Raw genomic sequence first — 56431 nt, 5'->3', positions numbered from 1 at the left:
GTGCAGTACTGCCACCAGTGCGGCGAGCGCGTCACTCCACAGACGGCGGAGCAGATCGCCAAGACGCTGGGGGCGGCCAAGAAGGGCACGCGCCTGGTGCTGCTGGCGCCCATCCTGGTGAACCGCAAGGGCGAGCACCGGGAGCTGCTCGAAGACATGCGCCGAGCGGGCTTCGTGCGGCTGCGGGTGGACGGCGAGATCGTGGACCTCGGTGGTCTGGAGGCGCTGGAGAAGCGCAAGAAGCACACGGTGGAGGCCGTGGTCGATCGCATCGTGCTCGGTCCGGACGTGGCATCGCGGCTCACGGAGAGCGTGGAGCACGCCCTCGGGCTGGGGGAGGGGACGCTGATCGCCCTGTCTGGCGAGCGCGAGCAGACCTTCTCGGAGAAGACCGCCTGCACCCGCTGCGGGATCTCCTTCCCCGAGCTCACGCCCCAGGCGTTCTCCTTCAACAGCCCCCAAGGCATGTGCGGCGAATGCAACGGGCTCGGCACGCGCATGTCCATCGATCCTGCGCGGCTGGTGCCGGACGAGAGCCTGACCATCGACCAGGGCGCTGTCGCACCTTGGGGTGCGGACGTCTCGAGCAAGACGGGGTGGGCCCACGGGTTTCGCGCGCAGCTGCTTCGCCACCTGGGCATCCCCATGGACAAGCCGTGGAAGAAGCTCACCAAGAAGCAGCGCGAGAACATGCTGTGGGGCACGGGGGACCGGACCTACACCGTGCGCTGGAAGAGCCGCTCGGGCTCCGGCAACCTGGAGGTGACCTGGGAGGGGTTGGTGAACCGCTTGATGCGGCGCTTCGCCCAGACGCAGTCGGAGCGGGCCAAGCGCTGGTACGCACGCTTCATGGGGGACGCTCCCTGCGCTTCCTGCAAGGGCTCGCGCATGCGGGCCGAGAGCGCGGCGGTGCGCGTGGGCGAGCAGAGTCTGGTGGACGTGTCCGCCATGACCGTGGACCAGGCGCTGGAGTTCTTCGCCACGCTGCGGCTCACCGGTGCCAACAAGGAGATCGCCGAGGAGGTGCTGAAGGAGATCAAGAGTCGCCTCGGATTCCTCGCCGCCGTGGGGCTCGGATACCTGTCGCTGGATCGCGCCGGTCCCACCCTCTCGGGCGGGGAATCCCAGCGCATTCGCCTGGCGAGCCAGGTCGGCTCGGACCTCACCGGGGTGATCTACATCTTGGACGAGCCCAGCATCGGGCTGCACCAGCGAGACAATCGGCGGCTGCTCTCGACCCTCGAACGCTTGCGCGACATCGGCAACACCGTGGTGGTGGTGGAGCACGACGAGGACACCATTCGAGCGGCGGACCACGTGATCGATTTCGGGCCCGGCGCAGGAGTGCGCGGCGGCAAGGTGGTGCACGCCGGCACGCCCAAGAGCCTCGAGCGTTGCCGGGGCTCGCTCACCGGGGCGTACCTCGCCGGACGGGAGCAGGTGGCGATCCCGAACGCCCGCCGCGAGCCGAGCGGTTTTCTCGAGGTGTACGGCGCCCGGGAGAACAACCTCGCCGGTATCGACGTCCGTTTCCCCCTGGGTGTGCTCACGGCAGTGACTGGCGTGTCCGGCGCGGGCAAGTCCACGCTGGTGACGGACATCCTGTATCCGGCCCTTGCGGAAGCTCTGACCGAGAGCACGGTTCGCGTCGGGCGCCATGACAAGCTCACCGGCATCGGCGCCGTGGACAAGGTCATCGACATCGATCAGCGTCCGATCGGGCGCACGCCGCGCAGCAACCCCGCGACGTACATCAAGGTGTTCGACGAGATCCGGCGCTTCTTCGCCGAGCTGCCGGAAGCGCGGCTCCACGGCTACACGCCGGGACGCTTTTCCTTCAACGTGAAGGGCGGCCGCTGCGAAGCCTGCGAGGGAGACGGCGTTCGCAAGATCGAGATGCACTTCCTCTCGGACGTGTTCGTCACCTGCGAGGAGTGCAAGGGGCGCCGTTTCAACGAAGCGACGCTCAGGGTGCGCTACAAGGATCGCTCCATTGCGGACGTCCTGGAGCTGACGGTGTCCGAGGCGATCGAGCTGTTTTCGGCCCACCCCAAGGTGCGGGAGCCCCTGACGCTGCTGGCCGAGGTCGGCGTCGACTACCTGCACCTGGGGCAGCCGTCGCCCACGCTCTCCGGCGGCGAGGCGCAGCGCATCAAGCTGGCGCGGGAGCTGTCCCGTCGCGCGACGGGCCGCACGGTCTACATCTTGGACGAGCCCACCACCGGCCTTCACTTCGACGACGTGAAGAAGCTGCTCGAGGTGCTGCACCGCCTCGTGGACGCCGGCAACACGGTGATCGTCATCGAGCACAACCTGGACGTGATCAAGACGGCCGACTACATCGTGGATCTCGGGCCAGAGGGCGGGCCCGCCGGGGGCGAGCTCGTCGCCAGCGGTACGCCGGAACAGGTTGCGACCGTGGCGGCGTCCCACACCGGGCAATATTTGAAGAGCGTGCTGCCCGAACCGAAGCCTCCGCCACGGCGCAAGAAGCGATGAAGAAGGACAAGTCTCCGGTCACTCCCGCCATCCGCGCGTTGCGCGCCGCCGGCGCGGCGTACGTGGAACGGCCCTATGACTACGTGGACAAGGGTGGGACCACCCGAGCCAGCGAGTGCCTGGGGGTGGACGAGCACGCGGTGGTGAAGACCCTGGTGATGGAGGACGAAGCGCGCCAGCCGCTCATCGTGCTGATGCACGGGGACTGCCAGGTGTCGACGCAGAAGCTCGCGCGGGAGCTCGGCAAGAAACGCATCGAGCCCTGCTCTCCGGAAGTCGCGGAACGCCACACGGGCTACAAGGTGGGCGGGACCTCCCCGCTCGGGACCAAGAAGCGGCTTTTGGTGTACGTCGAGGCCAGCATCGTGGAGCTGCCAGTCATCTACTTGAACGGCGGCAAGCGCGGCTTCCTGATCGAGATTGCGCCGTCGGAGCTGGAAAAGGCGCTCCGTCTGACGCGCGTGTCCGTCGCCACCTGACGGGGCTCGCGCCGCCCCGACAACCTTCGGGGCATGACAGCTGGCGCATGCACGAGGGGCTCGGGTCGCGTAAGATAAGACCTTGGCGACTCGCTTTCGAGGAACGAATGAATCCTAAGATCTTGGCCGTCGTGACGGTGTGCTCCGGCTTCGTGGTGACCTGGGGCTGCGCTTCGGGAGAGAGCGACGTGGGCGGGGGCGTGGGCGCGACGGCGGGCGTCGGCGGTACGGACTCGGGGATCGGCGGCTTGGGGGTGGCGGGTGTCGGGGGTGGCACCGGCGCCGTGGGCGCGACAGGTGGCGTGGGCGCGACCGGCGGCGTGGGCGCGACCGGCGGCGTGGGCGCGACGGGCGGCGTGGGCGCGACCGGCGGCGTGGGCGCAACCGGCGGCGTGGGCGCGACGGGCGGCGTGGGCGCGACGGGCGGCGTGGGCGCAACCGGCGGCGTGGGCGCAACCGGCGGCGTGGGCGCAACCGGCGGCGTGGGCGCAACCGGCGGCGTGGGCGCAACCGGTGGCACGGGCGCGACGGGCGGCACGACCAACATCATTCCCACGAGCTGCGGCCAAGCTCACGGCAGCGTCGGCTGCTGCGGCAGCGACGGCGAGATCTACTACTGGGAATGCGGCGCGGTCGCGGGCGGCCCAGGATCGTGTCAGGGCAACCCTTGCGGCTGGGATCCCACCAACCAGTGGTACTCGTGTGGCGGGACGGGCTTCACCGGCTCCGATCCCTCGGGCACCTACAAGCGCGAGTGCGGACTGCCCAATCCGGATCCTGCGGGTTGTACCGCGGCTCCGGGGCCGTGCTGTGGAGCCTGTGGCCTGCAGTCAGCGCAGGGCTGCTACTGCGATACCACCTGCGTGCTCGCAGGCGACTGCTGCCCTGACGCCTGTGCGACCTGTGGCGCTTGCTGATCAACGTCGCAGGCACGCGGCGTAGCCCAGCACGGCTTCACCGTCCTTGAGCGCCGTCGGCGTGGGCGTCCAGCCGCGCGCGAGCCGCGCTTCGAGCAGCTCCGCGGCGCTCGGCTCGTGATCCCAGACGGCGACCGCCGTCAAACCGCCGAGTCAGGTGGTGTCGTAGACCAGCACCACACCCGACGGATGCGGCACGACCACGTCGTGGGTGTACTCGTCCTGCACCACCACGTTGCGGATCATCACCGGGGGCGTCTGGCCGAGGCCCCAACGCACCACGTCTTCCAGCGTGCGCTGGGACAGCACCAAGCTCCGGAGCTCCCCTTCGAGCTCCGGAGAAATGTCGGTACGGACTTCCAGGGCGCCCGGCGTCACGCCTGCGCTTCCAGATCCTTTCGACGCCGTCGGGCTTGGAGCTCCGGCGACTCCATCACCGCCATGGTGGCCAGGCGCGCCCCCTCCATGAAGTGCTTCACGCCGGTGCGGACCAGCTCCGGGCTGGCGCGGCCCACGTCCGGATAGCCCTTGCCCTGGGCGTCCGCCTGCACCTTGCCCCAGTTGGCGAACAGCCGGCCCCACTCGCTGGTGAGCGCCTGCTCCACCCGCGGCTTGCCGTACACCGGATACCAGAAGAGATCGTGATAGGTGACGCTCGCGACGTAGGCCCAGGGAGCGAGCCAGGTCTTCAGCGACCACTCCAGGGGCTTCTTCAGCGGACCCCAGTAGATGCGGTGCTGGTTGCGTGACGCGAAGGTCATCTTCTTGTACGGGCCGTCGAAGTTCCAGCTCTCCTTCGCCAGATCCACGTCGCCCACCAGCTCGATGTCCCGGGGATCCCCGACGCCCAGGCCCTGCTCGTGGCCCAGGCGCACGAACTTGATGTCCTTCATCGGATCGAAGCCCATCAGCTTGGCGGCCACCGCGTCGATGGCGACCTGATCCGCGGAGGCCAGGAGCACGTTCTTCACGTGGGGCACCATGCAGCGCGGGCCCGGGCCGTCCCCGGCGAAGGTGCCGTCCATCACCGCGAACACACCGCGGTGGATCTTCTTCTGGATCATCAACAGATCCACCAGGGTTTCGTGGATCACCGGGTGTGTCCAGTGCCGGTGCTCGTTCAGCAGACCACCGAAGGCGTTCTTCATCGCGCCGGTGGTGGTGGTGAAGATGTGCGTCTTGATCGTCGGCAGATGCAGGATGTTCTCGCCGATGAAGCGCTTCGGGATCGAGAAGCCCTTGGGATACACCTCGTTGAGGCACAAGAACTTCTTGGTGAGGTCGCCCACGGCGTCCCGCACGTCGATCCACTCTTCACCTTCGTACAGGTGCACGTTGCGGAGGCCGTGGGCCTGCACCACGTCAATCTGCTTGTTCTCGCGCTCCCCGAGGTGCGCGTCGATCACCACCGTGCGGTTGTGGCAGGCGTGGATCAGGTTCGGATCGTAGCCGTCCTGCTTCATCGCCCGAATCACGCCCTCGAGCTGCCACGGCGTGGTGGAGGAGCTCGGGTAGAAGAAGTGCCAGGAGATGTTGACCTTGAGGGCCGTATCCGCGCTCTTGTCGACCACCTCTTGGTAGCCGGCGAGGTTCATCACCCGGTGGTAGTCCTCGAGGACGGTGGCCGGGGTGGTGCGAACAATGGCGACCTTGGAGCGAGTCATGCGAGGGCTTTGCCGCAATCGGCGGGTCCGGGCAAGACAAACCCGTGCCGCCGCGGACATCTCCACGGCTCCTGCACAAAGCCTCCTCAGGCGGCGGTGGGCGCCTTGGCCGGGGCCGGTGCGTCGACCACGGTGACCGTTTCCGGCGCTTCTTCCGCGATCAGCTCCCGGAGGGCAGGTCGGCAGCCGCCACAGCATGTTCCTGCGCCGCAAGCGGCGCCCACTTCCTCGACGTTTCGGGCTCCACCCCGCACGGCGAGGCGGACGTGGCGGTCGGAGACCTTTTGGCAGTGGCAGACGATCATGGCGACTCGTTCAATGTAGCTTCTTGAAAACGACTTTCAATATCGAAAATGGGCCGTGATGACGAATCTCAGCTGGAATGGCAAGCCTTTGTATTTATTGGTTTTCACGGCGCGGAACCTCGGGTTCCGGCCCCGCCGGGGGCCGACCCTGTTAGGCTCCGCCCCCCAAGTCGAGGAGGAGCCATGAAGGGTGACGGCCAGATCATCGATGCCTTGAACGAGTTGCTCACAGCCGAGCTCACCGCCATCAACCAGTACTTCGTGCACTACAAGATGTGTGAGAACTGGGGCTACCCGCGGCTGGCGAAGAAGAAGCGCGAGGAGAGCATCGAAGAGATGCAGCACGCGGACAAGGTGATCGAGCGCATCTTGTTTCTCGACGGCGTTCCGAACCTCCAGCGACTGAACCCGGTGAAGGTGGGAGAAGAGCCGGTGGAGCAACACAAGCTGGATCTCGCCCTCGAGCTCGAGGCGCGGGAACGCTTGAACAACTTCATCCAGCTCACCCTCGACAAGAAGGACGCCGGCACGCGCGAGCTCCTCGAGCACATCCTGGTCGACGAAGAAGAAGCGATCGACTGGCTGGAAGGGCAGCTCCACGTGATCGAAGAGATCGGACGGGAGCGCTACCTGGCCGAGCAGCTCAAGGAGTGATCACTTCGGGATGGCGAGCACCGATCCCGGCAGCCCCGCGGCGAAGTTCGTGAAGTAGACGGCGGCGGAGTCGACGGCCACGTCTTCCGGCGAGCCGGCGTCGTCCACCAGCTTCAGCGCGGTGCTGCCGCCAAGCGCCGCGCGATACAGGGCGGCGCTCGCTGGCAGGGTGACGTATACGGCGGCGTCGTCGGCGGCGATGTGTGCCGGTGTGCCGGGCGTCGAAGCGAAGCTCTGACTGCCGCCGGTCTTGGCCACGAAGCCGATCCCGGAGTTTTCCGCCCAGGCGATCCAGTCGCCGCTGACGGCAACGTCCTGGGCGTGATCGAGCCCGCTGGCGACGGGCACGGGGACGCCCCCGGCGACGGGGATCTTCACGACGCTCTGGCCGATCTCCAGGGCGACGTAGACGAAGCCGCCATCCAAGGCCAGGCCCCGTGGTCCAGCGGACGTCAACGGGGCGAGCACTTCCGGAAAGCCGCCGCCGAGGGCGACGCGGGACACGGTGCCGTCGTAGCTCGAGGTGTCGAAGGTCTCGCTGTAGTACGCGTAGCTGCCGTCGCTGGCGACGCCGCCGATCTGGGTGCTGCCGTTGGCCTCGTACAGCAACGTCTTGCCGCCGCCGCTCTTGGGGACGACGTACACCCGGCGACTGCCGTCGGAGAACACCACGTGCGTCGCGTCGACGGCGACGTGCTGCGGACCGACGAGTCCCGACGCGATGCTGATGGCGGCGCCGCCCAGCTTGGGCAAGCGCCAGACGTCCTTGCCGGAGGCGTAGTAGACGTCGGTGGCGTCGAGGTCGATGCCGAAGCTCGAGGGGCCAGTGGCCGGAACCAGCGGCACGACGCAGGGCGACCCCCCGTCGCAGGTGAGCCCGCCTCCGGTCCCGCCGCTGCCGGCGGCGCCGCCGCTCCCCGCGGCGCCGGCAGCGCCCCTGCGCCGCCGGCGCGCCGCGCCGCCACCGGTGCCCGCGCCGCCGCCGCTGCCGGCGTCCGCGGGGACTTCCCCGACGGGATCTCCCGTGCAGCCCAGGACGACGAGGGCGACGAGAAACGTCGCCCTAGAGCGTGCCATGGACTCCGATCCCGAACGTGCCCGGGCCGGGACCGACGGCCACCGTCTCGGACGAACCCTTCGAGGTGACGAGCAGCGTGACGCCGGTGATGGCGGCCGCCGCGCCGACGCCGAGTCCCACGAATCCACCGATGCGCACCGCCTTCTGCGTGGCGATCGCGTCGACCTCGTCCTGCGCTGCCGCGCGCTGGCCGGTCTTCGCGAGGGTGCACTGATCCGTTCCGTTCGGCACCGCGCACAGCGAGCTCAGGGTGTCGCGGTGGCTCGACAGGGACGAGCTGGCGAGCAGGGCGGTGAGGGTGCCGGCCAAGGCGACGCCGCCTCCGCCGATCACCAGCGGCCACGCCGCCGGAGGAGGACCGGAGCGCGGGGGCGTACGCGAGGGCTCGCGGCGCTTCGGCATGGGTGCGATGGAAGGAGAGGAGGGCGGTGCCTTGGGGGCGAAGGCTCGAGTGAGATCCAGCCGGACGCTCTTGCCGGCTTCGGCGTGCACGGGGTGCTGCAGCGTTTTGCCGTCGAAGGCGACCTCCAAGCGCGTGTCGCCGGCGAACACGGCGAGCGTGACGGGAGCCACGCCGCGGCGACGGCCTCGGACGCTCACCACGGCGCCGGAAGGCGCGACCACCTCGACCTGGGCCATGGCGCCGGCGTTGTCGGCAATGAACTGCTTGGCCTTGTCGGCGGCTGGACCATCGAGGCCGAGCTCGAGGGCGGAGCGATAGGCATCCACGGCCAGGTCGTCCTGCCGCAGTCGCGCGGCGGCACTGGCGAGCTCGTACTTGCCTTCTTTGGTGGCGCGCAGGCGATCGGCCTCCTGGAAGCGATCCAGCGCTTCCTCCCAACGTGCGGGGTCCCGTTCGTCGAGCGCCCGCTCCTTGGCGGCGATGGCCCGCGCGAAAGCGGCATCGTAGGCGTCGGCGAGTGCAACGCTCGGTGCGAAGGTGAGGGCGAGCACGATCGCCGCGCGACGAAGGGTGGGGATTACTGGCACGTCTCTGCTGCGCAGAGCATGCTGGCACACTCTGACGAGCGCGTGCAGGGGGCGCCCTTGGCCTTGCCCGCCGGGGCGGATTTTGGAGGCGCCGCGCTGGCGGAGAGGGCGGGCGTGGGGAGCGGCTTGGGTGCGGGCTTCGGCTTCGTTCGCGTGAGGGCAGCGGTGGTGAGCGGGGGGCGGGCCGTGGGCGCGACTTCCGCCTCTTCTTTGCCGGCGGTCGGCTCGACGATGGGGCTCGGCGTGACCTCGAGCTTCGCGGGTTCGGACGGAGGAGGCGCCTCGGCGCTGCTTGCGGCGGTCGGCTCGCTACCGCGCACCGAGCTCACCAGGCGCGCACCGATGAACACGCCGCCCACCAGACACACCAGCGCGAGGGCCGGACCGAGCAGACGGCGGCGAGCGCTGGGGCGCCGGCTCTCGATCACCTGCGTGGTGTCCGAGATGGGGGCCGGGTCCGGAGGGGGAGGGACGGACGTCGCCACGGCGGCGGTCACGCGTTCCCCGGAGCTTGGCTCGCCACGGGAAGCGACACGTACCAGATCGACCAGCTCCCGGACGCTGCCCGGTCGTCGCTCCGGCCGCGTGGAGAGCGCCTGTAGGATCACGGAGTCGAGAGCATCCGGAATGCGCGCCCCGGCAGCCTGCGGCGAAATGGGATTGAGGCGCGCATCGACGTTCGTGACGTCGCTCCAGGGAAGGCGCCCGACCAGCATCACGTACAGGACGACTGCGAGCTCGTAGACGTCGCTGCCCACGGTCGCGGGTGCGCCGAAGAAGCGTTCGGGCGCCATGTTGGCGGGGGTGCCGCGGGCGATGCCGGCTTGCGTTGTGGTGGAGGCCGGAGCGTCGCGCTCTTTGGCGATGCCGAAATCGAGGAGCTTGGCGCTCTTGCCGTCGTCCACCAGGAACACGTTCTCGGGCTTGAGATCGCGATGGACCAGGCCGGCGTCGTGCAGCGCGGTGGTGGCTTGCGCCAGCTGGTCGAAGAGATCCAACGCGCGATCCACGGACAGCGCGCCGCGGGCCTCGATGGCCGCCGCAAGGGTCTCGCCCTCGTAGCGCCGCATCAAGAGGTACGGCTGTCCGTCGGGCAAGCGCCCGGCGTCGAGCACCTTCACGACGGAGCGATGTTGCACGCGTGCCAGCATCCGGGCCTCGGACAAGAAGCGCTCCCGGTCCCGTTCGGTGAGATCATCGTCGCGCGGGACCTTCAACGCGACGCTCAGCCCCTCCCACTCGGCAGCGTAGACGATGGCGCTTCCGCCTTCGCCCAACACGCCGGTGATGCCGAAGGGCCCCAGGGCGGCCGGTAGCGGCCGAGCTGGGCTTTTCTCCGCGTCCCGCACCCGGGGGAGGATAGTGGATCCCCCGGGTGGGGCAACGCGGCCTCAGTGGGTCGTGACCTGATCGCAGGCTCCGCCAATCTCGATCTCCCGGACGGAGTCGCCGATCTCCACGCTGGACAGGCCGTTTTGCCCGTCATCCACCAGCCAGAAGTGGTCGCCCACGTCGAAGGTGTGGCTGGTGCGAGTGTTGTCGCCGATGGTCGAGTAGGTGCCGCTGCCGAACTTCGGCTTGTCACCGAAGAACACCTTGGCGGTCTTGCCGCAGGAGTTCTTGATGGAGACGCTCACGGTGGTGGGACCGCTGGCCTTGCCTTCGGCGGCCGCTTCGCTCGGCGCGGGCGCGGTGGGCAGGGCGGGGCTGGTGGCAGGCGTCGCGCCCGCCGTGTTGGGGGTTCCACCGTTCAGCGCGGACGCGCTCTGGGCGTACTGGCCCAGCGCGGTGCAGCCCGTGGCCGCTGCGAGTACGCCGAGTCCGAGGGTGAGTTTCAAGAGCTTCATTTGAGGTTTCTCCGAGCCAAGGGATGGGTGCGCCGCTCACTTCCTGGGCGCGATTGGGCTCGCCCTTCAGCAACCCGCGTGCCGGGCAGATTTCCGGGGTTTTCGTCCTGCGGTTGTGGCGCCCCCAACCCAAGTCGCGACTTGTCTGGGGCTTGGTCGCCGCATCGGGCTATGCTGGCCGCGATCTCATGCGCCTGACGCGGACGACGAATCGGATGTCGGTGGCGGAGGCCACCCACGGCTGCCGCCTGCGGGTCATCCACGGCGCCGATGCGGGGCTGGAGATCGAGATCCCGGGAGCCGGGGTGGTGGTGGGCGCCGAGCCCGCCGCGGATGTCGTGCTGCAAGACGCCGCTGTTTCTCGACGGCACTGCACCATCGTGCCGCGCGCCGAGGGCTTCGACGTCACCGATCTGGGGTCGCGCAACGGCACCCTGGTGGACGGCGTGGCGATCCAGAAAGCGACCGTTCCCGTGGGGGCGGTGCTGCGTGTGGGGTCGAGCCTGCTGGAGCTGGTCCCCGCGGAAGAATGCGTGCTGATCCCGCCCAGCGAGCGCGGCTCCTTCGGTGCTCTGGTCGGATCCAGCGTCGCGATGCGGCAAATCTACGCGGTGCTCGAGCGGGCCAGCGCTTCGAACGCACCCATCTTACTGCTCGGGGAGAGCGGGACCGGCAAGGAGCTCGCCGCCCGCGCGGTGCACGACCACAGTCCGCGTAAGGACCAGGCCTTCGTGGTGTTCGACTGCGGCGCGTCCAGCGAAACGCTGATCGAGAGCGACCTCTTCGGGCACGTCAAAGGCGCCTTCACCGGCGCTCACGCCGATCGCCCCGGCGCCTTCGAGCTGGCGCATGGCGGCACGCTGTTCCTGGACGAGATCGGCGATCTGCCGCTGGCCCTGCAGCCGAAGCTGCTCCGTCTGCTCGAAACGGGAGAGGTGACGCGGCTCGGGGGGCGTCGACCGGAGCGCTTCGATGTGCGGGTGGTGGCCGCGACCCATCGAAACTTGGAAGAGGAAGTGAGCCGCGGCACCTTCCGTGGCGACCTCTTCTATCGCCTGGCCGTGGTGGAGGTGCACCTGCCACCCCTGCGGCAGCGCCTCGAGGACGTGGAGGAGCTGGTGCGGGTGTTCTTGGCGCGCGAGGGGCGTCCCGAGCAGGATCTCGCCAGCGAGAACCTCAACCGGCTCTTGCGCTACAACTTCCCCGGCAACGTCCGGGAGCTCCGTAACATCATCGCGCGCGCGGTGGCGCTGAGCCCGCCTGGAGCTCCGTTCGCCGAGCTGCCCATCTTGCTCAGCGGCGCCACGTCGAAGCGCGACACGGACGTGGTTGCGCGAGCGGATCGACCGTTTCAAGAAGCGAAGAGCGAGCTCATCCTACGCTTCGAGCGCGACTACCTGAAAGACCTGCTGCTGCGTGCGGGCGACAACGTGTCACAGGCCGCGCGCATCTCCGGCATCGAGCGCAAGCACCTGTATCGCTTGCTCGAGCGTGCGGGCATGAGTCGTAAGGATTCCTGAAACGGGCGCCCTGGGGGGATTCATGCAATACTTCCGTGGTTGCGCTTCAAGTTCCTGAAAGTAGCTGGCTTGTCGGTGGTCATGGTGGCCGCCGGAGTGGCGCTTCGAGGGGGCTTCGAGGCGGCCCGGGCCCGATCCGACACGCTCGCGCCGGAGCCGCCGCGGCCGGTGCAGCGGCCCGCGCTCCGCATCGTGGCGCCGCCACCGCGGCAGGATGACGCCCGGTCCGAGCCCGCGCCGATCCGGCAGCTACCGGTGAGCGGAGATCTACCGGCGTTCGTGGCGCCGGGCGCCCCGGGCGCGACCGTCGTGTACCTCCACGGCTTCTGCGGGGACCCACGACGCATCGACGAATGGGCGCCGACGGCCCAGCGCCACGCCACGGTGGTCGCCATCTACGGCGACGCGCCCTGTCGCAACCGCCCGGGGCGCTATCGCTTCACGGCGGACATGAAGTACCTCGACTACCGCATCCGCCGCGCTCTCGGCAGCGTGGGGAAGGGACTGGGCCCCATCGTGCTGGTCGGCTACTCCGAGGGCGCGCAGCGCGCAGAGGACTTGGCGTGGGTGTATCCCGATCGCTATCGGCGCGTCGCGCTGATGAGCGGGCCGGCCACACCGAGCTTCCTGAAGCTGCGGGGGGCGGCGCGGGTGGCGGTGACGCGCGGTGGCCGCGAGTACCGCCGCAACTACCGAATCAGTGCCGAACAGATCGAGCGCGGCGGTGTGGAGGCGCGCTACTTCGAGCTGCCAAAGGCGGCGCACGGGGAGTTCGGCCCCGACGCGCCGCGGGTGATGGGGACGTTGTTTGACTGGCTGCTTGCTTCCGCGGCGGATCGACAAAATCCAACAGAACTAGAAAATGATGCGTTCTGAAGGAAATTTGTCCTACAGTGTGCGTTTTTGTATGTGCGTGGGCGAGGAGGTGCGCTAGACCCCGCTCCATGACGAGCAGGGAGCTGGGGATTTGTGGGGGATTGGCTCGAATCAGCGTGGTGTCGCTGCTGTTTGCCTGCGGCGCCTGCGCCAACGCGGTGGGGATGGACGACACCGGGGCTCAGCCTCCGGCGAACGAGCCGGGCTATCAGGCGGCGCCGCCGCCGGTGCTCGGCAATCAAGGCGACGACTCCACGGGCATGCCCGAGACTTCCGGCAGCGGGGGCGCGGCGGGCGCGGGGGGTGAGGCCGGCGCAGCAGGAGCCGGCGGGCAGGGCGGCGCGCCCACCGTTGGGCTGTCCGCGTACTACGACTTCGAGACGAACAGCGGCGCGGTGAGCGACGAGTCGGGCCACGGCAACGACGGCATGGCCCTCGGCAGCGGCGTGGCCTTCGTCAGCGGCAAGAACGGAAAGGGCGCCAGCTTCTCCGGCGGCGACGGCCGCATCGTGATCCCCGCCAATGCTTCCCTCGACTTTTCGTCGGCGGCGACCATCGAGCTGTGGGTGCGGCTGAGCGGCGTTTCGAGCGGAACCATCCTGAGCCGCGGCATTGGCAGCGGTGACAGCCAGGTTCGGATCAAGACCAACCTGGGCAACATCCAGGTGGTGTTCTCCCGCGCCAGTCAGGCCTCGGCGATCTTGACCAGCGACTACGACGTCATCGGTAGCGGTTGGTCCCACGTGGCCGTCGTCAACGATGGCTCGGAGCTGTCGCTGTACGTGAACGGAAAGCTCTCGAGCTCGGTGGCGGGCGGCGCCCTCGGGCCGCTGGTGTCGAATCTTCACATTGGCAAGAGCGAGGGTCCCGAGCCGGCGTTCAATGGCGTGGTGGACGAGGTCAAGTGGTGGACCGTCGCTCGCACGGTGGACGAGATCTGCATCGACGCCGGCGGCACCTACGCCGAGGCGACAGGTTGCAGTCTGTGACGCATCACCAGAACCGCAGCTGAACGGTGCCGGGATCCAGCGTGCCCGGTACCGTGGGCGGTGCCGTTTCGTCGTCCGGTTTGAACAGCAAGTAGGCGCCCACGCCGAGGCCCGCCGCGAGGGCGGCACCGCCGACGAACCAGGGCCAAGCGATGCCGTCGTCCTTGGCTGCGGCCGGGGGTGGAGCGATGGGCTCGAGGGCGATGTTCGTGCTGGTGAGCTGATCGTCCTGCACGATGATGTCGCCCTGGTAGGGGCGCTTGCCCTTACCGGTCACCGAGAGGGTGTGGACGCCGCTGTCGAGCTTTCCCTGCCAGGTGTTCTTGCCCACCACCTTGCCATCGATGGCGATGGTGTCGCCTACGCCCGCGAGCACGCGCACGCGGCCTTCGTGGACGATGGCTTCGAGCTTCAGCTTGATGGTGACTTCCTCGCCGCCGGGAAGATCTTGCTTCACGCTGGCGTCCTTGAAGCCCGTCTTGGTCGCCTTGATGGTGCGACGGCCCATGTCCACCAGGACGGGATCCGCAATGGGCGTCTGGCCCACGTCGTCCGCGTCCACCGTCACGGTGGCCCCGGGCTCGTTCACGTCGAAGCGGACCTTGGTCACGAACTCCGATACCGTCTGAATCAGCCGCTCGGCGTCGGCGCGGTCCTCGTCGGAAATGGTATCCCCGCCCTCCGCCAGGTAGCGTTCGAGGGCGCGGATCACCTTGGAGTAGTGGCGCAGGTTCTTCTCCGCGGCGGCGACGTTCCACAGCAGTCGTGCGTCCTTGCTGAGGTCGTAGGCACGCTCGAACTTCAACTTCGCGCCGGCGTAGTCGCCGTCTTGGTACAGGATGCGGCCCGCCTCGTACTCGCTCTTGGCGTCCCCGGTGAGGGACTCCGCGAGCGGCGCTGGCGTGGCGGCCTCCTCCGCCTTGGCGGCGGGCGGGTCCTTCTTCGGCTGCGCGAGCAAGGTGGGTGTCGCCAGCGAGGTGCACAGAACGAGGGCCAGGGCGGCGTGGGGCTTGAACATGGAGAGCTCTACTTGAGACCGATATCCAAAGGGTTCTTCGGAGGAGGGGGCTGCGTCGGGGGCGGAGCGGGGGTGGCGGTGGGCTTGGGGGCAGGTTTGGGCGCCGCGATTTTGGGCTTGGGAGCGCTCTCGACCGCGGGGGCGCCGGCTTCCTCCTCCACGGCCGGGGCGACGCTGGGGGTGGGGGCCGCGCTGGGAGTGGGCTCGGGAGCGGGGGTCGGCGCTGCGGTCACGACCGTGGCGCTGGGCTCGGGGGTAGCTGGCGGGGTGGAGCGCGAGACCACGACCGCGACGCCGATGCCGCCCAGGGCGAGGATGCCGGCGAGCGCCAGCCAGATGAAGGCTCGGGGTTTCGAATCCGCTTCCGGCGCGGTCTCCGCCCATGCGGTCTTGGTGCGGCTGGGACCTTCCAAGCGCGTTTCGGCGACGCTGACGGGGATCTCGATGTCGATCTCCGAAGCAATGCCCGCGCGCGTGAGTACGTTGCGCGCGCGCTCCACCAGCTGCCGAGAGCGGCGCGGGGCGAAGGGCATCAGAGCGGCCGCGAGGTCGGCGACGCTAGCGTAGCGATCCGTCGCTTCCTTGGCGAGGCAGCGAGCGACGACTGCCTCGAGGGCTTCGGGTACCTCCGGGCGAAGCTCGCGCAAGGGGCGAGGCGGCGCGCTCAGGATCGATGCGCACAGCTCCGGGAAGCTGTTGCCCGTGAACGGTGTCGCACCGGCGAGCAGCTCGAACAAAATGGCTCCGAGGGCCCACACGTCGGTGCGGAGGTCCACGTCCTTGGCGGAGCGCATCTGCTCTGGAGACATGTACAGCGGCGAGCCCATGGCCGTGCTGGTGCGGGTGAGACCTGCCTCGCTCACCTCGGGTAGGGTCATCTTGGAGATCCCGAAGTCGAGCACCTTCACCACGGCGGCCCCATCCGAGCGCTGGGTGAGGAAAAGATTCGCCGGCTTCAGGTCGCGATGGATGATGCCCGCGGCGTGGGCTTCGGCCATCGCGTCGCAGGCTTGGATCACGTAGTCCACTGCGTCCTCGATGGACAGCACTCCGCTGCGCTCGCTGAGGTCGTGGCCCTCGAGGTATTCCATCACCATGTACGGCGCACCGCTCTCCAGGCGCCCCACGTCGATGACGCGAGCCACGTGCTCGCTCTTGATGCGTACTGCGGCGCGCGCTTCGCGCACGAAGCGCGCCGCGGCTTCTTCGCTCTCGAGGGCTTCCTCGCGCAGGAACTTCACCGCGACCTTGTCGCGCAGCTCCAGATGCGTCGCGGCGACCACCACGCCCATGCCGCCGGCACCGAGCACGCGTTCCACTCGGTACTTTCCGGCGAGCACGTCGCCGGGGCCGACGGGTGGCATCGAATCGCGATCGGTCATGGGGGGCTCAGCAGGGGGCGCCGGCCAGGGGAGTGCCGTCGGGATTGAACGGCGGGCTGCAGTAGCCGACCCACTTCGGGTCGTATACCCCCTTCAAGTATTGCGGGAACTCCGTGCACTGGAAGCTCGGGTTGGCGCACGTGGTTTGGCAGTCGCAGAGCTCCACGCAGAAGCCCCCGGCGCCAATGGTCTGGTTATTGGGATCCGCGGCCCACGCGCAGGCCACGTTGCCCGGCAAGCTCGCGCCATCCCAGCCGCAGCCGATGCTGCCCAGGCTGCAGAGCCCGCTGCAGGAGACCAAGGTCTGCTGGGTGCCGGGATCCACGAAGGGCTTGCAGGCGCCCTCGCAGGTGGTGCTGGTGCCTCCGTCGCCCGTGCACTCGGTCCCCAGGGTTCCGGTGTCCCCCGTGGGCTGAGTGGGCGTGCACAAGCCGCTGCCCAAGTCGCAGAAGCTCGTTCCGCAGTTGGTGCTGGCGCTGCACACCGGCTGACAGGTGTTGACCATCGTTCCGGTTGCGGAGTCCTTCAGGCTGAGGCACGCGACGTCCGTGCGACCGCTACATTGGACCCCAGCGTCGTCCGCCGTGCACGACTCGAGGCACACCTTGCCGCCGTTGGTGGCGGGGTTCAGATCCACGCACACCGAGCCGGTCTTGTACTTGCCGCACACGGTCGCGTCGCCGTCGCAGGAAGCGGTGCACACCCCGCCCGTCACGCCGAAGCCGTCCAAGGTCGTGTCGCTGGGCTTGATGCAGCTGAGGCTGCCGCACTCGGCGTCGCTGCTGCAGGTGCGGCCGAGCTCCGGCGCAGGTAGGATCACGACCTGGCCGTCGTTGGCGTCCTCGGAGGCTTCGGGTTGGGCGTCGACGGGGGCATCGCCGCCGGCATCCGTGTGCACCAGCGTCGCGTCCGGCGCGCCGGCATCGAAGCTCCCGGGCAAGCTCGTGACGCTGGACCAGGGGCCGCAGGTGGGGATGCCGCTGGTCTTGGCGGGGCAAGCGGAGGTGACCGCGACGCCCAGCGCGTCCTGCTTTGCGAGCTTGGTGCACACCGACTTCGGCAGCTTCGCGCGGCCGTTTTCTATGGTGTAGCCGGACCACGAGTCTTGCGTCAGCGCCACCATGCAGGTGGAGGAGCTGCAGATGCCCAAGTTGCCGAGGGGCAGCACCAGGCCGACGTTGGTCGTCTCGTCCGTGGCGCCGGAGGGCAGCGCCACGCTACAGTCCGAGGTGTCCACCGGAGTCTGATAGCCCTGGGAGAAACAAGTGAGCACGTCTAGACAGGTGCCACCGGCGCCGGGACCCGATGCTCCGCCGAACACGTTCTTGCCCGTGTATGTCTGCAGGCTGCTGGAATCGACGTGGCTGTCCTTGCAGTCCCCCGCGACGCAGGTTGCATCCGCGCCGCAGTTGTCGTCCACGTCCTCGCCGCTGCCAGTGACCTGATCCCAACACAGCCACTCGACCGGCATGTGCAGCGTGGCGATGCGATCTCCGGGAACGGTGGTGGTGATCTTCTGCACCACGTGGGCTTCCGAATCGCGATAGGCGATGAGCTTGATGGTGACGGGATCACTGGCGCGCTCCCCCGCGATGATGGCCAAGGTGGCGGGCAGCTTGGCTTGGTCGGGTCCCAGCGTGTAGCTGGCGTCGTGGCGCACCAAGCCGAGCTGGGTGACCTGGATCCGGATGGAGGTCACGTCCTTCGGGATCTCCATGTCCGTCTGGAAGGCGACCATGAGCTGTCCCTTGGCCGGGGGCTTGTCGCTCGAGCACCCGGTGGTGACGAGCCAAGGCAAGGTGACGGCGAAGGTGCTGGCGAGCAGCCAGGCGGGTGCTCTCGGCTTGCGTTTCATCAAAGCTGCTCCTCGGATCCCACCGTTATACCTGACGCGGGCAGGTGAGGCAGTTTCGCTGCCGGCAGAATCCGGGGAAAGTGGAGCTTGGGACTTGATCGGGGGCTGCGAGAGCGGTACCCATCGCGGCGAGCACCCACACAGACCTACATGTGGGGAGGGAGATTCGAATGACCAAGACTTACTGGTTCGGCGCGTTGGCGCTGCTCGCGATCGGTTGCTCTGCGGCGACGGACGGTCCCCCAGCGCCGGACGAGGGCGTGTCCCAGTCGGAACGTCGCGACCTGCATCTGGGCAAGGGACCCCCACCGGGGAGCTGCCAAGCCCAATGGGGCTCGAAGAAATACTGTGGGGGCAAGAGCAAGAACGGGTCTTGTTGGTGCGACGCGGCCTGCGTCACGTACGGCGACTGCTGTGCGGACAAGAAGGCGGTGTGTGAGCCCACTTCCACGACTTGCGGCGGTTTCGCGAACCTGCCGTGCCCCGATGGCAAGGTGTGCGTGGACGATCCGAACGACGGCTGCGATCCGAACAACGGTGGCGCCGACTGCGGTGGCATTTGCGTGGACGACGTCCCCGTGGGCGGCGAGTGCGCAGCGGACTTGTGCGGCCCAGCGCCCGGCATGCCCACGAAGCTGTGCCCCGACGGCAAGAACGTTGCCGGTCCGACGGGCAAGTGCTTGAAGAACGACGATGGCACTTGCGGCTGGGAGATCGCCGAGTGCCCGCCGAGCGGCGCGTTCTGCGGCGGCTTCGCGGGCATCCAATGCCCGGCAGGGCAGGAGTGCGTGGACGTGCCCGGCGATGGCTGCGACCCGAAGAACGGCGGCGCGGACTGCGGCGGAATGTGTGTGGACGCACCCCCGGCGACCAACAGCTGCGCGGGGCACTGCGGCGGCGTGAGCGCGGACAAGAGCTGCTACTGCGACAGCGTCTGCAAGTACTACGGCGACTGCTGCGACGACTACGCCGCACAGTGCACGACCCGCGTGCCCGCCACCGGCGCTTGCGTGAAGAACAGCAACGACAGCTGCACCACCGACGCGGACTGCGTGGGCGGCGGATGCGGCGGTGAGCTTTGCTATAACCCCGCCGTCTCGTCGGGGATCAGCACCTGCGAGTGCACCCAGCCCATGAACGTGGGCGGCTGCGGCTGCGTTCAGGGCAAGTGCACCTGGTATCAGTGAGTGGCGCGAGTCGCGGTCGTCGGTGCCGCGCTGATTGAAGCCGGGCGCTGCCTCGTGGCGCAGCGCTCGGCGACGATGAGCGCGCCGTTGGCCTGGGAGTTTCCGGGTGGCAAGGTAGCTCCGGGCGAGAGCCCGGAGCGCGCGCTGGCGCGCGAGCTGGCCGAGGAGCTCGGCATCGACGCCCGTATCGGCGAGTGGATCGGTCGCGGTGAGACGGCGTCGGTGGTGCTGGACGTGTACCTTGCCGAACGGGTCGACGGCGTGCCGGAAGCGCGCGAGCACGCCGAGCTCCGCTGGCTCGGCCCCGACGAGCTGTCCGAGCTCGCCTGGGCCGAGGCCGACGTTCCCATCGTCGCCGCCGTCGCGTCGCGTCTAGCGGCTGGTGGGTAGCGTGCTCGCGGAGCACGCCTGGCTGGGATCCGCGCCCTTCTGCAGCGTGCTGCCGATCAGCGCCCCGGCGGCAAAGTAGGTGCCGCTGTCGGAGTCCGGCAGGATGTCGTAGGTGCGGGAGTGGGGGTAGGGCACCAAGGTGACGCTCCGGATGCCGACGCCGTCCAGCGCCTCGCCGGCTCGCAGCTCGCCGAAGCGGCGGCCATCGGCCGTGGGGTGTCCGGGGCTGATGTCCAGAGTGCGCCCGCCGTCGAGCACGACGTGCATCACGTGGTGTGAGCGTGCCGGCTGGCTGTGGATGGCGCGGATGGGCACCGCCACCGTGGCGCCGTGGTCGACGCTGTAGACCAGGTCCCCGACGCGGAGCTCGGCGATGGCGCGTTCACCGCTTGGCGTGGCGATGGGCGTATCGGGCGACGTGCACACGCAGGTCTTGCAACCCAGGGGGCAGCTCCCTTCGGCAGTGGGCTTCGTGCACGCGACGCCAGTGACCACCGGCCCCGGAACGTCGCAGCAGATGTCGCCCGCGGCGCAGCAGTTCCCCCCGCAGCAAAGCGCGACGCCGGGGCACTGAGTGCCGCTATCGCAGGGCGGGTTCGGTTTGCAGGTGCCGTTATCGCAGAATGGGTTCTGCCCCGTACACGCCTTGCCACAGGCGCCGCAGTTCTTGAAGTCGTTGGTGGTATTGACGCACTGGTCGCCACAGCAGGTCCACTCGCAGTTCGTGCTGTCGCAGCTCGCAGTTCCGCCTGCGGCTCCTGCGCTGCCTGCCGTGCCGCTGCTGCCTGACATGCCGCCGCTGCCCGCGGTGCCCCCGCCGGTACCGGCCAGGCCGCCGCTGCCCGCGGTGCCCGCCGTGGCTCCAGAGCCACCGCTGCCTGCCGACCCTGCGCTGCCGCCGCTCCCGGCGTCCTTACCAGCGGTGCCACCGCTCCCCGACGAGTCGTCACTCCCGCAGCCCGCGGCCAGCACTGCCATCACCATCACCCAGCGTCGCATCATCATCGTTCCTCCCGAACCCGAGTGTGCCTCATCCGAGGCGGCAAGCAGAGCCATGTCCGAAAGTGTTCAACACCGCTACGGCTTGACGATGTCTCGGCTGAACAGAACCTTGCCCGTCTCGTCGATGAGCTCGCCGTGGAACTTCTTGCCTTCGATCACGACATACAAGAAGCCGATGTGCGCCGCCTGGAAGTAGCTCGGGTTCGAACCCGGCAAGTCGGTATTGGAGGCGCCCCCGCCAGATACGATCAACTCCGTGCCGTTGCACGTCGGCGTGAGCCACTGGAGGCTGTGGTCGTGGCCGCAGATGTAGACGTCGGCCTTGCCGCACACGGTGGTTTCCAACAGGTCCTTCACCCCCGCGCCGTTGGCGCCGGGAATGAAGGGCAGGTTGTCGTAGCTGCCGGCGTTGCCGTGGGGCCCATTGGATTTGTAGGGGTGGTGGCCGAACGCGATCTTCCACGTGGCTGTGGATGCCGCGATCCAGTTGCTGACGTCCGTCTTCTGTTGGCCCACGAGGCCGAACATCGCTGCGTTGGTGTCCAGACCGAAGAAGTCCACGCTGGCTGCGGGGTGCTTGTAGTACTTCGCCGGGAGGGTCCACTTGTTGGAGACCTGGCTGTAGGCCACCTGGACGTCTGCCTTGGGAAGCTCGTAGCCCAGGCCATTGCCGCCGTAGTCGTGATTGCCGAGCACGACCCAGAAGGGGAGGGTGATGTTGGCGTAGGGCTCTTCGAACTTGGTTTGCCACTGGGCGTCCGTCGTGGAGCTCACGCCGCTGTCGTAGATGTTGTCGCCCAGGAGCTGGACGAAGTCGCAGCCCTCCGCGTCGCACTTGTTCTTGATCGCAGCGGCGACTTGCTTCTGGCCGTCGTTGCCCTTGCCGGTGTCCCCGATGGCCGCGAAGCGTAGACTCTGGCCTGGCACACCGCCACCGCCTGCCGCACCGCCGCCGCCTGCTGCACCGCCGCTGCCCGCTGCACCGCCGCTACCCGCCGCGCCGCCGCTGCCCGCCGCGCCGCCGCTGCCTGCCGCACCGCCGCTGCCTGCCGCACCGCCGCTGCCTGCTGCACCGGCGCTACCTGCCGCACCGCCGCTGGCGCTGCCTGCCGCGCCGCCGCTAGAGGCGCCACCACTGCCCCCGGCGCTCGTCGTCGGATCCTCCCCGGAAGAAGAGCAGGCGGAAATCCATCCCGCGAAGCACACCAGTGACACGCCGGCCCAACCCGCAATTGCACCACGCATGCGCGGACCATACGCGCGAGCTCGGGGTCGCGCAATCAGAGGACGGAGAGCGGCGCAGCGCGGTCCTGGGACAGCTGTGCCGTGCTCTCCCTCAGCCGCTGGGTGAGCATGCGGATCACGCCCTCTGCGATCTCCACTTGCTCGTGGAGGATCTCGTAGAACTCTTCACTACCGATGCGCAGCAGCTCGACCTCGCCCTCGGCGGCGGCGGACGCGCTGCGCGGAGCGCTGTCGAGCACCGCCATCTCGCCGAAGGCCTCTCCCGGACCCAGCTCGGCGATCTTCTCGCTGCCCGTCACGATCGCGACGCGACCGCGGACGATCACGAACAGCGAGTCGCCCACCTCTCCCTCCTCGAACACCCGTTCGCCGTCCGCGTACACTTCTTCCGACGCCACGCGGGCCAAAGGAGCGAGATCCTCTCCCGCCACCTTCTCGAACACTGGGGCGCTCTTCAGGATCAGGATCTTCTCGACCGTCGAGTGCATGGTTGCCTCCGAGTTTCCATCCAGCTCGGCCAGGAGCGCCTGAGCGTGGTGACGTAGGGTCGGGTCATGATCGTCGAGCAGGCGTTCCAGCGCGACGCGCGCGCGGTCCGGCTCTGCAGCAGCCAGCGCCCGCAGGGCGCCTTCGCGGACGAGGGGCTCCGGGCGCGAAAGGCCCTTCTGCGCGAGCTCGGCGGCGAGAGCTGGCAGGTGCTTGCCCAGGCTGTCGTATACCACCAGCGCGACGTAAGGGTTCGGGTGCTCCGTCTCTTCGCGAGCGAACTCCTCGACGCTGAGCGCCTTCGGCGCGAAGCCGCCGGCGCGGGTCAAGCGCTCCGGAACGGAGATGTCGTCGAAGAACGGCATCACCATCGGCCGCATGCGCGGGTCGAGAAGCGCGTCGAGCACCTCCACGGCGTTGGCGTGGCGGCGCGGGTCGCCGATGCGATCGCGCACCAGGCGCAACGCCGGCCGCTCGAAGCGAAGCTCGAGGGCGCGCAGCACGCGCTTGATCGCGCGCTGGTGCCGGAAGCTCATTTCCTCGTCCAGGAGCGGAGTGCTCAGCGTCTCTCGCGCCGACTCCCAGGCCGCCAGGTTGCGGTAGCCTCGGCGGATCTCGCTCTCCAACAGGCCGAGCACCCAGTCCTTCGGTTCCGGCGGTAGGGCCAGCGCTTCGCGGAGGGCGGCGAGGGCGGCGAAGATCCGCAGCCTCAGGTGGCTGTCCTCGACGTCGACTTGGGCACGCAACCGCGCGTAGCATTCGGGCGCGACGATGCGCCTCAGGATGCGCGGAATCAGCAGACGTACCGGCCGCGGCGCGTTCGAGTCGGACAAGGTGTCCGCCAACAGATCGACACAGGGCGACCCGATGGCGACGAGGGCGCCGGCGGCGCGCACGCGACACGCCGGATCCGCGAGCTGAGCCACGAGATCCGGGGCCAGGCGCGGGTCGGCCACGCCGGCACAGGCCTTGAGGGCGGCGCGCCGCACGGAGGGATCCTCGTCATTGAGCAGGTTTCGCAGCGGTCGAAAAGCGTCGTTCGACAGCTCCGCCAGCACCCGGGCCGCCTCGACACGAGCGGTCGCGCTCCCCGCCAACAGCTCGCCGAGGCGCTTGCCCGCGGCAATCTGTCCATCCACGCCCCCGCGCCGCGACAGGCCCGAGAGCGCCGCCACGCGCACGTCCGTGTGAGGTGAGTCGATCAGCTCGACCAGCACGTCGACCACTTCGTCGCCGCGCAGATCCGCCAGCGCGCGCGCCGCGGCGGCCCGCACCGTGGGCTCGGGATCGCGGATCGCCCTGGCGGCCACGTCGGCGGCGGCGTCCGGCTGCGAGCAGGCCAGGGCCAAGGCCTTCTTCCGTACCTCCGGGTGGGGGTGCGCCAAGAGTCCGCTGAGCGCTCGGGACAGCTCGGGCGGATTGTCCGCTTCGAGCTGCTCGAGGGCCGTCAATATTTGTCGTGGTGTTCCCGCCTTCAAGACGTCGAACAAGGCCTGGCGCCCCGCTGCGTCGAGCAGGAACTCGGAGTCCGACTCGAGGGAACCGTAGGTGCTCAGGGTCGACTTGAGCGCGGCGAGGTACCGTCGCCGCACCAGCGGGATGACGGCGAGCCAAGCTGTGACCACGACGGCGGTCACGTAGGAAAGCTGACCCACGTCGAGGCGGGTGGCGAGCAGGATCAGCACCAGACCCCCGGCGCCGTAGGAGCAGGGCTTCACCACCGCGTCCAACAGGGCGCGGGTCTTCGCCTTGGCCTGCGCCGGGAAGGGCACGTACAGCGCCTGCAGGGTGGTGTCGTGAATGGTGTACTGGAAGCCGTTGTCCGCGAACTTCATCACGCTGGCCACGGGCAGCGTGGTCAGGAACGGCAGCGTGATGCTCGCAAGGCCAAACACTCCCGGCATCACCCCCATGCCCCAAGCGACGCCCAGGCGCCGCAGCACGCGCGGCGTGACGAACAGTTGGAACAGGAAGGAAACGATGCCGGTGACGGCGTAGAACAGGCTGAAGAACTCCGCGAGTCTGTCTTCTTGGTAGGTGGCGCGGGCGATCACCTTGAACTGATAGTCGCCCACCGTCAGCGCCGTGAACGTGAGCAGCAGGAAGGCCGCCAGCGCCTGAACGTAGGGATCCCTCGCTACCGACGGCGACCTCTGCGGGTGGCGAGACGGCGCCCGTACCGGCTCCACCTTCTTCTCGCGTCGCAGAGCGAAGGCCAGGGCGCCGATGGCCGCCATCAATGCCGCCAGCACGAACAGGAGCTGCTCGGTGCCGATGGCGCGCACCACGATTCCCGTCGTGGTGCCGATCACCACCGTGCCGAGCACCCGCGCCGAGCCGATGAGTCCGAACAGCCGCTTGGCGCTGCGGGGATCGTTGAGATCGTTGGCCAGGGTCCAGAACTGCACGATGAACAGGTTCGCCGCCACCTCGGACCAAACGTAGAACACCGGGTAAATCCAGCTTTGCCCGAGGCGCACCAGAGCCCAGACGCCCACGTAGCTGCCGATTCCGATGGCCACGGAGGCGCCGATCATCACGTGACGGGGAACCCGGTCCGCGTAGCGGCCGTACACGATGGCCGTCACCGCCGACGCGGCGCCGTACAGTACGAACATCCACGGCAACGCGCTGATCGGATATCGACTCAGAAACAGGGTGTCGCGGACAGTGCGGCCGAGGATGAACACCGCCGACGCCATCAGCAGATACAGAAACAGGAGCAGCGTGCGGCGCCCCTCGCCGGGGCGTATGGAAAGCACCGAGAGCCAGCGTTCGAGAGCGGACTCCTTGGTCATCGCGTCAGCTCACGGGCTCGGGCTCCGTGCCGAGGAGCAGGTCCACGACGTAGGGATGATCGGTCGCTCCGGCGAGCTCGGCCAGCGCCACGGCGATGTGCTCCCGGCTGGCATGCTCCGGAATGCCCACGATCGCCCAGCGCGCGTCCGGCCCGCCGGCGAGATCGCGCCCGCGCTCCACGCGTAGCTCACGGGCGCCCCGATAGATGGCCACCGTCATGCGCCGGGGCGCGAGCTTCGACAGGGCCCAGCGGGCGAAGGCCAATCGGTCGAACTTCTTGCCGCCGCGGTCGTCGAGGCGGCGCTCCTCTTCGAGCACGGCATGGTGGCCATCGAGCACACGCACGGTTCAATCCTGCCCGACGGTGCTCAGATCGTCCACTGGTCGTGGATGATGGCGAGGATCCGGAAATGATCCCCGTCGCGCCGGAACACCACGCGCACGCTCTGCCAATCCATGCCCTCGTACTTCGGGTCGCTGCCCGCGTGGTGAAACTCCACGAAGGAGGCGTCGGGAAACACCTGCTTCAAGTTGCTCGGTGTGTTTCCGGAGCCAATCGTGGAGTCGACGGCTCGCTGGGCGTGCTCGAGATCCGGGATGCGGACGAACTTGTCGAAGTACTCCGCGAAGGTCATGACGATCGGCTCGCCCGAGCCATCGTAGGCCCCGAACTTCCTCAGCGTGGGATCCGTCAGGGCTCCTCGAAGCTCGTTCGGCGTGAGCACCACGGTGGGCTCCGGCGCGATGAACGCGTAGGGATCGAAGCGGATGCCCCCCGGCGCCGCATATCGGGCCAGGGTGGCGACGTCCCGCGTCTCGAGCGCGGTCCGAACCGTGGCCAAGAAGCGTTCGAGCGTCTCGGCGGGCTTCTTTGCGGGAGCTGTGACGGAGCTCGCCGCCGGGGGCACCATCACGGCCGGGGGCGGCGCTTCCTCAGCCCCTCGGGAGCGGCTGCACGCGCCCGCCAGGAGCACCATCGCGTAGACCAGCGGCTTCACGGGGCACAGCGTAAGACAAGCCAACGACTTTGACACCTCGGCCCGCCGCTGCGTACGCTGCCACCGCTCATGCGTCGTGCGTTCGCTCTCGGATCCGTCGCGGTCATCGCCGCCGTTCTGGCCGGCTTGCCCCTGGGTCTCGCTTCCGCCGCGCCGGCCGACCGGGCCCTCGACGTGGGCCTCGGAGCGCCCGCCGCCAGCATCGCCTACGGCTCGACGTCCCGCATGTTGGCGGCCGAGCGCGCCCTCGAGAAGCGCCGCGCCGCCTTGAAGGCCCACGTCCACGACATGCCGGATCTCACGCAGACGGATCCCGAGCTGGGGCTGCCCGGGGGCGGTGGCTCCTACTGTGGGCCGGTCGCGGTCTCCAACTCCCTCATGTGGCTCTCGGAGCACGGCTACCAAGGGCTCGCGCCCGCCGGTGACGACGACCACGCGCGCCAGCTCGAGCTGGTGCGTCGCCTCGGCTCCCGCCGCTACATGGCCACCGGAGCCAACAGCGGAACCGGCGCCGCCGCCGTGCTCGAAGGCCTTGCTCGCTACATGAAGGACGCGGGCTTCGGTTTTCATCGACTTCAGTACCAGGGCTGGCGCGCGCACCCCGCGAAGTACTCCGGCAACGACAAGATCGCGCAGATCGGCTTCATCCGAGAAGCTCTCGAGAGCGGCGGCGTGGCGTGGCTCAACGTGGGCTGGTATCAGCCGAGCCCCCGCGGCGGGGTGTGGCGTCGCCACGGCGGTCACTGGCTCACGGTGGTGGGCATGGACGTGGACGCCGGCGGAAATCCCGCGCCCGGCGTGCTCGCGATCCACGACCCCGCGCCCTGGTCCGGCGACACGTTGGTGACGCATTTTGCACGCTTCCGTCCCATTGGCGACGGCTGGCTCTCGACCGAAGCGGGGCCGTTCCGCGCCGACGGCTATCAGGCCCTCGACGGGATCCTGGTGAAGCACGACGGCGACGTGGCCATCGTCGATGGTGCCGTCGTGCTCGTGCCGTGACCGCGGCGCCCCGACAAGACCTCGCTACCGAATTCTTGGATGTCGCCGCGGCGCGGAAACGCCACTGACGAACGGCAGTGGAGGGCGCGCTGCGGGGTGGCTCGCGGGGGCGCTTGGGGTAGGCTCCCAGCATGTCTCGCTGGCTTCGGATCTCGACTGCGACCCTCTTCGGCATCGGTCTCGGCCTCTTGGCCCTGGCGTGCGGTGGCCCCAGCGAAGGGTCCGGCTGCGCCGCGGAAGAATGGAGCGGCGTGTGCACTCTCCGTTCCGTCACCAAGATCCGCGAGGCGGAGTTCCCGGCACCCCACGTCGTGATGGAGGTGATCTACACGCCGCAGGAAAACCCGGAGCACTCGACCTTCACGCCGCCGGAGCTGCGGGACGAGGTCACGGTGATGGCCAGCCAGGAACAAGCGCTGCGCGATCACCTGGAGCACAGCATGCCCGCGGCGTGTCACCTCCAGGCGCCGCCGCCCGGAACCTGCGTTCCGGGCAAGCTGGTCGTGTCGGTGCCGCCCTTCGATGCCTCGCGGACCGCGAGCACGGCGCCGGCGGGGCCCGTGGGCTGTCAGAAGATCGAGTCTTCGGCCACACAAGACACGGTGCGCGGTGACCTGGGCGGGACCAGCACCATGCCGGAGTACTTCGAGTTCGAAGCCAACTCGGCGGAGCTCGGCGCCAACGCAGAGCCGCTGGTGCAGGGCATTGCGGCGCGGATGAAGGCGAATCCCACGCTGGAGTGCGTGGCGGTCATCGGCCAGGTCTCTCCTGGGGAGCAAATTGGACTGGCGGACTCGCGTGCACGCGCGGTGAAGGATCGCATTGCCGCCGCCGGCGTGGATCCCCACCGCATGGTGGTGATCTCGCTGACGCAATCCGTGTTCGGCTCGGGCACGGCGGCCAAGCCCGCGGATGCCAAGCTGCGGCGCGTGTCGGTGCGGGTGATCCTGGGCGGCGCGCAGTAGCTCAACCCGGCGCGCGGAGCAGCCGGCGGAACGTCAGGCTCAGCCGCTCGCCGACGGGGCGCGTCGTCTTGGGTATTCCGTGGCGATGCGAGGCTTGAGTCCCGGCGTGCATGACCAGCAGCGTGCCGCTCTCGAGCTCCACGCTCAGGGGTGGGTGCTTGCGGTTCCGTGGGCGCAGCACGAAGCGGCGGGTGGCGCCCAGCGATAGCGAAGCGACCACGGGGTCCGGGCCCAGCTCGGGCTCGTCGTCGGCGTGCAGGCCCATGCCGTCGTTGCCGTCACGGTAGCGGTTGACCAGCACGTGGTTGAACTCGGTGCCGGTTTCCCGGACCACCCGGGCGAGCACCTCGGCGAGCGCCCCCGGTGCGGCGCGGGGCTCCAGGGTCTGGCCGCTGTAGCGGTAACCGAGCTCTCCGCACCAGGCGATGAGCCGAGGTTGCGACACGCGGCGGCCGAAGAGTACGACGTCCCGCTGCTCCCAACGGAGCTGTCGCACCAGATCGCGCTGGAGACGCTCGGCGGCTTCGGTGCACAGCCAATCGGGGTCGACGCTCACGCGGGCGGTGCCGCCAAGGTCCAGCATGCGGGTAGTCATTCGGCGCGCTTCGACTATGCCGCCGGCCGTCGAGCTGGTCTATGTTCCGCGCGATGAGCCAGAAGTCCCAGAGCTCCTTGCCGCTGATCGTTGCGCTCGCGCTGGTCGTGGTCGTCGTCGGGGCGCTGGTGCTTCGGCAGCGCCTCGCGCCCGAGCGCCACTCGGCGGAGGGCGCAACGTCCGCGGAGCCGGTATCCGGCGTACACGCTGGCGTCGTGCAGGCGCTGGAGCAAGGCCACCATCGAGCGGACGGCCAGAAGGTGCGAGCGGCCTGTGCCAGCGCGCCGGAGAGCTGCCCGTGTCGCACCGAGGCCGCCCACCGGGCTCTCGATCGTGGGCTCGGCAAGGAGGCGCTCGCTGTGATCCAGGGCGCCGACGGCGCGTGTCGTGCGTCCCTCGCCGGGGAAGAAGCCGAAGCGCTGGCGCGGGCCGGCCAAGCGGCTGCTGCCGACACGGCCGCGGCCGCGGTCCTGAGCAAGGACGCGAGCAACGGCTACGCCAGCTACGCCCTGGCCGAGGCGGCGTACAAGCGCGGCCAAGCCGATCAAGCCGAGGCCATGGCTCGGCAGGCCGTCGGTCGCGGTCGCGGTGCTCCAGCGCACTTGTTGCTCGGCCTGATCGCGTTCCGAAAGAAGGATCTCGCGACGGCGAAGACCGAGTTCGAGGCCATGCTCGGTGCGGATCCGAAGGACGTCGACGCCCTCTTCAATCTCGGCGTGGTCGCCGGGGCACAGAACCAGTATCGCGAAGCGCGAGAGAAGTACTTGGAGGTGCTGCGAGTGGAGCCCGAGCACGCCGACGCCCGCTTCAACCTGGCGCTCCTGACACACTCCGTGGGCGCTGGCGACGAAGCAAGGCACCACCTCGAGAAGCTCGAAGAGCTCCTCGGGCCCAGCGACGACCGCGTGGTGCGGCTCAAGGGCATCTTGGGCGTGACTCAAGCGGCCCCGGGGGCTTCCGGCGCTCCCTGATTCAGCGCCGCTTCTTGTTTTTCTGCTTGTGGGGCTTCTTGCCCTTCGAGTGCTTTTTCGGGAGCAGCGAAGTGCCCAGAGCGTCAACGGCGAACTTGCGGTTCTCCGTGACGCGAGCCAGCTCCGTTTCCGGCAGTCGACCGCCGCCCAGGAGCAGATCCGCAGCGGCCAGCGCTTCCTCGTGGCGCCCAACGTAGTAGGCGGCCACGCCCAGCTCGTCGATGGCGCGCCAAGCGTAGACGGACTCGTCCAGGAACAAGATGTCGTTGGGCCGCTGGATCTCCTGCGCGCGCCGCGCGAACAGGTGGGCCAAGGGGTACTGCTTCTCTTGACGGTAGTGCCGGGCGAGCTCGCACAGCGGCTCGGCACGGGTGGGGCGCAGCTGATACGCCGCGAGATAGGCTTCGAGGGCAGGCCCGAAATCTCCTCCGAGGCGCTCCAGCAGTACGCCCACCTGGTACTGGGCGTACCAGACCTCTTCGTCCCAGCCGCCCAGGGTCACGCGGCGCCGATAGGTCTCGACGGCTTGCTCGAGCTGCCCGGCGTCGCGGTAGCTCTGCGCCAGGTAGAACACGTAGCGTGCGTTGTCGGGCTCGTCCTTCAGAGCCTGCTCGAGCACCCGCGCGTCGCTCTCGTACTTCGCCTTGGGATCGGCGTTGCGCGCGCTGTCGAAGAAGCCCTTGCACACCAGGCCCTTGAGCTTCTCGGTAGAGTGGGGGACGTCGCAGGCGATGACCTCGTGCAGTACGCCGTCGAAGCGCCACGGCAGCTCGCTCTTCACCAGCTGCGTCAGGAAGAACGCCGTGCTGCTCTTGCCGGCCTCGTGCAGCGTCATGTACTCGTCGGCCGTGAGCTCCGGCATCGTGAAGCCGGGCGCGGGGATCAGGATCTCGTCCGCGTCGATGATCATGGTGTAGTCCGCGCGACCGCGGGCGAGCTCCAGCGCCTCGGAGCGGTTGTGCCCGAAGTTCTTCCACGGCCGCTCGAACAGCTCGCCGGGTACGTCAGCGAGCTCTTCGCGGATCAGCTCCTGGGTGCCGTCGGTGGAGCCCGTGTCCACGATCACCCAGGCGTCGATGAAGGGACGCACGGACTCGAAGCAGCGGCGGATGACCCGCGCTTCGTTCTTTACGATCATGTTCAGGCAGACCGTGGCCTTGGCCATGGCGGCCGAGTCTTCCGTCAGGGCAGCTGAATGTCCACGCTCACTTGCACGGAGCTGCCGGGGGGCGGGACTTGAAGCGACAAAAGGTCCTTCTGCACGCACTCCGCGAGGCCGGCGCGATAGGCGTCGCGGTGCTCGGAGACGCCGTAGGCCACGGGCTTTCCGCTCGCACCGATGGTGCCGTTCCAGCTCAGCTTGGCCGAGGCCGGGTCGGGGTCCTTGGCGGCGAGCGGCTTCCAGCAGTGGTCGACCAAGGCAGCGTGGCGCCTATCCAGCTCGCTCTTTAAAGCGAGCTGGACCGCTTCCTTGGATCGTTGGTGCAGCTCGCTGGGTTCTGGCGGCGCCGGGGCGGTGTTCGCAGCCGGCAGCGCTTTCGCGGACGTGGCGTCCGCCGGCGGCGGACGCTCGCGAAGGCCGAAGTAGAGGCCCAGCCCAATGAGCGCGCCGCCGCCGAGGACGGCGAGGGGGAGAGTCTGATTGCTCATGACAAAAAAACGTCGCGCGCTCCGCTAGTGCGGAGCGCGCGACGGCGTGACTACGGCAAGAACACGAGCGCCGAGGTGTAACCCCACTCGTTGGAGTTCCAGTTGGTGGCATCGCTCGAAGAGCCGCACATGCCGACGGTGTACGTACCCGCCGCCAAATTGCCGAATACCCCACTGATACCCATGGGAACGCGAGTGTTGTTGGTCACTCGGTTTCCGAGAATGGCGCCGCCAACGAGCGACGGGGTGGTGGTGCTGCCGCTGAGCCGGTAGCAGACGTAGAGGTTGAGAGAAGTTGCTCCAGTTGCACTCGCCGTGCCGAAGGCCTTGTTCGCGTTCACAAACACCCGCTGCGCGGAGCTGGTGACGGTGACGTTGACCGTGGGCCCCATGAAGTTGGTCGTGGTCGCCGGATTGTTGCCGTTGCCGGACGCAAACGCGTAGCCAACGACTCCGCTCGGTCCGGTGGGTCCGACGGGTCCCTGCGCGCCGGGAACGCCCTGCGGTCCCTGGGAGCCGGTTGCTCCCGTGGGGCCGGTCGGTCCCGCCGGGCCCGCCGGACCTTGAGGTCCTTGTGCGCCCGTTGCGCCGACGGCGCCGGCCGGACCTGCCGGACCTTGAGGACCGGTGGGACCCACGAGGCCTGCCGTGGGGCCGACCCAGTTGCCCGTGCCGTCGATCACCTGGGTGCCGTTCACGCTCACGCTGGTGGGCGTGATGTCGCCCACGGCGTTGTTCGCCATCAGCGCGTAGGGCACGCTGACGATGGTTTGGCGCGGCGTCATCTCCGCGTCCGCGCCGACCTTCACCCCGAGGTAGCGGGTGGAGCCGTCGAACACGGTGTTCGGGATGGCGGTCGCTTCGCCCAGACGCGCGCTGAAGAAGCCGTCGTCCAGCGTGACGTTCTGGGTTTCGGTCCACAGCGCGGTGCCGCCGCTCGCCGCGCTGTACACGGCGAACGTGATCGAAACCGAGCCGGGGACCGGGGTGCCGGTGCTGTCGAGCAGGCGGCCTTGCTGGGTGAGGTTTGCGGGGACCGCCGATGAGGCGGCCGTTGCAGCCAACAGCGTGGCTGCGGCGGCGGAGACACCAAGAAGTCCAAATTTGCGTGCCATGTGGTTTTTGCCCTCTACAAGTCAGTTGGTTGCGCCCACGAAACCGCCGTTGAGGCGATAGTTCGTGGACTTCAAGACGCCGTTGCCGCCAGGACCCTGACCCGTGGTCAGGATCAATCGGTAGTTGCTGCTCGTCATCACGGTGCCGCCCGACACGAGGTCCATCACGGACAGGCTCGATGGAGCACCACCGGTACCGCCGGAGCCGGCCATTCCGCCGCTTCCAGCCATTCCGCCTACGCCACCGGTACCGCCGGTCGCACCGACACCGCCGGAGCCTGCGGCACCACCGATGCCGCCGATCCCGCCAGTGCCGCCTGTGCCGGCTGTCCCAGCCGTGCCGCTCGAGCCACCGCCTCCAGGTGCGCTGCTCGAATCGGATCCGCATCCGATGGTCGCAAGGCTCCCGAGGCCAATGGCGAAGACGACAGCGAGGCTAGTTCGAACACTTGCCAAGTTGCTTGCCTCCTCAAAATCCGGAGCGGGATGCTCCGGTGCGAGAGTCTGCGTACTCGAACTGCCGTCGCAAAGCCATCCGGATCGCGTCCTGTGATCGACGTCGTTTACTGGTACTGGAGATGGCGCCATTGCGTGTTCGATTGGCGCAATTAGCGCATTGCCGGAGCCCAGGAACCGTGATCCGGATGGCAACGTGAGATCACGTAAGGGAAGTGAAAATGCGGTCCGCGCAGCTTCGCCGTGCCATGCTTTTGGCGTGAAGCGTGTGGCTGGCCTCGTGTTCCTGCTGGCGGTGGGGTGTGACTCCGCGCGAGCGAAGGAGCTCGACGCGCCCGTGACGGCGCAGATCGCGCCGCCGAAGGCGGTGGTCAGTGCCGCGCCGGCGAAGAGCGCCGTGCCCGCGGCGAGCCAACAAGAGAAGCCGGAAGCATTGCTGGAGGGTTGTCCCTCGGAGATGGCCCGAGTGGGCAAGGCGTGTGTGGACCGCTGGGAAGCGCACCTGCTCGAGCCCGGCGGCGGCGTTCACGAGCACGCCACGCGGCCGGAGGAGGGCGTGGGCTATCGCGCGGCTTCGAGCGTGGGTGTCTATCCGCAGGCGTACATCAGCAAGCTGGAGGCGCGCTCGGCGTGCGAGGCCGCGGGCAAACGGCTGTGCAGCGTGAACGAGTGGTACCGGGCCTGTCGGGACAAGGCGGGGCACGTGTACCCGTACGGAGCGCGCTTCGATCGGGCGCAGTGCAACATCAGCAAGCCGCACCTGCTGTCCAAGCTGTTCGGCCGTGATCCGCGGCGCTGGAAGTTCGCCGAGCACTTCAATGCGCCCGAGCTGGACCGCACGCCAGGCTTCTTGGCCAAGACCGGCGAGTACGCGGGTTGCAGCAGCGACTGGGGCACGCACGACATGGTCGGCAACCTGCACGAGTGGGTGAGCGACTTCGTGGACCACGATCTGGAGAAGAAGATCCCGCTGCGCGACGACATCCGCGACAAGATCGACATCAACCGCGGGCACTCCATCTTCATGGGCGGCTTCTTCAGCACCACGGAAGAGCACGGCCGCGGCTGTCAGTTCCTGACGCCCGGCCACGGCGCCAAGTATCACGACTATTCAACGGGCTTTCGCTGCTGCAAGGACGCTACGAAAGCTTCTGACGCAAGAGCTCGTTGAGCAGCTTGGGATTCGCCTTGCCGCCGGTGGCGCGCATGACCATGCCCACGAAGGCGCCGAGCAGGTTCTTGTTGCCGGCGCGGTAGCGCTCCACGGTGTCGGCGTTCTCCGACAGCACGCGATCGACCACCGGGCCAAGGGCGTCGGCGTCGGCGATCTGCACGAGGCCCTTGTCCTTCACGATGGCGTCGGGCGCCTTGCCGCTCTGGAGCATTTCCGCCAGCACGTCCTTGGCGATCTTGCCGCTGATGACCTGCGTGTCCACCAGGCGCACCAGGCCCGCGACCTCCGCGGCGCCGAAGGGCAGGCGGGCGACGCCGTCGCCCCGGAAGTCGCTGGGTAGCTCGTTCACGAGCCAGCTGGCGATACCGCGGGGGTTGTCGTGGAAGCCGAGGGCGCTCTCGAACAGGCCGAGCAATGCGGCGTCGTCGCCCAGGATGCGCGCGTCCTCACTGGACAGGCCGTGTCGTTCCACCAGATCTCGGGCCAACCCGCCGAGCTCCTCCGGCGCGTGGGCGAATGCCGCCTTGGGCTTTTCCGTCTTGGGCTTGGGCGCCGCGCCCGTGGCCCGCGCAGCGATCTTCGACCAGGTGTCCTTCAGCGCGACGATGCGATTGAGGGCCGGTGCGCCCGGCTTGGAGTCCTTCGGGTCACAATAGAAGAAGCCGATGCGCTCGAGCTGGATGCGCTCACCGGCGCTCAGCGCGGCCACGGCGGGTTCCGCAAAGCCGCGCTTCTCGAGCAACGAGTCGGGGTTCAGGTCGCTGAGCGGATCGCCGCTCTCGGCGCCTGGCTGCTCGGTCAAGAACAGACGATCGTAGAGGCGCACGCTCACCTCCACGGCGTGCGGCGCGCTCACCCAGTGGATGGTGCCCTTGACCTTCTTTCCGCCGGAGGCGCCGCCGCGGGTGCTCGGGTCATAGCTGCACACGACGCGCTCGATGCGGCCGCTCGCGTCCTTTTCCACCCGCTCGCAGCGGATGACGTAGGCATGGCGCAGCCGTACCTCCGCCCCCGGCGACAGGCGATGCCAGCCCTTCGGCGGCGTCTCCGCGAAGTCGTCCCGCTCGATGAACAGGCGCCGAGAAAAGGGCAGCTCCCGGCTGCCGTCTTTGGGGACGTCGTGAGGCCACAGCGGCGCCTCGAGCGCTTCCGTCTCGTGCTCGTCGAAATTCTCGATCACGACCTCCAGGGGGTCGAGCACGCACAGCATGCGCGGCGAGCGCTCGTTGAGGTCTTCGCGGATGGTGTGCTCGAGCAGGGCTACGTCGACGGTGCTGTTGTTCTTGGCGACGCCGATGCGATCACAGAACGTGCGGATGGCTTCCGGCGTGACGCCCCGGCGACGAAACCCGGCCAATGTCGGCATGCGGGGGTCGTCCCAGCCGGAGACGCGCTTCTTGTCCACCAGCTCGAGCAGCTTGCGCTTGCTCATCACCGTGTACGTGAGCGCCAGACGCGCGAACTCGTACTGGTGCGGCCGCGCGGGCGGCGTGACGTTGTCGAGCACCCAGTCGTAGAGCTCTCGGTTGTTCTCGAACTCCAGGGTGCAAATGGAGTGGGAGATGCCCTCGATGGCGTCGCTCAAGCAGTGGGTGAAATCGTACAGCGGGTAGATGCACCAGTCGTCCCCCGTGCGGTAGTGGTGGGCGTGGCGGATGCGATAGAGCAGGGGGTCGCGCATCTTCATGTTGGGCGACGCCATGTCGATCTTGGCGCGCAGGACGTGGGCTCCGTCGGAGAACTCGCCGGCACGCATGCGAGCGAACAGGTCGAGGTTCTCGTCCACGCTGCGCTCTCGGAACGGGCTCGGGCGACCGGGCTCGGTGATGGTGCCGCGGTACTCGCGGATCTGCTCGTCGCTCAAGCTGCAGACGTAGGCCTTGCCGGCGCGGATGAGCTCCTGCGCGAAGGCATACAGCTGCTCGAAGTAGTCGGAAGCAAAGAAGAGGTTGTCCCCCCAGTCGAAGCCCAACCAGCGCACGGTGTCCTGGATGGACGCGACGTACTCTTCGTCCTCCGTGGTGGGGTTGGTGTCATCCATGCGCAGGTGGCAGCTGCCGCCGTAGTCCCGCGCGATGCCGAAGTTCAGGCAGATGCTCTTGGCATGGCCGATGTGCAGGTAGCCGTTCGGCTCCGGAGGAAATCGGGTGACGATGCGCCGATGGCGGCCCGCGGCCAGATCCTCCTCCACGATCTCGCGGATGAAATCGACGTTCTTGTCGCTGTCGTTCACGGCCGGTCTCCTGAAGGAATGAGCCGCGAACTCTACGCCCCCCCGCGCTGTCGCGCGAGGGGGCATTGGGGTCAGGCGGCTTCGGCGTCCGCCGCGGCGAGGCTGGACTTCGCGTCGTCCCACTGCTTCTGAGCCTTGGGGCTCAGCGTGAGGCACACGAAGTCGTGGACGTCGACCAGGTCTTGCGGTTCGAGACCTGCGTCCTGGAGTCGATCACGGATCATCGTCGCCATGCCCAGGACCCGGCTGTAGACGTTGGCGTCCGGGGTGTTGGCGAGCGTGACTCGCGGCGCCATGTACTTGGCCTGGTCGCGGAAACGCGAGGGCCGAACGGGGACGTCCTGCTTCGGATGTACCAACGCCGGCAGGGCGGTCACCAGCTGCCAGCTCGGGGTCGTGCCCATCAAGGACTCCAGAGTCGAGATGAAGGACGCCATGCGGGGGACTTCTTCGTCCGGACCCCAGAGCAGGTCGTGCGTCGCTCGCGCCAGCTCTTCGTGGCGCGCCGGAGCCACCTTGGTGAGCGGGCGGATTTGCGCCTTGCTCACCAGATCGGTCCCATCGAGCACGCTGATGATGTCCGCCACCACGCTGGACGCGTCTCCCGCGAGCAGCTTCTTGTCCATCACGTCCTTCGCCAACAGCTCCTGTGCGCGTGCGATCGCGGCGTCGCGATGACGCTTGAGCGGACGTTTCTGGCCCTTGCCCCGTACGCCCTTCTGCCACTCGTCCCCGGCGAAGCCGCCGGGGTAGAGCGCGCGGAAGACGCCGATCTGGTCGTCGAAGGTCATGGCGCTCGCGCTGTCCGAGCCCAGGAGCGCGCGCGCCGCGTGCGCATCCAGGTGCGCGCTCAGCTTGCGAATCAGCGCTCGCGCTTCGTCCGCCGGACGATCGATCTCCTCGATCATTCCGAAGAATCCGCGAGCGATCACCCGTAGCTCGCCGTCCTCGAACAGGAACGCGCGTTTGACGCCGCGGTCCCACGCCAGAATCGCGAGGCCCCACTCCTTCCGCTTCTTGTGGCGGAACAGCGCGGGAGCCCGGGGCTCCTCGGGCTCGGGGTGTTGGGTCGGCGGGGAAGTGGGCGCAGCGAGCGACATGAACGATCTCCTTCGTCGAGTGACGGTGGCTACGCTCGAGCTCGCGTGCTGAACACACGCGTGTCCCGCGGATGCGGGCAGCTTCGGAACGCCGCGCACCACCACTTGTTGTGCGACCTGCGACCAATGAAACGGACGCCGCACGTCGCGATGACTAAGTCAGTATAGCCATTTTTGGCTGGTTCGCAAGGTGCGGCCCGAATGTTGCCCGCGGTTCGCTCACCAACCGAACAGCGATCGCAGGCGGCCGAGGAGCTGATCGAGCAGCGACGCTTCCGACGGAGCGTCCTCTGGTGCGCCGAGCGCCACGATCGCGTCCATCGAATCCCGCGGAACGAAGGTGCCGGCGCAGCCGCCGCAACGTGCCACGCGTGCTCCGCCCTCGTCCGGGTAGGTGGCTTCGGTCATCGGCGTACGGCACAGCGGGCAGTTGCCGTCGCCCTGTCCGCGCAGCGCCAGCGGTACGGGCGGATCCGCTCCCAGCACGGCGGTGCTCACCTCGCCGTCGAACCAATCTACGAAGACGCCACCGCAATCTCCGCACACGTCCACTGTGGCGACGGCAGCGAGGCGTTCGGACATGGCGGCTCCGCACGCCGGGCAGCGTAGAGGACCGTTGCGGTAGCCGGTGGGGGCCGAGCCCAGCGTCATGCGAGCCAGGCTCGCAGTGCCACGGCCGTCGCGCAAGCTGGTTTTCCTGCTGATGCGCGCCGCCACTCGGACGCGCTCACGGGCTTGAGCTATCCTCCCTGCCATGTCCGACCTCAGTCGTCGTGGGTTCATCGGTGCCTCTGCAGCTCTCGCCTCCGTCACGGCCGCGCCTTCGGTGTTCGCCGCGGACAGCTTCGAGGCCAAACCGCCTCCGGGTTTCTCGCCGATGCGCTCGGCCGGCAAGATCGTGAAGGTCAGCAAGGGGGGCGACTTCGAGTCGATGATGAACAAGAACCTGCTGTGGCCCAAGCCAGAGATCGCTCGGCGCATGGTGGAAAAGGCGCTCACCACTTTCACGGGAGCTGGGAACATCGCCGATGCTCTCGCCAAGTTCATCCACAAGGACGACGTGGTGGCGGTGAAGGTGAACGGTATCGCCGGTCAGCGCGGCGCCACCATGGCGGTGAACTTCGAGGTGATCTTGCCGGTGGTGGAAGGCTTGGTGGCGATGGGCGTCCCGCCGGAGAAGATCACCGTATACGAGCAGTTTCCGAGCTACCTCCGAGGCACCCGCATCAACGTGAAGGGCAACAAGCTGCCCAAGGGCGTCAAGGCGGAGATCCACGGCAACTCCATCGCGGACATGAAGCCCATCGCGGTGTTCGAAACCGTGAAGACCCGCTACGTGCGCTTCCTCACGGAGGCCACCGCGGTGATCGACATGACGCAGATCAAAGATCACTCCATCTGCGGCTACACCGGCTGCCTCAAGAACATGACGCACGGGTCGATCACCAATCCCAGCGATCACCACGCGCACCATGCGTCACCCCAGATTGCCGTGCTCTACAATCACCCGATCATGAAGAGCCGGGTGCGCCTTCACATCACGGATGCCTTCAAGATCATCTACGACCAGGGGCCGCTCGACAAGAACCCCAAGCGCCGCATTCCCCACGGCGCCATCTACGTCTCGACGGATCCGGTGGCCATGGACACCATCGGCTGGAAGGTGATCGAGCAAGCGCGCAAGGACAACGGCCTGAAGACGCTGTCGCAGGTCAAGCGCGCTCCGACCTACATCGCCAAGGCCGCGGATCTCGGTCTCGGCGTACACGCCGAGAGCAAGATCCGAATGACGGAAGTGACGATCTAAGCCCACTGTTCGCCTGGGTTGACCATCACGGACGCCACCCCGGCGAGAGCGCTGACGGCCGTGCCGCCGTTGCCGCGCGTCGTTCGAGGGCGGGCGCGCGGCCTTCTGAAGCCAAGCGGCCGGAAGACGGCACCGCGAGACGAGCGCGAACGGACGACAGAATTCGACACCGCGAATGCGAATTTCGTCGACGAGCTTTCGGACGCTCCGCGCTCTCATTTCGCCTGTCTCGTTCGCACAGCGTCCGCGCAGCGCGCTGGACCAAGGGCGTGGGCTTTGCCGGGGTGGACCCGCGGAATTGATGGGGTCTGGGGTGCACGGAAATCGGTTTACATAGCAACTGATCTAGGCGCGTCCGAAGCCCCTGATCGTTGCATTCGACAGGGTTCGGCAGGCTCGAGAAGGGCAGAAGGGGGACGCGCGGGGGTCTTTGGCGTAGGAAAATCAGTTTACATAGCAACCGATTTGGGCGCGACCGATCCCCCCTGATCGGTGAGCTCGAGCGGGGCCGGAGAGAGAGCCTGAAAGCGAAGCTCGAGAAGCCCGCACCCTCTCGCAAGAGGAGCTGCTTCGCCGTGCCCTGGCGCTGCTCGTTCCGCGATAGGCGGCCAGCGCGCGGGCTGATTCCGCGCCGAACCGACAAGCTGCCAGGTGGGAAGATGCTCCGCTGACCCAGCCGCCGCTTCGCGAGAGAGGACCGATTCAGGCGAGCACTGGGATTAAAAGAGGCGTCAGCGGCCGCCGGTGAGGAACACCACGATGCCGGCGACGATGGCCACGACCAGCAGGATCAGGAGCACGTTGCCCTTGCGGGCGGGAGCCTCGACCTCGGGCTCGACGTGCTTCTTCTTGGGGGTCGGGTGTGGCGCCGGCTTCTTCCGCGGCTCCGTGCGCCGGTGCGGCTTGTGCTTCTTGTGTTTCGACATGGGCGTCTGAGTCACCGGCTCATCGCTGGCCGGTTTCTTCTTTTGTTGGTTCGGCGCGGGAACCGTCGCTTTGGCCGGTACGGCGGGGCGCGGCTTGGGGGCGACCGGCTCGGGACGAGCCCGTCGCGCTTCGGCGCGGCGCGCCCTGCGTTCCGCCTTGCGGGCACGGCCCGCAGCTTTCGCGTGCTTTTTGTTCTTGCGATCCGCCGCCCGAAGCGCCTGCTTCAAGGAGCGGGCTCCGCCAGGCAGGGACGGAGCGGCCTCGGCCGCGGCCGCGGGCTGTGCCTTGGCCGTCTGCGGCGCGGCGACCTTGGCCGGCGCGGCGACCTTGGCCGGCGCGGCGACCTTGGCCGGCGCGGCCGCTGGCGGCGCCGGGCTCGCGTCCCAGCCGTCGTCCACCTCGAGGGGCGGCGGCGGCACGGACACCGGGGGGGCCGGCTTCGGCTCTGCCGCGATCGCCTTGGGCGGGGGTGGATCCGCCGCGTCGTCCGGTACGTCCCAGAGGCTGTCGAGCTCGTCGGTTTCGGTCACTGGACGACGTTAGAGCGTCTTTCTCTCTGGGAGCAAGCATACGGCGGGTCGGAGGCAGACCCCGACCCGACGCGCGGTTCACAGCTTCTTCGTGCCGCGGTCCTCGAAGCCCCGCTTGGTGGAGCCGATGTACACCTGCCGCGGCCGATGGATGCGCCCGCCCTCCTTGCGCTGCTCGCGCCAGTGCGCGATCCAGCCGGGGAGGCGACCCAGGGTGAACATCACGGTGAACATCTCCGTGGGGATGCCCATCGCGCGATAGATGATGCCGCTGTAGAAGTCGACGTTCGGATACAGCTTGCGCTCAACGAAGTAGTCCTCCGAAAGCGCGGCCTCTTCGATCTTCTTGGCCAGGTCGAGAGCGGGGTCGTGGATCCCGAGCTCGTCGAAGATGCGGTCTGCTGCCGCTTTCAGCAGCTTCGCGCGGGGATCGAAGTTCTTGTACACGCGGTGACCGAAGCCCATGAGCCGCGCACTGGAGTCACCGCTCTTCACCTTGTCCAAGAAGCCGCGGTAGTCGCCGCCGCTGGCCTGGATGTTCTCGAGCATCTCGATTACGGCCTGGTTGGCGCCGCCGTGGAGCGGGCCCCACAACGCGCAGATGGCCGCCGAGATGGACGCGAACAGGTTCGCGCCGCTGGAGCCGACCATGCGCATGGTGGAGGTGCTGCAGTTCTGTTCGTGATCCGCGTGCAGGATCAGGAGCAGGTTCATGGCGTCCTCGAAGACCTTCGGAACCGTGTACTCCTCCGCGGGGACCGCGAACATCATGCGCAGGAAGTTCGCCGGCCAAGACATGTCGTTGCGCGGATAGATGAAAGGCTGGCCGATGGACTTCTTGTAGCTGAACGCCGCCAGCGTCTTGCTCTTGGCCAAGATGCGGATGATGTTCAGATCCGTTTCTTCGTCCGTCTTGCCTTCCTTGTAGAAGGAGGAGAGGGACGCGACCATCGCCGCCATGATGGCCATGGGGTGAGCACCCGGCGGATACCCCTCGTAGAACTTCTTCATGTCCTCGTGGATGAGGGTATGGAGGGTCATCTGCTGACGGAACTTCTGCAGATCCTCCATGTTCGGGCGATCGCCGTAGATCAGCATGTAGCAGACCTCGGTGAAGCGAGCGCGCTCGGCGATCTCCTCGATCGGGTACCCGCGGTAGCGCAGGATGCCCTTCTCGCCGTCGATGAAGGTGATGGCGCTCTGGCACGAGCCGGTGTTGCCGTACCCCGGGTCCAGAGTGATGAGACCGGTGTCCTTGCGCAGAGCGGCGATGTCGATCGCCTTTTCTCCTTCGCTACCTTCGATGACCGGGAACTCGTAGTTCTTGCCGTCGTAGACGAGCTTTGCAGTGCTGCCCATGCGTCCTGCTCCTTCGCACTGGTGGATGATCGGCGACGGTCGGTCGAAGTCGGCTGCGGCGGCCTTGCTCGGCCGAAACGTCTCTTGCCACGTAGCACGGGCGCTCCACTGGGGTCGGCAAAAATGTCCCGGCCTCCGGGGTGAGCTGACGCCTGCCTCTCGGAGCTACGGACCGCGCGCCGAGGTTGCGTGAAAGGGCGGCGACGGTCGTGCTCGGGCGCGGAATTTTCGCGAATTTCCGGTCGCTGCGCGCCGGGCATCGCGCCGCTCCAACCAGCTAACGGAAAATCCCAGGAAAAAGAGTGGCTCAGCTCTCGGCCGGCGGGCTTTTCGCACGACGCCGCCGGCGGGGGCGTTTGCTTCGGCGACCCACGGCGGCGAGCACCCGCGTCGCGTCGCGTTCCGAGGTCCCCAGCCAGCGGGCAACGTCCCGTGCTGCGCCCTCGGGCTCGCGAGCGCGAGACGCGATGCGCTCCGCCACGTCCACTCGGATCGCGCGTCCGGCGATCACGGGGTATCCGAGGGTGAGATAGCTTTGGTCGAGCTCCCGCGCCGGGCTCTCCGAGAGCACGATGGACACTTGGCTCGGCCCGGGCAGCAGGGGCAAGCTGCTGGCGTAGGCCGACCACAAGGCCGAGCGCGCCACCAACCAGCGCGGTTTCACCCGCGCGGGGAGGTAGACGTAGCGCTGTCCCAGACGCACGCCGGCCTCGTTCAAGATGCGGCGGTCGTCGGCGGTGAGGGCTGCGATCTGATCCGCGGCGCTCTTGCGTGCTGCGGTGCCGAGTCCCTGCTCCAGCTGGTACACGAGCCCCCGAGCCGCGGGAGACACCTCTGCCAAGCGTGCATCGCGCAGGGGAGCGAGCACGTCCTCGACCAGATCGCGGCCGAAGGCCGTGAGCCGTCGCGTAAGACGCAGGCGGACGCCCGCGGACAGCGTGCCTTCCACGTCCACCCGCACGTCGGGGTGCAGCACGTCGCTGCCGCGGGACAGTCGCCCGAGGCTTTGCCCTTCGAAGGACACGCGACCCAGGGCGTCCACGCTGAGGGCCGAATGCTCCGCGTCCAGCGCAGCGCTCAGGGCGTCGGTGCTGGGCTCCTCTTCTTGGCCGAACAGCTTTGCCCGCAGCTCTTCCAGCCGTTCGAAGGGATTGGATTTGTCGGTGCGGCGCGCAGCCCGGCTGGGGCCGGACGTCGCGCTCTTGCTGGTTTGCTTCACGAAGCGCTCGACCAGGCGCTGGTGGAGCGCGTCGCTCAAGCGATCTTCGATCGCCCGCGTCCGGGCCTGGAGCTCGGCAGCGTTTTGCACCCAGCCGCCATGGCTGGTGACGTACGTCCAAGTGCGCACGAACGCCATCCGGCTGAGCAGGGTGTCGATGTCGCCCTCGTCGTCGTCCAGGCGACGGATGCGTCGCTCGAGCCAATCGCGATCCAGACGCGCGTCCTTGCCCGTGAGCTGAGCGAAGAGCTCCGCGACCAGATTCGCGTGATGGCTGATCAGGAGCTGACGGTAGTCGGGGATCTGGCACAGGTCCCAGAGCAGCGCGACGCGTTCCGGCGCATCCGCCAGCTCGCGGATCTCCGGGCGTGCCGTCAGCTCCACCAGCGTCGCGAAGTCGTCGGCGCGGTCCACCAGCCGAAGGAGCTCTGACGGCGAGCCGCGCTTGAGCGAGCGCACGAGCGCGTCCAGGGACGACGTATCGAGCTCCGCGCTGCGCCACACCAGGGTGCGCTCCGGCGGAAACTGGTGGCGTTCGATGCTGCGCACCACGTCGTGCGGCAAGGGGCGGGTGGGGGACAGCACGCCGAAGCTGCCGTCGGACAGGTGGCGGCCCGCGCGCCCGGCGATCTGCGCCAGCTCCGCCGGCGTCAGCTCGCGGGCGTCGCGGCCGTCGAATTTGCGCAAATCCGCGAAGGCCACGTGACTGACGTCGAGGTTCAGGCCCATGCCGATGGCGTCCGTCGCGACCAGGTAGTCGACCTCGCCGGCTTGGTAGATGCCGACCTGCGCGTTGCGGGCGCGGGGTGAGAGCGCGCCCAGCACTACGGCTGCGCCTCCACGGCGGTGACGAATGCGCTCGGCGATCTCGTACACGCGGGCCATGGAGAAGGCGACCACGGCGGAGCGCGGCGGCAGGCCACCCAGAGTGGACGGCGGGACGCCGCTCAAACGGCTCAGCCGAGGATGGCTCTGAATGGACGCCTGCGGCAGCAGCGCGCGGAACATGGGGCGCATGGTGTCGGCGCCCATGAACCACGTCTCTTTGCGTCCGCGGGCGTGTAGCAATCGTTCGGTGAACACGTGACCGCGTTCCGCGTGCGCGGCGAGCTGGATCTCGTCCACGGCCAGGAAGTCGACCGCGCGATCCATGGGCATCGCCTCCACGGTGCAGACCCAGAAGCGGGGCCGCGGTGGGATGCGCTTCTCTTCGCCCGTCACCAGGGCCACGGCGCTCTCGCCCACGAGCGGCGTGATGCGATCGTAGACCTCCCGCGCCAAGAGCCGCAGCGGCAGCCCGATCATGCCGCTGTCGTGCTCGAGCATGGCTTGCACGGCGCGGTGGGTCTTCCCGGTGTTGGTGGGGCCCAACACGGCGACCACGGGGGCCGGTGCGCCGGGTTGCATGACGCAAGCATAGAACACGCGGGAGGGGAGACAGCCCCCGACAAACCCTTCGATTTGCGGCCTTGCGCTGAGGCCCGGTTGGACTCACATTGTCCCGCCAATGAGCACGAGCGACTTCGTTTTCGGGGGCATGCTGGTGGCGCTTGCCCTGTTCCAGGTGTGGCTCACCCGCAAGGTGTGGAAGAGCCAGATGTTCGATCGCCAGCAAAAGATGCGGCAAAGCCAGCTCATCTGGTTGGTCCCGGTGGTGGGCGCGGTGCTCGTGTTCTCCCTGATGCCGGAAGAAGATACGCCGCGGCGGCCGCCGCCGGCGCTGCGGGGCTGACCGCCTTCGGCTAAGCTCCAGCCGAATGAGGCTGGGAGCTCTGACGGGTGTTCTGATGGTGGGTTTGGTGGGGTGCGGAGGTGCGGCTCGTCCCGCCTCCGAAGCCGTTCCGGCGCAGATGCCCGAGCCGCAGGACCGGACCGAGGTTCCCAAGGACCTCTCCAAGCTCGAGGCGGATCTGGATCAGAGCGAGCGCAAGCTGCTCGCCCTGGTGGGTACCGAGAAGCCGGAGCGCGGTGCGGCCGACGTGGACGCGGCCGAGAAGCCGGAGCGCGGTGCGGCCGAAGTGGACGAGGCCCAGAAGCCGGGGGCGTCCGCCGGCGCTGGCTCCGCCAGGCCCAGCACCGCACCAGTTCCCAAGGCCGCCGAGGGCCCGGACTGCGAGACGGCGTGCAAGGCCTTCGGCTCCATGCTCCGCAGCCGCGATCGCATCTGCGAGTTGACCGCGGAGGACGACGAGCATTGCGTCAGCGCCACCACGCGGGTCGACGGCGCTCGCGAGCGTGTGCGTCAGGCCGGCTGTAGCTGCGGCTGACTCAGTCCGCCGGGCGCGGTTCGCTGGGCGGCGGCGATTCTTCCGCGTCGTCAGGCGCGGACGCCTCCGGCGCAGGGCCCGCGTCGTCCTCTACGGACGCCTCTGGCGCAGGGCCCGCGTCGTCCTCCACCGGCAGCGGCGGCTCCGACACTTCCGGCGCGGAGAACGGCGGGCCCGTTGCCACGACCTCCGCCGGCGTCAGGTAAAGGGCGCTCTCGCGATAGTGCTTCACCGCGCGCGTCACGAAGATCTTGAGCACCGCGGCCATCGGCACGGCCAGCAGCACGCCGAGAAAGCCGAAGATCTCTCCGGCCACGAACAACGCCAGCAGCACCCAGACTTCCTTCAGGCCCACGCTCTCGCCCACGACGCGAGGCGTGATCACGAAGCCTTCCAGCGTTTGGACCACGGCATAGGCGACGATGACGCCGACGATTTGAACCCAGCCGCCGCCTCCAAGGACCGCCATCAGGAGCCCCGCCACCAGCGCAAAGGCGCTGCCCACGTAGGGCACGATGTTCAGCACACCGGCGGCGATGCCGATGGGAATGGCGAGGCGGATACCGAGGATGGCGTAGGAGCCGCCATACAGCACCGCCAGGATGCCCATGACCGTCAGCTGGCCGCGCATGAACTGACTCAGCACCAGATCGATCTCGGTGGCGTAGCCGACGACGGTGGCGCGGTAACGCATCGGGATCAGATCCCGAACCCCGGCGGTGATGTTGTCGAAGTCGCTCAACAGATACACCGCGAGGATGGGGACGATCAGCGCTGCCAGCACCGCTCCGATCGCCGAGAACGTCCCGCCGATCACGGACTTGAGCACGCTCCCGATGGGAGAGAGGGGTACGCTGGAGAGCTTGTCCGTGTTGGCTTGAAGCCGCGCGACCCACTCGTCGGCGGAGTGGGGCAGCGTGACGCCGTGGCTCGCGAGGTAGGGCTCGGCGCGGTCCAGCGCGCTCTTCGCGTGGGCGGGCAGCTCCCGGGCGACGCCCACGATGTCGCGGATGACGTCCGGCAGGACCAGCAAAGCGAAGCCGGCAATGGCCAGCAGAAAGCCGCCGAGCACCACGGCGATGGCGGCGCCCCGGGGGAGCTTCCAGCGCTCCAGGCGGTCGACCACCGGATCGAGGATGTAGGCGATGGTGAAGGCCAGGAAGATGGGCGTGAGCACGCCCCGCAGCCACCAGAGCAGGAGCCCCACGGCGAGCACGCCGAGGACGACGTACGCGCCCCGACCGAAGCTGATTTCCCTCCGCTCCGCCTCCATGAGGCCCGTTCTATCACAGGCCTTCGGCCGCGGAGATCAGCGGATTTCGGGCCCGCAGTCGACGAACGAGGCGATGGTGGTGTCGATTCGGAAGTTCGACTCCGACGTGTGGCGCTCGGCAAAGAAGAAGTCGAGGGCGTAGGTTCCGCCCTTGCTGATCCCGAGCTCCCCGCTCTTCGCGTCGAGATCGATCTGGCCGCTCTCGGCGCCATGCACGCCTCCGAGATCGATGCCCAGCTTGCCGTTCACGAACACGAACAAGTCGTCGTCGCCGGTGAACGTGAACACCTCTCCGCCCTGGTAAACGAACTTGGTATGGAGCTCGAAGGTGAAGTGAAAGTTGTGGGGATTGCCCTCGTTGCCGAACAGCTTGCCATCGATGGGGAAGAACGCGGAGTTGTCGTAGGTCCACACGTTGCCGGAGGTGTTCGTGAGCGGGATCGCGAGCAAGTCCTTCTGGTTCACGCCCGGAACGTCGCGATACCACTGGTCGAAGTTCGCCTTGCCGGTGGTGGTCGGGTTGTTCGTCTGCCCGGCGTACACGGGCTTGCCATCGCTCCCCAGGTTCGTCTCGACGATGCCCGGGTCGCTTTCGATCTTGAACTCGAAGTCCGGGTGGCTCTGTTGGAAGTCGCGGATCGTGCCCGTCAGGGTGCTGCCGCAGAAACCGTTGCCCGCAGCGCCGCCATTGCCGCCGGAGCCGCCGCCGGCAGCGCCGCCACCACCCCCGTTGCCGGTGCTACCGGTTCCGATCAGGCCGCCGCCGCCCCCGCCGCCGCTCGCGCCGCTGCCGCCGGAGCCATTGCTCGCGACGGTGCTTCCGTCGTCGCTCCCGCCGCAGCCGACCAGGGCGAGGGTCGCGACGATGCTCGCCAAGCGTGAGGGCCTACGCCACATCCGAACCTCCAGGCCTGGAGAGTACCAGTCGCTGGTACCGGGAGCCAGGCGCGTCCACTGGCGACGGACTATTCGGTCTTGGATGGACGCGTGCGGCCGCGGACGGATCCGTGGTACCAGCGCGACGTGACCGAGGCGGTGGACATCTACACGGACGGGGCCTGCTCGGGGAATCCGGGGCCCGGGGGTTGGGGGGCAGTGTTGCGCTACCGTGGCGCGGAGCGCGAGCTGTGCGGTGGCGAAGCGCAGACCACCAACAATCGGATGGAGCTCATGGCTGCCATCCGCGCGCTGGAGACGCTGAAGCGCCCGATGCGCGTCCAACTCTACACCGACAGCGTCTACCTGCGGGACGGCATCACGTCTTGGTTGCCGAACTGGAAGCGTCGTGGCTGGAAGACGGCGGCCAAGAAGCCCGTGAAGAACGTCGACCTGTGGCAGCGCCTGGAGACCGCGATCCAGCCGCACGACGTGGATTGGCACTGGGTGAAGGGACACGCGGGGCATCCCGAGAACGAGCGCGCCGACGCCTTGGCCCGCCAGGGTCTGGAGCAGGTCCGCCTGGGCGCCTGACGCGTTTTCCGCACCAGCGGCCTTGCGCGCGGCTCGGACCTGGCAAAAGGTCCAGGCATGAGGCTTCGCTGGATTGCTCCGCTGATCGTTTCTTTCGCTTTTGCCGCCGCTCAAGGCTGTGGTGACGACGAAGGTGTGGGTGCTTCACCGTCCGACAAGGATGGCGGGACCGACGCTGGCTCCGACGTCGCAACGGGAGACGCGACCGACGGGGGCGGCGACACCGGCATCCTTGGCGACAAGCTCGATACCGCCGAGACGGTCAAGCTGTCCGGGCTTCAGGATGCCGTGAGTGTGGTGCGTGACAAGTACGGCATGGTGCACATCTACGCCAGAAACACCATGGACGCCTTCCGCGTGCAGGGTTGGATGATGGCGGTGGATCGCGCCGGCCAGCTCGAGATCGCCCGCCGCTTGGCGACGGGGCGCTTGGCGGAGCTGTTCGGCGGCGCGGATGCCGGACAGATCGACAGTGACATCACGATGCGCACCATCGGCCTCGGGCGGGTGGCCAAGCAAATCTACGACAACCTGGATCCCCAGAGTGAGGTCAAGCGCGCCCTCGACGCCTTCAGCGATGGCATCTCGCAATACAACGCCGCCCTTCGCAACGGTGACGTAAAGCTGCCGCAGTCGCTGCCCGGAATGCCGCCCTCGGCGTTCACGGACTGGTCGCCGGTGGACACCCTGGCCATGGGACGCCTGCAGACGTTCTCGCTGAGCTACGACGCTGACGCCGACATCAGCCTCACCTCCAAGGTGGACGCGCTTCGCTCGACGTTCGCTTCCACGGCGTCGGATCCGGACGTCGCCAAGCGCAGCGGGATCTTGATTGATCTGGTGCGATTTGCGCCGCCAGTGCCGAACACGCCGCTCACCAGCTACCCGGACGACCCCACCCAGACGGCGGACATGCTGTGGCCGGCGGCGCCGTCCAAGAACCTGCTACGGATGGGCAAGCCGAAGCACAAGGCCCCGATCGCGAGCTTCATCGATCTGCCGAAGGAGCTGCGAAAGTCCGTCGCGCCGTTCGTGAGCGCGGTGGAGAGCGCCAAGAATTTCGTGGGCGGAGACGAGTTCGCCGGTTCCAACAACTGGGCCGTGGCGGGCGCGAAGACGAAGTCGGGCAATGCCATCGTGGCCAACGATCCGCACCTCGGGCTCTCGTCGCCCATGGTGTTCTGGCCGACCCACGTGGTGGTCGAGAACGCCGACGATCCGAGCGACGATTTCGAGATCATCGGTCTGGCGTTCCCCGGCATCCCCGGTGTCATTCTGGGCAGCAACCGCACCCTGGCCTGGGGCGCCACCACCGCCGGCTACGACGTGACGGACGTGTGGAAGGAGACCCTGAGCAGCGACGGCAAGGGTGTCGTGTTCAAAGGCGCGGACGTCCCCTTCGAGAAGGTCTCGGAGACGATCAAGATCGCGGACAATCCCGACTACACCTGGGACGTGCTGGTGGTGCCCCACCACGGGCCGCTGGTTCCCAAGATCAACTCCTCACACCAGGTGGACGCGCCCAGCGGCACGGCCCTCAGCGTGCGCTGGACCGGGCACATGCCCACCGGCGAGGTGGAAGCGGTGTTCAACCTCCCGCGCTCGAAGAACGTGGATGACGCTCGCAAGGCGATGCTGCCCTTCGGAACCGGCGCCCAGAACTGGATGTTCGCCGACAGCGCCGGCGACATCCAATGGACCGCCCCGGCGAAGCTGCCCTACCGCGACAAGAAGGCCTACACCTGGGATCCCGCGACCTTCACCGGCACGCTGCCGGCCTTCGTGCTGGACGGGGAGAGCGGGGACTACGAGTGGACCGGGGAGTACCTGGAAGAAGCCTACCTGCCCAAGCTCAAGACGCCGGCCAAGGGTTGGATCGCCACGGCCAACACCGACAATGTCGGCTCCACGATCGACAACGACCCGAGCAACGACCTGTTGCCGAACAACAAGCCGTTCTACATCGGCAGCGAGTTCGCGCAGGGCTTCCGCCTGGGGCGCATCGAAGAGCGGCTCACGGCGGAGGCGGACGGCATCGACCCGGACGGGATGTCGAGCATCCAGGGAGATCACAAGAGCGCGCTCGGCAGCCGGCTCGCCCAGTACCTGCTCACGGCGCTCCAGAACGCGGAGGCCGAAAAGGCGACGGCGGGCGCGCATCCGGATCTAGCGACCGTGGTCGCGGACTCCCGCTACGCCGCGGCGGACGTGCCCGATCTCATTGCTTCGCTCACGGCTTGGCAGACCGGCGGGTTCTCCGCCGACGCGGGCATCAATCTGGATGACGGCACGCTGAACGTGGATGCCCAGGAGGCCGCGAACGCCAAGGCCACGGTCATCTTCAACGCCTGGATCGTGCGGGCCATCGCTCGCACCTTCGAGGACGAGCTGACGCTGATCGGCCAGTCCTCCCTGGGCAGCACCTACACGGTGCGCGGCTTCATCCGCCTGCTGGAAGAAGATCCGACGACGCTGGCTACCTACGATGCCGCGAGCGGCCAGAGCATCTTGTGGGACGACATTTCCACCACGGCCACCACCGAGAGCAAGGACGATCGGCTGGTGACCGCGATGCTCGATGCCGTGGACGATCTGGTGAAGATCTTCGGTGCTGATCGCGCCTCCTGGCGCTGGGGAGACCTGCATCGAGTGCGCTTCGACAGCCTGAACCCGCTGTGGTTTGCCGACATCCCGCCGACGTCGGATCCAGTGTTTCCCAAGGGGTTCCCCCGCCACGGCGACCAGTGGAACGTGGATGCATCGAACTTCGGCATCACGCGCAGCCTGAAGAGCGACCTGAACTTCGAGTACGGCTCGGGGCCGGTCCAGCGCTTCGTGGCGGAGATGACGCCCACGGGGCCCGTGATTCGGAACGCCTTGCCCGGCGGCGCCGTGATGGACAAGGACAGCGAGCACTTCCGCGACGAGGCGGAATACTGGCGCAAGAACGAGACGCATCCCATCCCGTTCGAGCTGGACGACGTGCTCGCGGCGTTGCCCTCCGGCGCCGGCCAGACGCTGTTTCAGCCGTGACCGTTCACTCGTAGTCGACGACGCGAACGCCGCGACGGAGCTTTTCGGTCTCGGTCGCGGCGCGCAGCCTTTCGTACAGCGCCACCACGTTCGTGGACAGGGCGTCCAGGTGGACTTCGGGGGTGGTCTTGTCCATCGTCTCCAAGATCAGGTTTCCCGTGCCCAAGATGCGTTGCGAGAACGGCCGTTCCACCACGTAATCCGTGATGCGATAGAGATCGATCTGCTCCATCGATTTGGACAAGAGTCCCGTTTCGATGACGACCCGTTGGGTGGTGATCTTGTAGCTCTTGCTCTGGCGCCGAAACCACAGCACCGGCAGCGCGAGACCCAGGGTGAAGATGACCAGCAGCAAGGTTCCCAGGCCAGGAAGCAGGGCGGGGCGACCCGCGAACAGTACCTGCTCCGCTTCGGCGCTCACTGACAGTTTCCGTTGACGCACTTGCCGGCGCCGCAGTCCTTGCCACAGCCGCCGCAATTCTTCGCGTCGTTCTGGATGTTGGCGCAGCCGGACGGACAGCAGAGCTCCCCCGCGGAGCAGTCCGCGCCGCCATTGCACCCGCAGGTCGTGGACGTCTTGCACTGTTCGCCCCACACGCAAGCGTTACCGTTGCAGGAGCAAAGTCCCGTGCTCTGGGTGCACTTTCCGTCCGTGCCGCACTGGTTGTCCTCACCGCAGTGGCAGGCGCCGTCCACGCAGCTCGCGCCGCTGGGGCAAGCGTGGGTGCACGCGCCGCAATGCGCAGCGCTGGTCTGCAGGTTGGTCTCGCAACCGTTGGCGGAAGTACAGTCGCCGTAGCCCGGGTCGCACGTAAAGCCGCAGCTGCCGGAGATGCAGGCGGCATCGCCATGAATGCCCGTGGGACAGGCTGCGCAGCTGGTCGAGCTGCAGCCGTGGGCCACGTCTTCGTCGACGCAGCCGCTCGAGCAGAGCTTCTGTCCGGGACCGCAGGCACTGGTGCCACCCGTGCCCGCGGTGCCGCCCGTGCCCGCGGTTGCTCCGGTGCCCGCGCTGCCGCCCGTGCCTGCGGTCGCGCCGGTACCCGCGCTACCGCCCGTCCCTGCCACGCCACCGCCACCGGGCGCACCCCCCGTTCCGCCGCTGGCCGCGGTTCCTGCATCGCCGCCGGTCCCGCCGTCGCCACCGAGGGCGCCCGTGCCACCGGCTCCTGCCGTGCCGGAGCTGCCGCCCACGCTGGCGTCCAAGGTGGTGACGCAGACGTTCTCGACGGGGTCACACACGAAGCCGTCGTCGCAGGGGCAGCTCTTACCTCGGAGATCCACGGGGTCGACGCTGCACGCGGTGACCACCACCAACGCCGGGGAAAGCATCCACCACTTCGTCATCAGAGGCGGCCTCCCACGGCCACCCCGGTCGGGCTCAGGTGCAGCTCGATGCGCGCCTTCTTCTCCTTGTTCGACTTCCCGCTCTGGTCGAGGACAATCCATGTGACGCCTCCCGCCGTGAGTACCGCTCCCGCAATGAAGAACACGTTCGCCATGGACGCCGCGCTCTCCGCTTCGCTGAAGGTGTCGGCCGCTCGGCGTTGCACGGGCTCGTCCGCCGCTTCACTGCGCTTGCTGGACGCCCGAACGCCGAAATAGCCGCCCGCGGCCAGGCCGGCGACACCCACGCCCGCGACGATCCAAGGAATGGGACCGGGAAACCAGCTCTCGCCGGAGTCTGCCTTCGCGGGCTTGTCCTGTTTCGGTTCCTTCTTCTGCTTCTGCTGGCTTGCTGCGTCCTCGGGTCGCTTCTGGTTCGCCTCGAGCTTCTCCTTCTCGGCGATCTGTTGCTCCATGGTTTCCACGCGCCGTTCGAGGGCGCCGCGGTCCTTGGCGTCGGGGGCCTGCTCGAGATAGCGGCGATAGGCGTCCACAGCCTTTTCGTACTCGCCCAGCCCCTCGTAGGCGCGGCCGAGATTGTAGAGAAGCACCGGTTCTTGATGCAGTGCGTAAGCCTTCTCCAGGAGCTTGGCGGCTTCGTCGAAACGCCCGGCGCGGTAGCTCTCGGCGCTTTGATCGAACAACTCGAGCGCCTGCTTTCGTGCGCTCTTCTTCGATCCGGCCGCCTGCCCGAACGCCACTGCGGGTACAAAAACCAAGCCAATTGTCACGAGGCTCAGGGCGGCGCGCAGTCTTGTTCGAAGTGCTCGCATTGGGATAACGTTCTAGTCTATCAGGGGAAATGGGCGCAGCGGAATCACACGCGACCGAGCGGGTCGGACGCTATGAAGTAGCCGGGCGCCTAGCCACCGGGGGCATGGCGGAGATCCTGCTGGGACGTCTGGTGGGGCCCAGCGGCTTCGAGCGGCCGCTCGTCATCAAGCGGATTCTGCCACACCTGGCGGAACAGCAGAGCTTCGTCAGCATGTTCCTGGACGAGGCGCGCTTGGCTGCACAGATCCGCCATCCCAACGTGGTGAGCGTATCCGAGCTCGGCCAGGAAGGCGACGACCTGTACCTGGTGATGGAGTACCTGGAGGGCGAGAACGCCGCCGGGCTCATCCGCCGCAGCATGGTGACGGGCAAGAACACCGACTTCGCCCTGTGTGCCTACATCGTCGCCGAGGCCTGCGCCGGCCTTCACGCCGCTCACGAGCTCACGGACCCGGATGGGAACCCGCTGCGGCTCGTGCATCGGGACGTATCCCCGCAAAACATCTTCGTCACTTATGGCGGCGCCGTGAAAGTGCTGGATTTCGGCATCGCCAAGGCGGCCGACCGCATCACCCAGACCGAGGCCGGCCAGCTCAAAGGCAAATTCGACTACATGTCGCCGGAGCAGTGTCGAGGGCGCGCCCTCGATCGCCGCAGCGACGTGTTCGCGCTGGGCATCGTGCTCTACGAGCTCACCACCCGGAAGCGGCTGTTCAAGCGCAGCAACAAGCTGGCCATGCTCGAGGCTGTCTGCCGCGATCCCATCTACCCCCCGTCGAAGCTGATCAAGGGGTATCCGGCCGCGCTCGAGCGGGTGTTGATGAAAGCACTGAAGCGAGATCCCGACGCGCGCTACGCGACCGCCGCGGAGATGCGACGCGATCTGCTGAGCGCCATGCGCGAGATGAACGCGCCGGTGGCCCCGGAAGAAGCCCTGGCCAGCTTGATGACCGAGATCTTCTCCGATCGGATCACGAGCAAGCGCGACATGCTGGCGCGGCTCCGGATGGGCTCGTCCATCACCGAGGTGCCAGCCGCGGAGGTCGACAGCGGAGTAGAGATCCCGGAGGTCGAGCACGACTCGGACAGCTTGATGTCCGGCGTCCGCGGCAAGGCGGAGAGCAACATCTCCTCGATCATGCCCATGAGCTCGGACGCGGAGGATCTGCAGCGGCGCCGTCGGCGTCGGCTGATCGGCGTCGCGGTGGGCCTCACGGGGCTCTTGGCCGCTGCTGCCGTGGTGCTGACCCAGAGATCCGAGCCGCCGCCCCACCACTTGCAAGCCCTCGGCGCGCTGCCCGGCTTGTCCAGCGCCGCCCATCGAGCACGGGTCGAGAAGGTGACCCTCAGCGTCGACAGCACGCCCATGGGGGCCCACGTGATGGTGGGCGACGTCGACCAGGGCCAGACGCCCCTCGAGCTCAGGTTGCCCAAGGGCAAGGCCGAGCTCCGCATCTCGCTCACGCTGGAAGGCTACGCGCCCGCCGCCGAGAACATCACGCCGGACGTGAACCAGCGCATCAAGGTTCTGCTCAGCAAAAAGGAAGAAGAGCAGAAGCAGCCGTCGCGGGTGTACGTGTCGCAGCCGAAGGAAAAGGGCAGCTCGTCGTTCCACCGCTTCGACTGAACGCGCCGCAGCCGTCTTTGCCGAAGCATGTCGGTTCGGCGCGGTACCGCGCGGAGAGTGTTTCCGCGCCGTCCCGACAAAATCTGTCGGCGACTCAAGCCAGGCTCGGGACGGCTTCCGCGGCGAGCTCGTCGTCGTCCGCAAGGCGCCGGTAGAGCTCCAGCAACATTGAGGAAACGAAGCCCATGAAGGCCATGCCCAGGTCGGTGTTGTCCTCCAGGGTGTCGAGGAAGGCGTCTTGGCTGCCACGCAGCCCGACGACGCGCGTCTCGGCCGTGGCGCGATAGGTGCGGTCGATGCGGCCGAGGGTCTCGCTGTAGCCGATGACCGATCCCGGGCCCATGGGGAAGCGCCGGAGGCCGTCGTCGCCCACGCACATCACGGTGCCGTGGACCACGTGGATGCCGTAGGTCGACGGGTCCTTCTCTTCCCACAGGACGTCGCCGGGCTCGAAGCGCACCTCCTGCATGCGGCGGACGAGGCCGGTGAGGGAATCGAGGCTGGCGGCGACGTAGGGACCCGTGCGGCGCAGCGCCACCAGGCGCTCGACGAGATCGAGCTCGGCCTCGGGGTAGGGGGTGTCCACGGGCGGCGCGCGCTCGACCAGGCCGCGGAGCTCGAGCTTGCGTTGCACTTCGGCGAACTGCCGGGCGAGCTGGCGCACGCCGGTCTCGAGCAGCGCGAAGCTGTCTTCGAAGGCGTCGTGCACGCTCTCCGCAGGCAGCTCCAGGGTCAGGGTGTCCGATTCCACCCGCGCTTCCACGTGCTGATTGCCGCGCGCGAGCACGGGCAGGAAGCCGACGGTGTAGGGAGGCTCGATGAGCTGCAGGATGCGGCCTTGGCTGCGAACGCTGACGCGACCTTCCACCAGGAAGTGCACTGCGCGGGCCGCTTCGCCCTCGGTGAACAGCCGCTGGCCCCGCTTGAAGAAGCGCTCGCGGGTTTCGTAGGCGATGGTCGCGAGCTCGGAAGCGCCCAGGCTCACGAAGCCGGGGAGGGATCGGAGATACAAAAGGCGCTCCACGGGGCCCACGAAACGCGCGTCCCGCGGCATGCCTAGCCCTCCATCCCCGACGCCAGGGACGAGAGCGCGCGCTGGGTGATGGCCGCCAGGAAGTCCGTGGGCGCGCCGTCGGCGATGTCCTGCACCCGAGGTCTGAGCTCCGAGAGGCCGATCTCGGCGACGTGATACACGGCCAGGCTCTTGAGGGAGTCTCCCGACAGCAGCAGCAGCTGGTCGAGGACCTCGAGATAACCGAGGTCTCGCGGCTCGTGGAACGACCCCGCTTGGCCGAGCCGCTCGGCGTCCGGCGCGTCG

53 protein-coding genes (2 of these 53 cut by a window edge) are annotated in these 56431 nt (G+C 68.0%); 19 read left to right on the top strand and 34 right to left on the bottom strand.

The window, feature by feature from the left end; translation table 11 throughout:
* The 3 genes from uvrA to H6717_29690 all read left to right on the top strand — a co-directional run.
* Positions 1–2499, top strand: the 3' portion of a protein-coding gene (gene uvrA / locus H6717_29700; GenBank protein MCB9581241.1) for an excinuclease ABC subunit UvrA. It extends 354 nt beyond the left edge of the window; only the last 2499 of its 2853 coding nucleotides appear in the window; its start codon lies off the left edge, out of view; it ends in the stop codon at positions 2497–2499.
* Positions 2496–2978, top strand: coding sequence for an aminoacyl-tRNA deacylase (locus H6717_29695; GenBank protein MCB9581240.1), 483 nt, complete (start codon positions 2496–2498; stop codon positions 2976–2978). The genes uvrA and H6717_29695 overlap by 4 nt, the downstream gene beginning before the upstream one ends.
* A gap of 107 nt (positions 2979–3085) precedes the next feature.
* Positions 3086–3895, top strand: coding sequence for a hypothetical protein (locus tag H6717_29690; GenBank protein MCB9581239.1), 810 nt, complete (start codon positions 3086–3088; stop codon positions 3893–3895).
* On the opposite strand, the gene H6717_29685 is transcribed toward H6717_29690, so the two are convergent.
* From H6717_29685 to H6717_29670, 4 genes are all read right to left on the bottom strand, one after another.
* Positions 3896–4039, bottom strand: a complete 144-nt coding sequence (locus H6717_29685; GenBank protein ID MCB9581238.1) for a hypothetical protein — start codon at positions 4037–4039, stop codon at positions 3896–3898.
* Positions 4040–4048: 9 nt separating this feature from the next.
* Positions 4049–4273 (bottom strand): hypothetical protein, encoded by a 225-nt coding sequence (locus H6717_29680; GenBank protein ID MCB9581237.1) that lies wholly within the window; start codon positions 4271–4273, stop codon positions 4049–4051.
* The gene (locus tag H6717_29675) at positions 4270–5559 is read right to left on the bottom strand and encodes a DUF362 domain-containing protein (GenBank protein MCB9581236.1); all 1290 of its coding nucleotides are present in this window, start codon (positions 5557–5559) and stop codon (positions 4270–4272) included. The genes H6717_29680 and H6717_29675 overlap by 4 nt, the downstream gene beginning before the upstream one ends.
* 86 nt (positions 5560–5645) lie before the next feature.
* A complete protein-coding gene (locus tag H6717_29670) occupies positions 5646–5864 on the bottom strand; it encodes a (2Fe-2S)-binding protein (GenBank protein ID MCB9581235.1) in 219 nt (72 codons plus the stop codon).
* A 183-nt stretch (positions 5865–6047) separates the two neighbouring features.
* Between H6717_29670 and bfr the strand changes: the two genes are divergently transcribed.
* A complete protein-coding gene (gene bfr, locus H6717_29665) occupies positions 6048–6518 on the top strand; it encodes a bacterioferritin (protein MCB9581234.1) in 471 nt (156 codons plus the stop codon).
* On the opposite strand, the gene H6717_29660 is transcribed toward bfr, so the two are convergent.
* The 4 genes from H6717_29660 to H6717_29645 are packed head-to-tail and all read right to left on the bottom strand — an operon-like array spanning position 6519 to position 10433.
* Positions 6519–7595, bottom strand: coding sequence for a hypothetical protein (locus H6717_29660; protein MCB9581233.1), 1077 nt, complete (start codon positions 7593–7595; stop codon positions 6519–6521).
* A complete protein-coding gene (locus H6717_29655) occupies positions 7582–8586 on the bottom strand; it encodes a hypothetical protein (GenBank protein ID MCB9581232.1) in 1005 nt (334 codons plus the stop codon). Before H6717_29655 ends, H6717_29660 begins: the two co-directional genes overlap by 14 nt.
* A complete protein-coding gene (locus H6717_29650; GenBank protein ID MCB9581231.1) occupies positions 8577–9935 on the bottom strand; it encodes a serine/threonine protein kinase in 1359 nt (452 codons plus the stop codon). Before H6717_29650 ends, H6717_29655 begins: the two co-directional genes overlap by 10 nt.
* A gap of 42 nt (positions 9936–9977) precedes the next feature.
* On the bottom strand, positions 9978–10433 hold the full coding sequence (locus H6717_29645) for a hypothetical protein (GenBank protein MCB9581230.1): 456 nt from the start codon (positions 10431–10433) through the stop codon (positions 9978–9980).
* A gap of 188 nt (positions 10434–10621) precedes the next feature.
* On the opposite strand from H6717_29645, the gene H6717_29640 reads away from it, so the two are divergent.
* The 3 genes from H6717_29640 (at position 10622) to H6717_29630 (ending at position 13818) form a co-directional block, all read left to right on the top strand.
* Positions 10622–11953 carry a sigma 54-interacting transcriptional regulator gene (locus tag H6717_29640; protein ID MCB9581229.1) on the top strand — a complete coding sequence of 444 codons (1332 nt, stop codon included), beginning with the start codon at positions 10622–10624 and terminating at the stop codon, positions 11951–11953.
* 39 nt (positions 11954–11992) lie between these two features.
* Positions 11993–12829 carry an alpha/beta hydrolase gene (locus tag H6717_29635; protein ID MCB9581228.1) on the top strand — a complete coding sequence of 279 codons (837 nt, stop codon included), beginning with the start codon at positions 11993–11995 and terminating at the stop codon, positions 12827–12829.
* A gap of 68 nt (positions 12830–12897) precedes the next feature.
* Complete coding sequence (locus H6717_29630; GenBank protein MCB9581227.1) at positions 12898–13818, top strand: LamG domain-containing protein; 921 nt, start codon at positions 12898–12900, stop codon at positions 13816–13818.
* 4 nt (positions 13819–13822) lie between these two features.
* Here the strand turns inward: H6717_29630 and H6717_29625 are convergent, their stop codons facing one another.
* From H6717_29625 to H6717_29615, 3 genes are read right to left on the bottom strand one after another with little or no spacing between them, the layout of a single operon-like run.
* A complete protein-coding gene (locus H6717_29625; GenBank protein MCB9581226.1) occupies positions 13823–14836 on the bottom strand; it encodes a PEGA domain-containing protein in 1014 nt (337 codons plus the stop codon).
* Between the two features lie 8 nt (positions 14837–14844).
* Entirely contained in the window at positions 14845–16200 is a 1356-nt protein-coding gene (locus tag H6717_29620) for a serine/threonine protein kinase (protein ID MCB9581225.1), read from the bottom strand.
* Positions 16201–16225: 25 nt separating this feature from the next.
* Positions 16226–18073, bottom strand: a complete 1848-nt coding sequence (locus tag H6717_29615; GenBank protein ID MCB9581224.1) for a hypothetical protein — start codon at positions 18071–18073, stop codon at positions 16226–16228.
* A gap of 170 nt (positions 18074–18243) precedes the next feature.
* Here H6717_29615 and H6717_29610 point away from each other — a divergent pair, with 170 nt between their 5' ends.
* Both H6717_29610 and H6717_29605 read left to right on the top strand, forming a co-directional pair.
* Positions 18244–19260: a hypothetical protein gene (locus tag H6717_29610; GenBank protein MCB9581223.1), complete on the top strand. Its 1017-nt coding sequence runs from the start codon at positions 18244–18246 to the stop codon at positions 19258–19260.
* Positions 19261–19650: a (deoxy)nucleoside triphosphate pyrophosphohydrolase gene (locus H6717_29605; GenBank protein MCB9581222.1), complete on the top strand. Its 390-nt coding sequence runs from the start codon at positions 19261–19263 to the stop codon at positions 19648–19650.
* Here H6717_29605 and H6717_29600 read toward each other — a convergent pair.
* The 5 genes from H6717_29600 to H6717_29580 form a co-directional block, all read right to left on the bottom strand.
* Positions 19633–20652: a Hint domain-containing protein gene (locus H6717_29600; protein ID MCB9581221.1), complete on the bottom strand. Its 1020-nt coding sequence runs from the start codon at positions 20650–20652 to the stop codon at positions 19633–19635. The two genes, H6717_29605 and H6717_29600, sit on opposite strands and share 18 nt — an antisense overlap.
* Before the next feature lie 75 nt (positions 20653–20727).
* Positions 20728–21897, bottom strand: a complete 1170-nt coding sequence (locus H6717_29595; protein MCB9581220.1) for a metallophosphoesterase — start codon at positions 21895–21897, stop codon at positions 20728–20730.
* Between the two features lie 35 nt (positions 21898–21932).
* On the bottom strand, positions 21933–25181 hold the full coding sequence (locus H6717_29590) for an MFS transporter (protein ID MCB9581219.1): 3249 nt from the start codon (positions 25179–25181) through the stop codon (positions 21933–21935).
* Between the two features lie 4 nt (positions 25182–25185).
* Entirely contained in the window at positions 25186–25527 is a 342-nt protein-coding gene (locus H6717_29585; GenBank protein MCB9581218.1) for a hypothetical protein, read from the bottom strand.
* A gap of 23 nt (positions 25528–25550) precedes the next feature.
* A complete protein-coding gene (locus tag H6717_29580; protein ID MCB9581217.1) occupies positions 25551–26180 on the bottom strand; it encodes a hypothetical protein in 630 nt (209 codons plus the stop codon).
* A gap of 69 nt (positions 26181–26249) precedes the next feature.
* Between H6717_29580 and H6717_29575 the strand changes: the two genes are divergently transcribed.
* Positions 26250–27182, top strand: a complete 933-nt coding sequence (locus tag H6717_29575) for a hypothetical protein (GenBank protein ID MCB9581216.1) — start codon at positions 26250–26252, stop codon at positions 27180–27182.
* Between the two features lie 131 nt (positions 27183–27313).
* Positions 27314–28147: a hypothetical protein gene (locus tag H6717_29570; GenBank protein MCB9581215.1), complete on the top strand. Its 834-nt coding sequence runs from the start codon at positions 27314–27316 to the stop codon at positions 28145–28147.
* A 1-nt stretch (position 28148) separates the two neighbouring features.
* Here the strand turns inward: H6717_29570 and H6717_29565 are convergent, their stop codons facing one another.
* Positions 28149–28730: an alpha-ketoglutarate-dependent dioxygenase AlkB gene (locus tag H6717_29565; protein MCB9581214.1), complete on the bottom strand. Its 582-nt coding sequence runs from the start codon at positions 28728–28730 to the stop codon at positions 28149–28151.
* A 65-nt stretch (positions 28731–28795) separates the two neighbouring features.
* On the opposite strand from H6717_29565, the gene H6717_29560 reads away from it, so the two are divergent.
* Positions 28796–29713: a tetratricopeptide repeat protein gene (locus H6717_29560; GenBank protein ID MCB9581213.1), complete on the top strand. Its 918-nt coding sequence runs from the start codon at positions 28796–28798 to the stop codon at positions 29711–29713.
* Between the two features lies 1 nt (position 29714).
* On the opposite strand, the gene H6717_29555 is transcribed toward H6717_29560, so the two are convergent.
* The 4 genes from H6717_29555 to H6717_29540 are packed head-to-tail and all read right to left on the bottom strand — an operon-like array spanning position 29715 to position 32709.
* Positions 29715–30851: a glycosyltransferase family 2 protein gene (locus H6717_29555; GenBank protein ID MCB9581212.1), complete on the bottom strand. Its 1137-nt coding sequence runs from the start codon at positions 30849–30851 to the stop codon at positions 29715–29717.
* 44 nt (positions 30852–30895) lie between these two features.
* Positions 30896–31363 carry a hypothetical protein gene (locus H6717_29550; protein MCB9581211.1) on the bottom strand — a complete coding sequence of 156 codons (468 nt, stop codon included), beginning with the start codon at positions 31361–31363 and terminating at the stop codon, positions 30896–30898.
* A gap of 50 nt (positions 31364–31413) precedes the next feature.
* Entirely contained in the window at positions 31414–32478 is a 1065-nt protein-coding gene (locus tag H6717_29545; GenBank protein MCB9581210.1) for a collagen-like protein, read from the bottom strand.
* Between the two features lie 21 nt (positions 32479–32499).
* On the bottom strand, positions 32500–32709 hold the full coding sequence (locus H6717_29540; GenBank protein MCB9581209.1) for a hypothetical protein: 210 nt from the start codon (positions 32707–32709) through the stop codon (positions 32500–32502).
* Positions 32710–33193: 484 nt separating this feature from the next.
* Between H6717_29540 and H6717_29535 the strand changes: the two genes are divergently transcribed.
* Entirely contained in the window at positions 33194–34105 is a 912-nt protein-coding gene (locus H6717_29535) for an SUMF1/EgtB/PvdO family nonheme iron enzyme (protein ID MCB9581208.1), read from the top strand.
* Here the strand turns inward: H6717_29535 and H6717_29530 are convergent.
* The 3 genes from H6717_29530 to H6717_29520 all read right to left on the bottom strand — a co-directional run bounded on the left by H6717_29530 (position 34074) and on the right by H6717_29520 (position 38092).
* Entirely contained in the window at positions 34074–36407 is a 2334-nt protein-coding gene (locus tag H6717_29530; GenBank protein ID MCB9581207.1) for a glutamine--tRNA ligase/YqeY domain fusion protein, read from the bottom strand. The two genes, H6717_29535 and H6717_29530, sit on opposite strands and share 32 nt — an antisense overlap.
* A 5-nt stretch (positions 36408–36412) precedes the next feature.
* A complete protein-coding gene (locus H6717_29525) occupies positions 36413–37441 on the bottom strand; it encodes a hypothetical protein (GenBank protein MCB9581206.1) in 1029 nt (342 codons plus the stop codon).
* A 219-nt stretch (positions 37442–37660) separates the two neighbouring features.
* Positions 37661–38092: a zf-TFIIB domain-containing protein gene (locus H6717_29520; GenBank protein MCB9581205.1), complete on the bottom strand. Its 432-nt coding sequence runs from the start codon at positions 38090–38092 to the stop codon at positions 37661–37663.
* A 103-nt stretch (positions 38093–38195) separates the two neighbouring features.
* On the opposite strand from H6717_29520, the gene H6717_29515 reads away from it, so the two are divergent.
* A complete protein-coding gene (locus H6717_29515; GenBank protein MCB9581204.1) occupies positions 38196–39248 on the top strand; it encodes a DUF362 domain-containing protein in 1053 nt (350 codons plus the stop codon).
* Positions 39249–39979: 731 nt separating this feature from the next.
* On the opposite strand, the gene H6717_29510 is transcribed toward H6717_29515, so the two are convergent.
* The 3 genes from H6717_29510 to H6717_29500 all read right to left on the bottom strand — a co-directional run bounded on the left by H6717_29510 (position 39980) and on the right by H6717_29500 (position 44690).
* Positions 39980–40705: a hypothetical protein gene (locus H6717_29510; protein MCB9581203.1), complete on the bottom strand. Its 726-nt coding sequence runs from the start codon at positions 40703–40705 to the stop codon at positions 39980–39982.
* Positions 40706–40783: 78 nt separating this feature from the next.
* Positions 40784–42064 carry a citrate synthase gene (locus H6717_29505; GenBank protein ID MCB9581202.1) on the bottom strand — a complete coding sequence of 427 codons (1281 nt, stop codon included), beginning with the start codon at positions 42062–42064 and terminating at the stop codon, positions 40784–40786.
* Between the two features lie 307 nt (positions 42065–42371).
* Positions 42372–44690 carry a helicase gene (locus H6717_29500; GenBank protein MCB9581201.1) on the bottom strand — a complete coding sequence of 773 codons (2319 nt, stop codon included), beginning with the start codon at positions 44688–44690 and terminating at the stop codon, positions 42372–42374.
* A gap of 100 nt (positions 44691–44790) precedes the next feature.
* Between H6717_29500 and H6717_29495 the strand changes: the two genes are divergently transcribed.
* Together H6717_29495 and H6717_29490 are read left to right on the top strand one after the other, a co-directional pair.
* Positions 44791–45015 (top strand): hypothetical protein, encoded by a 225-nt coding sequence (locus H6717_29495; protein MCB9581200.1) that lies wholly within the window; start codon positions 44791–44793, stop codon positions 45013–45015.
* A 25-nt stretch (positions 45016–45040) separates the two neighbouring features.
* Positions 45041–45550 carry a hypothetical protein gene (locus H6717_29490; protein ID MCB9581199.1) on the top strand — a complete coding sequence of 170 codons (510 nt, stop codon included), beginning with the start codon at positions 45041–45043 and terminating at the stop codon, positions 45548–45550.
* 1 nt (position 45551) lies between these two features.
* Here the strand turns inward: H6717_29490 and H6717_29485 are convergent, their stop codons facing one another.
* Positions 45552–46823 (bottom strand): AI-2E family transporter, encoded by a 1272-nt coding sequence (locus H6717_29485; GenBank protein ID MCB9581198.1) that lies wholly within the window; start codon positions 46821–46823, stop codon positions 45552–45554.
* Positions 46824–46859: 36 nt separating this feature from the next.
* Positions 46860–47720: a fibro-slime domain-containing protein gene (locus H6717_29480; GenBank protein ID MCB9581197.1), complete on the bottom strand. Its 861-nt coding sequence runs from the start codon at positions 47718–47720 to the stop codon at positions 46860–46862.
* Positions 47721–47846: 126 nt separating this feature from the next.
* On the opposite strand from H6717_29480, the gene rnhA reads away from it, so the two are divergent.
* Complete coding sequence (gene rnhA / locus H6717_29475) at positions 47847–48293, top strand: ribonuclease HI (protein ID MCB9581196.1); 447 nt, start codon at positions 47847–47849, stop codon at positions 48291–48293.
* A gap of 57 nt (positions 48294–48350) precedes the next feature.
* Entirely contained in the window at positions 48351–51326 is a 2976-nt protein-coding gene (locus H6717_29470; protein MCB9581195.1) for a penicillin acylase family protein, read from the top strand.
* Positions 51327–51330: 4 nt separating this feature from the next.
* Here H6717_29470 and H6717_29465 read toward each other — a convergent pair whose 3' ends face one another.
* The 3 genes from H6717_29465 to H6717_29455 are packed head-to-tail and all read right to left on the bottom strand — an operon-like array spanning position 51331 to position 53413.
* On the bottom strand, positions 51331–51747 hold the full coding sequence (locus H6717_29465) for a PH domain-containing protein (GenBank protein MCB9581194.1): 417 nt from the start codon (positions 51745–51747) through the stop codon (positions 51331–51333).
* The gene (locus H6717_29460; GenBank protein ID MCB9581193.1) at positions 51744–52673 is read right to left on the bottom strand and encodes a hypothetical protein; all 930 of its coding nucleotides are present in this window, start codon (positions 52671–52673) and stop codon (positions 51744–51746) included. The genes H6717_29465 and H6717_29460 overlap by 4 nt, the downstream gene beginning before the upstream one ends.
* Positions 52673–53413, bottom strand: coding sequence for a tetratricopeptide repeat protein (locus tag H6717_29455; GenBank protein MCB9581192.1), 741 nt, complete (start codon positions 53411–53413; stop codon positions 52673–52675). The genes H6717_29460 and H6717_29455 overlap by 1 nt, the downstream gene beginning before the upstream one ends.
* 176 nt (positions 53414–53589) lie before the next feature.
* Between H6717_29455 and H6717_29450 the strand changes: the two genes are divergently transcribed.
* The gene (locus tag H6717_29450; GenBank protein ID MCB9581191.1) at positions 53590–55113 is read left to right on the top strand and encodes a serine/threonine protein kinase; all 1524 of its coding nucleotides are present in this window, start codon (positions 53590–53592) and stop codon (positions 55111–55113) included.
* Between the two features lie 94 nt (positions 55114–55207).
* On the opposite strand, the gene H6717_29445 is transcribed toward H6717_29450, so the two are convergent.
* Complete coding sequence (locus H6717_29445) at positions 55208–56167, bottom strand: Crp/Fnr family transcriptional regulator (GenBank protein ID MCB9581190.1); 960 nt, start codon at positions 56165–56167, stop codon at positions 55208–55210.
* A gap of 2 nt (positions 56168–56169) precedes the next feature.
* Positions 56170–56431, bottom strand: partial view of a hypothetical protein gene (locus H6717_29440; protein MCB9581189.1) — the final stretch only. Its footprint extends 2453 nt past the window's final position; the window shows 262 of its 2715 coding nt (coding positions 2454–2715); its start codon lies off the right edge, out of view — the gene reads right to left on this strand; its stop codon occupies positions 56170–56172.

The sequence above is a fragment of the Polyangiaceae bacterium genome (assembly GCA_020633235.1).
Taxonomy (GTDB): Bacteria; Myxococcota_A; Polyangia; order Polyangiales; family Polyangiaceae; genus JACKEA01.
Note: the sequence above shows the minus strand (reverse complement) of the source record. Positions and strands in the feature narration are given on the sequence as shown.

Excerpts from the sequence above, each read along its gene's own strand:
- H6717_29575 (MCB9581216.1), top strand. The coding sequence starts at position 26,250 with ATGCGTCGTGCGTTCGCTCTCGGATCCGTCGCGGTCATCGCCGCCGTT.
- H6717_29625 (MCB9581226.1), bottom strand. The coding sequence starts at position 14,836 with ATGTTCAAGCCCCACGCCGCCCTGGCCCTCGTTCTGTGCACCTCGCTG.
- H6717_29545 (MCB9581210.1), bottom strand. The coding sequence starts at position 32,478 with ATGGCACGCAAATTTGGACTTCTTGGTGTCTCCGCCGCCGCAGCCACG.
- H6717_29550 (MCB9581211.1), bottom strand. The coding sequence starts at position 31,363 with ATGAGCAATCAGACTCTCCCCCTCGCCGTCCTCGGCGGCGGCGCGCTC.
- H6717_29670 (MCB9581235.1), bottom strand. The coding sequence starts at position 5,864 with ATGATCGTCTGCCACTGCCAAAAGGTCTCCGACCGCCACGTCCGCCTC.
- H6717_29495 (MCB9581200.1), top strand. The coding sequence starts at position 44,791 with ATGAGCACGAGCGACTTCGTTTTCGGGGGCATGCTGGTGGCGCTTGCC.
- H6717_29450 (MCB9581191.1), top strand. The coding sequence starts at position 53,590 with ATGGCGGAGATCCTGCTGGGACGTCTGGTGGGGCCCAGCGGCTTCGAG.
- bfr (MCB9581234.1), top strand. The coding sequence starts at position 6,048 with ATGAAGGGTGACGGCCAGATCATCGATGCCTTGAACGAGTTGCTCACA.
- H6717_29460 (MCB9581193.1), bottom strand. The coding sequence starts at position 52,673 with ATGACGAAGTGGTGGATGCTTTCCCCGGCGTTGGTGGTGGTCACCGCG.
- H6717_29500 (MCB9581201.1), bottom strand. The coding sequence starts at position 44,690 with ATGCAACCCGGCGCACCGGCCCCCGTGGTCGCCGTGTTGGGCCCCACC.
- H6717_29525 (MCB9581206.1), bottom strand. The coding sequence starts at position 37,441 with ATGTCGCTCGCTGCGCCCACTTCCCCGCCGACCCAACACCCCGAGCCC.
- H6717_29540 (MCB9581209.1), bottom strand. The coding sequence starts at position 32,709 with ATGGCTGGAAGCGGCGGAATGGCCGGCTCCGGCGGTACCGGTGGTGCT.
- H6717_29470 (MCB9581195.1), top strand. The coding sequence starts at position 48,351 with ATGAGGCTTCGCTGGATTGCTCCGCTGATCGTTTCTTTCGCTTTTGCC.
- H6717_29565 (MCB9581214.1), bottom strand. The coding sequence starts at position 28,730 with ATGCTGGACCTTGGCGGCACCGCCCGCGTGAGCGTCGACCCCGATTGG.
- H6717_29645 (MCB9581230.1), bottom strand. The coding sequence starts at position 10,433 with ATGAAGCTCTTGAAACTCACCCTCGGACTCGGCGTACTCGCAGCGGCC.
- H6717_29620 (MCB9581225.1), bottom strand. The coding sequence starts at position 16,200 with ATGCCACCCGTCGGCCCCGGCGACGTGCTCGCCGGAAAGTACCGAGTG.
- H6717_29490 (MCB9581199.1), top strand. The coding sequence starts at position 45,041 with ATGAGGCTGGGAGCTCTGACGGGTGTTCTGATGGTGGGTTTGGTGGGG.
- H6717_29520 (MCB9581205.1), bottom strand. The coding sequence starts at position 38,092 with ATGACGCTGGGCTCGGCCCCCACCGGCTACCGCAACGGTCCTCTACGC.
- H6717_29690 (MCB9581239.1), top strand. The coding sequence starts at position 3,086 with ATGAATCCTAAGATCTTGGCCGTCGTGACGGTGTGCTCCGGCTTCGTG.
- H6717_29610 (MCB9581223.1), top strand. The coding sequence starts at position 18,244 with ATGACCAAGACTTACTGGTTCGGCGCGTTGGCGCTGCTCGCGATCGGT.
- H6717_29615 (MCB9581224.1), bottom strand. The coding sequence starts at position 18,073 with ATGAAACGCAAGCCGAGAGCACCCGCCTGGCTGCTCGCCAGCACCTTC.
- H6717_29515 (MCB9581204.1), top strand. The coding sequence starts at position 38,196 with ATGTCCGACCTCAGTCGTCGTGGGTTCATCGGTGCCTCTGCAGCTCTC.
- H6717_29695 (MCB9581240.1), top strand. The coding sequence starts at position 2,496 with ATGAAGAAGGACAAGTCTCCGGTCACTCCCGCCATCCGCGCGTTGCGC.
- H6717_29600 (MCB9581221.1), bottom strand. The coding sequence starts at position 20,652 with ATGATGCGACGCTGGGTGATGGTGATGGCAGTGCTGGCCGCGGGCTGC.
- H6717_29570 (MCB9581215.1), top strand. The coding sequence starts at position 27,314 with ATGTCTCGCTGGCTTCGGATCTCGACTGCGACCCTCTTCGGCATCGGT.
- H6717_29640 (MCB9581229.1), top strand. The coding sequence starts at position 10,622 with ATGCGCCTGACGCGGACGACGAATCGGATGTCGGTGGCGGAGGCCACC.
- H6717_29485 (MCB9581198.1), bottom strand. The coding sequence starts at position 46,823 with ATGGAGGCGGAGCGGAGGGAAATCAGCTTCGGTCGGGGCGCGTACGTC.
- H6717_29675 (MCB9581236.1), bottom strand. The coding sequence starts at position 5,559 with ATGACTCGCTCCAAGGTCGCCATTGTTCGCACCACCCCGGCCACCGTC.
- H6717_29530 (MCB9581207.1), bottom strand. The coding sequence starts at position 36,407 with ATGCCCCCTCGCGCGACAGCGCGGGGGGGCGTAGAGTTCGCGGCTCAT.
- H6717_29660 (MCB9581233.1), bottom strand. The coding sequence starts at position 7,595 with ATGGCACGCTCTAGGGCGACGTTTCTCGTCGCCCTCGTCGTCCTGGGC.
- H6717_29630 (MCB9581227.1), top strand. The coding sequence starts at position 12,898 with ATGACGAGCAGGGAGCTGGGGATTTGTGGGGGATTGGCTCGAATCAGC.
- H6717_29595 (MCB9581220.1), bottom strand. The coding sequence starts at position 21,897 with ATGCGTGGTGCAATTGCGGGTTGGGCCGGCGTGTCACTGGTGTGCTTC.
- H6717_29480 (MCB9581197.1), bottom strand. The coding sequence starts at position 47,720 with ATGTGGCGTAGGCCCTCACGCTTGGCGAGCATCGTCGCGACCCTCGCC.
- H6717_29445 (MCB9581190.1), bottom strand. The coding sequence starts at position 56,167 with ATGCCGCGGGACGCGCGTTTCGTGGGCCCCGTGGAGCGCCTTTTGTAT.
- H6717_29590 (MCB9581219.1), bottom strand. The coding sequence starts at position 25,181 with ATGACCAAGGAGTCCGCTCTCGAACGCTGGCTCTCGGTGCTTTCCATA.
- H6717_29560 (MCB9581213.1), top strand. The coding sequence starts at position 28,796 with ATGAGCCAGAAGTCCCAGAGCTCCTTGCCGCTGATCGTTGCGCTCGCG.
- H6717_29555 (MCB9581212.1), bottom strand. The coding sequence starts at position 30,851 with ATGATCGTAAAGAACGAAGCGCGGGTCATCCGCCGCTGCTTCGAGTCC.
- H6717_29505 (MCB9581202.1), bottom strand. The coding sequence starts at position 42,064 with ATGGGCAGCACTGCAAAGCTCGTCTACGACGGCAAGAACTACGAGTTC.